43 protein-coding genes and 1 riboswitch (2 of these 44 cut by a window edge) are annotated in these 57,671 nt (G+C 47.8%); of the genes, 26 read left to right on the plus strand and 17 right to left on the minus strand.

Annotation, left to right across the window (positions count from 1 at the left end; genetic code table 11):
* From ABXR35_RS01185 to ABXR35_RS01235, 11 genes are all read left to right on the plus strand, one after another.
* On the plus strand, positions 1-676 hold the 3' portion of the coding sequence (locus ABXR35_RS01185; RefSeq protein ID WP_367054312.1) for an aminopeptidase. 560 nt of this gene lie to the left of the window's left edge; only the last 676 of its 1,236 coding nucleotides appear in the window; the start codon falls outside the window, past its left edge; it ends in the stop codon at positions 674-676.
* A 620-nt stretch (positions 677-1,296) separates the two neighbouring features.
* Positions 1,297-3,684 (plus strand): glycoside hydrolase family 3 N-terminal domain-containing protein, encoded by a 2,388-nt coding sequence (locus tag ABXR35_RS01190; protein WP_367054314.1) that lies wholly within the window; start codon positions 1,297-1,299, stop codon positions 3,682-3,684.
* 257 nt (positions 3,685-3,941) lie between these two features.
* A complete protein-coding gene (locus ABXR35_RS01195; RefSeq protein ID WP_367054317.1) occupies positions 3,942-7,634 on the plus strand; it encodes an alpha-mannosidase in 3,693 nt (1,230 codons plus the stop codon).
* A complete protein-coding gene (locus ABXR35_RS01200; RefSeq protein WP_367054320.1) occupies positions 7,631-8,959 on the plus strand; it encodes a glycoside hydrolase family 125 protein in 1,329 nt (442 codons plus the stop codon). Before ABXR35_RS01195 ends, ABXR35_RS01200 begins: the two co-directional genes overlap by 4 nt.
* 54 nt (positions 8,960-9,013) lie before the next feature.
* On the plus strand, positions 9,014-12,205 hold the full coding sequence (locus tag ABXR35_RS01205) for a beta-galactosidase (protein WP_367054323.1): 3,192 nt from the start codon (positions 9,014-9,016) through the stop codon (positions 12,203-12,205).
* A gap of 298 nt (positions 12,206-12,503) precedes the next feature.
* Entirely contained in the window at positions 12,504-13,934 is a 1,431-nt protein-coding gene (locus ABXR35_RS01210) for an alpha-L-fucosidase (RefSeq protein WP_367054326.1), read from the plus strand.
* A gap of 642 nt (positions 13,935-14,576) precedes the next feature.
* Positions 14,577-15,641 carry a response regulator gene (locus tag ABXR35_RS01215; protein WP_367054329.1) on the plus strand — a complete coding sequence of 355 codons (1,065 nt, stop codon included), beginning with the start codon at positions 14,577-14,579 and terminating at the stop codon, positions 15,639-15,641.
* Complete coding sequence (locus ABXR35_RS01220; RefSeq protein ID WP_367054332.1) at positions 15,638-17,530, plus strand: cache domain-containing sensor histidine kinase; 1,893 nt, start codon at positions 15,638-15,640, stop codon at positions 17,528-17,530. The genes ABXR35_RS01215 and ABXR35_RS01220 overlap by 4 nt, the downstream gene beginning before the upstream one ends.
* Before the next feature lie 307 nt (positions 17,531-17,837).
* Positions 17,838-19,352, plus strand: a complete 1,515-nt coding sequence (locus tag ABXR35_RS01225) for an ABC transporter substrate-binding protein (protein WP_367054335.1) — start codon at positions 17,838-17,840, stop codon at positions 19,350-19,352.
* Between the two features lie 93 nt (positions 19,353-19,445).
* Entirely contained in the window at positions 19,446-20,357 is a 912-nt protein-coding gene (locus tag ABXR35_RS01230; protein ID WP_436669341.1) for an ABC transporter permease, read from the plus strand.
* 14 nt (positions 20,358-20,371) lie between these two features.
* Positions 20,372-21,277, plus strand: a complete 906-nt coding sequence (locus ABXR35_RS01235) for a carbohydrate ABC transporter permease (RefSeq protein ID WP_367054338.1) — start codon at positions 20,372-20,374, stop codon at positions 21,275-21,277.
* A gap of 349 nt (positions 21,278-21,626) precedes the next feature.
* Here the strand turns inward: ABXR35_RS01235 and ABXR35_RS01240 are convergent, their stop codons facing one another.
* Entirely contained in the window at positions 21,627-22,649 is a 1,023-nt protein-coding gene (locus tag ABXR35_RS01240; RefSeq protein ID WP_367054341.1) for an ABC transporter substrate-binding protein, read from the minus strand.
* A 97-nt stretch (positions 22,650-22,746) separates the two neighbouring features.
* Positions 22,747-24,795 (minus strand): helix-turn-helix domain-containing protein, encoded by a 2,049-nt coding sequence (locus tag ABXR35_RS01245; RefSeq protein ID WP_367054344.1) that lies wholly within the window; start codon positions 24,793-24,795, stop codon positions 22,747-22,749.
* A 327-nt stretch (positions 24,796-25,122) separates the two neighbouring features.
* Between ABXR35_RS01245 and ABXR35_RS01250 the strand changes: the two genes are divergently transcribed.
* Positions 25,123-25,551, plus strand: a complete 429-nt coding sequence (locus ABXR35_RS01250; RefSeq protein WP_367054347.1) for a DivIVA domain-containing protein — start codon at positions 25,123-25,125, stop codon at positions 25,549-25,551.
* Positions 25,552-25,643: 92 nt separating this feature from the next.
* On the opposite strand, the gene ABXR35_RS01255 is transcribed toward ABXR35_RS01250, so the two are convergent.
* The 3 genes from ABXR35_RS01255 to ABXR35_RS01265 form a co-directional block, all read right to left on the minus strand.
* Positions 25,644-26,558, minus strand: coding sequence for a TetR/AcrR family transcriptional regulator (locus tag ABXR35_RS01255; protein ID WP_367054349.1), 915 nt, complete (start codon positions 26,556-26,558; stop codon positions 25,644-25,646).
* Between the two features lie 212 nt (positions 26,559-26,770).
* Complete coding sequence (locus ABXR35_RS01260) at positions 26,771-29,893, minus strand: efflux RND transporter permease subunit (protein ID WP_367054352.1); 3,123 nt, start codon at positions 29,891-29,893, stop codon at positions 26,771-26,773.
* Complete coding sequence (locus ABXR35_RS01265) at positions 29,886-31,403, minus strand: efflux RND transporter periplasmic adaptor subunit (RefSeq protein ID WP_367054355.1); 1,518 nt, start codon at positions 31,401-31,403, stop codon at positions 29,886-29,888. Before ABXR35_RS01265 ends, ABXR35_RS01260 begins: the two co-directional genes overlap by 8 nt.
* A 367-nt stretch (positions 31,404-31,770) precedes the next feature.
* On the opposite strand from ABXR35_RS01265, the gene ABXR35_RS01270 reads away from it, so the two are divergent.
* The gene (locus ABXR35_RS01270; protein ID WP_367054358.1) at positions 31,771-31,941 is read left to right on the plus strand and encodes a hypothetical protein; all 171 of its coding nucleotides are present in this window, start codon (positions 31,771-31,773) and stop codon (positions 31,939-31,941) included.
* A 291-nt stretch (positions 31,942-32,232) separates the two neighbouring features.
* On the plus strand, positions 32,233-33,519 hold the full coding sequence (locus ABXR35_RS01275; RefSeq protein WP_367054361.1) for a TolC family protein: 1,287 nt from the start codon (positions 32,233-32,235) through the stop codon (positions 33,517-33,519).
* Between the two features lie 227 nt (positions 33,520-33,746).
* Here the strand turns inward: ABXR35_RS01275 and ABXR35_RS01280 are convergent, their stop codons facing one another.
* Both ABXR35_RS01280 and ABXR35_RS01285 read right to left on the minus strand, forming a co-directional pair.
* The gene (locus ABXR35_RS01280; protein ID WP_436669309.1) at positions 33,747-35,003 is read right to left on the minus strand and encodes an MFS transporter; all 1,257 of its coding nucleotides are present in this window, start codon (positions 35,001-35,003) and stop codon (positions 33,747-33,749) included.
* Positions 35,004-35,476: 473 nt separating this feature from the next.
* Positions 35,477-36,439: a S8 family peptidase gene (locus ABXR35_RS01285; RefSeq protein ID WP_367054364.1), complete on the minus strand. Its 963-nt coding sequence runs from the start codon at positions 36,437-36,439 to the stop codon at positions 35,477-35,479.
* 487 nt (positions 36,440-36,926) lie between these two features.
* Here ABXR35_RS01285 and ABXR35_RS01290 point away from each other — a divergent pair, with 487 nt between their 5' ends.
* The 5 genes from ABXR35_RS01290 (at position 36,927) to allB (ending at position 42,354) form a co-directional block, all read left to right on the plus strand.
* A complete protein-coding gene (locus ABXR35_RS01290; RefSeq protein WP_367054367.1) occupies positions 36,927-37,616 on the plus strand; it encodes a GntR family transcriptional regulator in 690 nt (229 codons plus the stop codon).
* A 255-nt stretch (positions 37,617-37,871) separates the two neighbouring features.
* Positions 37,872-38,615 (plus strand): ABC transporter ATP-binding protein, encoded by a 744-nt coding sequence (locus tag ABXR35_RS01295; RefSeq protein WP_367054370.1) that lies wholly within the window; start codon positions 37,872-37,874, stop codon positions 38,613-38,615.
* Positions 38,612-39,511 (plus strand): ABC transporter permease, encoded by a 900-nt coding sequence (locus ABXR35_RS01300; RefSeq protein ID WP_367054373.1) that lies wholly within the window; start codon positions 38,612-38,614, stop codon positions 39,509-39,511. Before ABXR35_RS01295 ends, ABXR35_RS01300 begins: the two co-directional genes overlap by 4 nt.
* Positions 39,512-39,649: 138 nt before the next feature.
* A complete protein-coding gene (locus tag ABXR35_RS01305; protein WP_367054376.1) occupies positions 39,650-40,723 on the plus strand; it encodes an ABC transporter substrate-binding protein in 1,074 nt (357 codons plus the stop codon).
* 230 nt (positions 40,724-40,953) lie between these two features.
* A complete protein-coding gene (gene allB / locus ABXR35_RS01310; protein WP_367054379.1) occupies positions 40,954-42,354 on the plus strand; it encodes an allantoinase AllB in 1,401 nt (466 codons plus the stop codon).
* A gap of 397 nt (positions 42,355-42,751) precedes the next feature.
* Here allB and budA read toward each other — a convergent pair whose 3' ends face one another.
* The 6 genes from budA to queC all read right to left on the minus strand — a co-directional run bounded on the left by budA (position 42,752) and on the right by queC (position 49,209).
* Positions 42,752-43,477 (minus strand): acetolactate decarboxylase, encoded by a 726-nt coding sequence (gene budA / locus ABXR35_RS01315; RefSeq protein WP_367054382.1) that lies wholly within the window; start codon positions 43,475-43,477, stop codon positions 42,752-42,754.
* A gap of 21 nt (positions 43,478-43,498) precedes the next feature.
* Complete coding sequence (gene alsS / locus ABXR35_RS01320) at positions 43,499-45,205, minus strand: acetolactate synthase AlsS (RefSeq protein ID WP_367061066.1); 1,707 nt, start codon at positions 45,203-45,205, stop codon at positions 43,499-43,501.
* 1,163 nt (positions 45,206-46,368) lie between these two features.
* Complete coding sequence (gene queF / locus ABXR35_RS01325; protein ID WP_367054385.1) at positions 46,369-46,866, minus strand: preQ(1) synthase; 498 nt, start codon at positions 46,864-46,866, stop codon at positions 46,369-46,371.
* A 149-nt stretch (positions 46,867-47,015) separates the two neighbouring features.
* Positions 47,016-47,747 carry a 7-carboxy-7-deazaguanine synthase QueE gene (gene queE / locus ABXR35_RS01330; RefSeq protein ID WP_436669342.1) on the minus strand — a complete coding sequence of 244 codons (732 nt, stop codon included), beginning with the start codon at positions 47,745-47,747 and terminating at the stop codon, positions 47,016-47,018.
* Positions 47,748-47,992: 245 nt separating this feature from the next.
* A complete protein-coding gene (gene queD, locus ABXR35_RS01335; protein WP_367061069.1) occupies positions 47,993-48,481 on the minus strand; it encodes a 6-carboxytetrahydropterin synthase QueD in 489 nt (162 codons plus the stop codon).
* Positions 48,481-49,209 carry a 7-cyano-7-deazaguanine synthase QueC gene (gene queC, locus ABXR35_RS01340; protein WP_367054391.1) on the minus strand — a complete coding sequence of 243 codons (729 nt, stop codon included), beginning with the start codon at positions 49,207-49,209 and terminating at the stop codon, positions 48,481-48,483. The genes queD and queC overlap by 1 nt, the downstream gene beginning before the upstream one ends.
* 214 nt (positions 49,210-49,423) lie before the next feature.
* Positions 49,424-49,467: riboswitch (PreQ1 riboswitch) on the minus strand.
* Positions 49,468-49,848: 381 nt separating this feature from the next.
* Between queC and ABXR35_RS01345 the strand changes: the two genes are divergently transcribed.
* The 5 genes from ABXR35_RS01345 to ABXR35_RS01365 all read left to right on the plus strand — a co-directional run bounded on the left by ABXR35_RS01345 (position 49,849) and on the right by ABXR35_RS01365 (position 52,874).
* Complete coding sequence (locus ABXR35_RS01345) at positions 49,849-50,166, plus strand: hypothetical protein (RefSeq protein WP_367054394.1); 318 nt, start codon at positions 49,849-49,851, stop codon at positions 50,164-50,166.
* 139 nt (positions 50,167-50,305) lie between these two features.
* Entirely contained in the window at positions 50,306-50,746 is a 441-nt protein-coding gene (locus ABXR35_RS01350) for a hypothetical protein (protein ID WP_367054397.1), read from the plus strand.
* On the plus strand, positions 50,743-51,183 hold the full coding sequence (locus ABXR35_RS01355; RefSeq protein WP_367054400.1) for a VOC family protein: 441 nt from the start codon (positions 50,743-50,745) through the stop codon (positions 51,181-51,183). Before ABXR35_RS01350 ends, ABXR35_RS01355 begins: the two co-directional genes overlap by 4 nt.
* A gap of 84 nt (positions 51,184-51,267) precedes the next feature.
* Positions 51,268-51,567: a hypothetical protein gene (locus ABXR35_RS01360; protein ID WP_367054403.1), complete on the plus strand. Its 300-nt coding sequence runs from the start codon at positions 51,268-51,270 to the stop codon at positions 51,565-51,567.
* Between the two features lie 707 nt (positions 51,568-52,274).
* Positions 52,275-52,874: a hypothetical protein gene (locus ABXR35_RS01365; RefSeq protein ID WP_367054406.1), complete on the plus strand. Its 600-nt coding sequence runs from the start codon at positions 52,275-52,277 to the stop codon at positions 52,872-52,874.
* Between the two features lie 63 nt (positions 52,875-52,937).
* On the opposite strand, the gene ABXR35_RS01370 is transcribed toward ABXR35_RS01365, so the two are convergent.
* The 3 genes from ABXR35_RS01370 to ABXR35_RS01380 all read right to left on the minus strand — a co-directional run bounded on the left by ABXR35_RS01370 (position 52,938) and on the right by ABXR35_RS01380 (position 54,989).
* Positions 52,938-53,618: a hypothetical protein gene (locus ABXR35_RS01370; RefSeq protein WP_367054409.1), complete on the minus strand. Its 681-nt coding sequence runs from the start codon at positions 53,616-53,618 to the stop codon at positions 52,938-52,940.
* A gap of 107 nt (positions 53,619-53,725) precedes the next feature.
* Positions 53,726-54,382, minus strand: coding sequence for an AIM24 family protein (locus tag ABXR35_RS01375; RefSeq protein WP_367061072.1), 657 nt, complete (start codon positions 54,380-54,382; stop codon positions 53,726-53,728).
* A gap of 202 nt (positions 54,383-54,584) precedes the next feature.
* Positions 54,585-54,989, minus strand: coding sequence for a hypothetical protein (locus tag ABXR35_RS01380; protein WP_367054412.1), 405 nt, complete (start codon positions 54,987-54,989; stop codon positions 54,585-54,587).
* Positions 54,990-55,477: 488 nt separating this feature from the next.
* Between ABXR35_RS01380 and ABXR35_RS01385 the strand changes: the two genes are divergently transcribed.
* Positions 55,478-55,642, plus strand: a complete 165-nt coding sequence (locus ABXR35_RS01385) for a hypothetical protein (RefSeq protein WP_367054415.1) — start codon at positions 55,478-55,480, stop codon at positions 55,640-55,642.
* A 409-nt stretch (positions 55,643-56,051) separates the two neighbouring features.
* Positions 56,052-56,888, plus strand: coding sequence for an EcsC family protein (locus ABXR35_RS01390; RefSeq protein ID WP_367054418.1), 837 nt, complete (start codon positions 56,052-56,054; stop codon positions 56,886-56,888).
* Between the two features lie 339 nt (positions 56,889-57,227).
* Here ABXR35_RS01390 and ABXR35_RS01395 read toward each other — a convergent pair whose 3' ends face one another.
* A protein-coding gene (locus ABXR35_RS01395) for a hypothetical protein (RefSeq protein WP_367054420.1) crosses the window boundary here: on the minus strand, positions 57,228-57,671 show its 3' portion. Its footprint extends 93 nt past the window's final position; the window shows 444 of its 537 coding nt (coding positions 94-537); its start codon lies beyond the right edge, outside the window — the gene reads right to left on this strand; the stop codon is at positions 57,228-57,230.

The raw sequence follows: 57,671 nt of genomic DNA on the forward strand, positions 1-57,671 counted from the left end.
TGCATGGCGCGAGCATATTGAACATCTGCGTCAAGGCAAAAACCTGCTAAACGGCAAGAAATACAAAAGCCTGCATTACCGCGCACCCGGAACCGATCTGCATGTCCAACTGCCAGAAGGTCATCTGTGGCGCAGTGGTGGTGGTGAAAATGAAGCTGGCGTTTATTTTGTCGCTAATATGCCGACCGAGGAAGTGTATTCGATGCCGCATCGGAATGGCGTCAATGGTACTGTGACAAGCACGATGCCGCTGAATTTGAATGGTCGTCTGGTGGAGGGGATTCAATTGACCTTCAAGGATGGCAAAGTGGTAGAGTATGACGCTACATCTGGTCGCGAGCATCTGACTTCGCTGCTGGAAACGGATGAAGGTGCGCTGCATCTGGGCGAAGTGGCACTGGTGCCATACGATTCCCCCATCTCTAACCTAAACCGTATTTTCTACAACACTGGTATTGATGAGAATGCGTCCTGCCACTTTGCACTGGGTAGCGCGTATCCGACCAATCTGGAGGGCGGCACCAAGATGAGCAAGCAGGAGCTACTGGATCATGGCGCCAATGTCAGTCTGACGCATGTGGACTTTATGGTTGGCTCCGCAGAGCTGGATATTGACGGCGAATTGCCGGATGGCACGACTGAGCCAGTATTCCGCAAAGGCAACTGGGCATATTGAGCTTTGGCAAAATACAAGAGGTAACAGATAGTCGGTTAGGATTGAAGTGAAGGTGAAAGTGGAAGTGGAAGGAAAGTGAAATAAAAGTGAAATAAAAGGAGCAGTGTCTATATATGACACTGCTCCTTTTTGCATGGACGGCATAGCATCTCACGCAGCCTGCCATCGACATGATCAGATGGTGAAATTCTTTTTATTTTGTGAAATTCTTTTTCATTTCTCTAGATTGCGTCCAGCTTCTCTATGCTGTCATAGCCGAAGGATGATATGGTAAATGACGTATAATCGTTTGAAAATAACGAAGGATACTCATTTCGACCTGTATATTCCCGATTTCTTTACAAAGGATATAGACACCTCGAGGTGGAAGTTACTTTGCGATTTTCAAGTAGAATTGAAAATAATTTTTATGATCAAAAATAAATCTTTTATCATTTCTAGACAGGTATCCCCGTTTCTAGGCAGAAGTACTACACACAACCAGCCACTGTCGGCTGGTCCAACACAGAGCTGAAGCATCACCAAAACCAATATAGGATTGCGCCGCAGCCAAACATATTTCACATGCTACAAACTGCACAGGCAGCCGCGCCACGAAAGGATCAAAGGTGACCACACGTATGAGTTACAAGGACCCATCGACACCGTTGCAGGAACGAGTACAGGATTTGCTGGCACAGATGACGCAGGATGAGAAGATCGGACAATTGGTGCAGCCGTTCGGCTGGCGCATGTTTGACAAAAACGAAGACGGTACAATCACGCTGACCGAAGCGTGTAAGGAAGATATTCTGGCTGGAAAAATTGGCGCCCTCTATGCGGCATTGCGCGCTGATCCTTGGACCGAGGTTACGTTGGAAACGGGGCTGTCGCCGCGTGAAGGAGCAGCGGCATTGAATGCGATTCAGCAATTCGCCATCGAACACTCGCGGCTGGGCATTCCACTCATGTTCGGCGAGGAATGCTCGCATGGACATATGGCAATCGGCGCAACTGTTTATCCTGTGCCGCTATTGGCAGCTAGCACATGGAACCTAGAGCTGTATGAGCAGATGTGTCATGCGGTAGCAGTGGAGACGCGAAGTCAGGGTGGCGTGGCAACCTACTCCCCCGTACTGGACATCGTGCGCGATCCACGCTGGGGACGTACCGAAGAGACATATGGTGAAGACCCGTATCTCGCGTCGCAGCTAGCGATAGCGGCGGTGCATGGATTGCAGGGAGAAGCGCTTGATGCACCGGATAGTGTGATTGCGACGCTGAAGCATTTTGCCGGATATGGCGCTTCTGAGGGTGGACGCAATGCTGCACCTGTACATATGGGCATGAAGGAATTGCATGAAGTCGATCTGATGCCGTTTCGCAAAGCGGTAGAAGCCGGCGCTGTCTCCATCATGACCGCTTATAACGAAATCGACGGCGTGCCGTGTACATCAAGTGACTATCTGCTGGACGAATTGCTGCGTAAGCAGTGGGGCTTTGATGGGTTTGTCATTACCGATGCGAGTGCGATGAATATGCTCGTAGGCGGCTACAATATCGTGGAAACGGGTGAGCAGGCAACCGCCATTTCCCTAAAAGCAGGCATCGATCTGGAAATGTCCGGTTATATGTTTGGCAAATATCTCAAGTCCGCGCTAGAGCAGGGCATCGCCGAAGAGGCTCATTTGGATCAGGCAGTACGTCGTTTGCTAGAAATTAAATTCCGATTGGGCTTGTTTGACAACCCGTATGTCGATCCTGATCGGGCGGAGCGCTTGATTCATTCACCAGAGCATATTGAGCTAGCGCGCGAGGTCGCTCGGCAAGGCATAATATTGCTAAAAAATGACGCTTCCGCACTGCCGCTGTCCGCTACCAATATCGGTACAATCGCTGTAATCGGACCGAACGCGAACAAGCCGTACAATCAGCTGGGCGATTATACTTCTCCGCAGCCGGCTGGTAAAGTGGTCACGCCGCTGGAAGGCATTCGTCAGTATCTGGCAGCTACCGGACAGGAGGACTCTGTACTGTATGCACCCGGTTGCCGGATCAAGGACGGTTCACTGGAAGGCATTCCATATGCGCTGGAAGTCGCACAGCAAGCCGATACAGTGGTGCTTGTACTAGGCGGTTCTAGTGCACGCGACTTTGGCGAAGGGACGATTGATTTGCGTACGGGACAATCGCTCGTGCATGATTCCGAGGAAAGCGATATGGAGAGCGGCGAAGGCATTGACCGCGTGAATCTCAATCTCGCAGGAGCACAGCTAGAGCTGTTCAAGCAGATTCAGTCACTTGGCAAAAAGCTAATCGTGATCTATATCAATGGTCGTCCGGTATCTGAGCCGTGGATTGATGAGCATGCGCAAGCGATTGTGGAGGCATGGTATCCAGGGCAGGAGGGTGGACATGCGCTGGCGGACATCCTATTTGGCGACGTGAATCCGTCTGGGCGTCTGACCATATCCGTACCGAAGCATGTTGGACAATTGCCTGTGTATTACAACAGCAAGCGTACGCGCGGCAAACGATATCTGGAAATGGATCTGCAACCGGCGTATCCGTTTGGACACGGGCTAAGCTATACAACCTTTGAATATGCAAAGCCTGTCGTGCGTCCTATCAATGTCTCACTGGCGGCAATTGCAGCTACCCAATTTGCACAGACTGCTTCGAATGAATCAGATGCGTTGGCAACATTCAAGCATACGCCAGCAGCAATCGTAGCGGAAGTGGATGTAGAGATTACTAATACGGGTCATGTAGCAGGGTGGGAAGTAGCACAGCTGTACATTACCGATCTGGTTGCTACATGTACACGACCAGAAAAGGAACTGAAAGGATTTACACGAGTGTATGTAGAACCCGGTGAAACGAAAACAGTCACCTTTACCCTAACGACCGAGCATCTGGAATTGGTTACCTCTAAACTGGAACGGATTGTAGAAGCTGGCGAATTTCGTTTACAAATCGGGGGCAGCTCGGCAGATGGGCAGATAGCGTCCCTTACAATTACCGACTGAACCGTACAGTTGTATAAAGCCACCGCATAGGTAGCATATTGTCCGCTAACCCGCATGCTGAAAGGGCTGGTCATATGACACATATCCATTCATATCTGACATATTGTATCGATCTAGCACGTATAGCATAATTCCGGTAAGCTGTACTGCCTGATCGCGATTCGGCACGGGCAGTACAGCATATCTATGTTGTCTCAGTAAATTAGGTATACATTTCGTATCATTCCCATCGACCTTGGACTCTAGGGAGGCACACTATGCATCGTATTCAACGATTTCTTACACATCTGGCTGCTCATCAGTGGCTGGAACAGAGGGAACTGAAGCAATGGACAGTCGAGGAAGTACGCTATATTACAGCCGGACGCTACGAAGTGTTACAGCCGCGCCAAGCGAGCGATCTGACACTACGTGCAACGCACGGTATTACGTATATGCTGGAAAGTGATGTGCACATTCCGACGGAGTGGAAGGAGCATCCAGCAGCGATATTGTTTAGCGCTGGTGGTGGCGAAGGCTTGCTAAAGCTGAATGGTGAGTTTTACCACGGGCTAGATCGTAATCACCAGTTTGTACCGCTTCGTGCGGAGCATATCGGGCAGACGGTACACGCGGAGATTGAGCTATATGATCCGATTCCCGAACCGCATGATCCGTTAAATGGTCAGCCGGAATTCGTCGCGCCGCTAACCGGATTTACTGCCAGTCTGGTCAGCATCAACGCTGGATTGCGTAGCTTGATGCACAGTGTACGCTTGCTGCTGGATGCGTCACGTCGTTTACCGGAAGGAGAGCTTCGTCGCACCGATATTGAGCAAGCGCTTATCCAGTGTATGCAGGCGGCGTACGATCTGCCGCAGGAAGCATGGAAACTGGAGCAACCGTGGGTGCAATTGCAGCAACTGTTGCAGGAGCAAGTGGGCAAATATGCGCCAGATGCCGCTATCGATGGTCGGATGATCATGGTCGGTCAATCCCATATCGATATTGCATGGCTGTGGCCTGTACGCGAAACGGTGCGCAAAAGCAGCCGAACCTTTTCGACGATGTGTACACTGCTAGAGCAGTACCCAGAATTTGTGTACACCCAGAGTCAGCCGCAGTTGTTCGCTTATGTGAAGGATCACTACCCAGAGCTGTATGCCAAGATCAAGCAGTATGTCGCTGAAGGGCGCTGGGAGCTGGTTGGCGGGATGTGGGTGGAGCCAGATCTAAATATTCCGAGCGGCGAATCGCTGGCGCGTCAGCTGTTGTACGGACAACGCTTTTATCGGGAGGAATTTGGACAGACCTCATCCATCGAATGGCTACCGGATACGTTCGGTTATGCCGCTTCGTTGCCGCAGTTGCTGCGTCAGGCGGAGATTGATTATTTTATGACAACCAAGCTGAATTGGAATGATACAAATATCTTCCCTTATGATCTGTTCCAATGGGTAGGTATCGATGGTACGCCGGTCTTGTCGTATCTGAATCATGGGGTAAACGAGCATACGACGGTCAAGGACATCGACGAGCACTGGACATCGTTCCGGCAAAAGGATATTCACCCTGAGCAAATGCTGTTATACGGGCATGGTGACGGCGGTGGTGGCGTAACCGAGGAGATGGTCGAATATGTACAGCATGCGGAGTGGATGATCGGTCAGCCGAAAGCCGAATTTGGTACAGCAAAGGAATTTTTTGACCATACGCTGGAAAAAGGCGATGAGCTTCCGGTATGGCGCGGCGATCTGTATTTGGAGCTGCATCGGGGTACATATACGACCCAAGCGTGGAACAAACGCTACAACCGCAAAGCGGAAGTACTCTACCGCGAAGCGGAAATCTGGGAACAGCTGGCGGTGCTGCATATGAACCGCAGTAGTCTGGCAGCAAGCGAGATTCCGAATGATGTAACTGACGCGTTAGCTGATCCTGCTGGTGGACATGCAGTGCCATCGATAACGGATGCTGTAGAAGGCGATGCTGCACCATCGGCAGCCGACTTTTCGGTTAGTCCGCTTATTCTGGACAAAGCTGACGACCATGCGCCTATCACGGCAGAGTTATTCAAGGCAGGCTGGATTGGCATCATCCTGAATCAGTTTCACGATATTGTGCCGGGTTCTGCGATTACCGAAGTGTATCATACGTCAGATGTGGAATATGAGGAGATTCTGCGTATTGGGGAAGGCGCACTGGATCAGGCACTGGCAGTATGGACAGATTCACTATCCTTGTCTGGGGAAGGCACACCATATGCAGTATTCAATAGTCTCGGTTGGGAGCGCGACGAATGGGTGGAGATTCAAGGCGGTGACGATCTGAATCATATCGCTGCTTACGATGAACAGGGTCATCCACTAGCATTCGATATTATCGTCAATGAACTGGCAGAACCAGTTACAGAATTACCAGCCGCACCGCAGCTGCATGGTACCGCTGCTCGCAGCAAGCTGCCGGGACGCGTACCATACGGTGAGCAGAAAGAGGAATCTTCTACGCAGCAATCAGCTACAGCAAATGCTGACACTGATCATTCGCAACATGCCAATCATGAGACAGTAGTGAATCAGGATGCTACCCCATCGTTATTTACACTTCGTATTTATGTGCCATCCATTCCGGCGTTTGGCTATCGTGTCATCTGGCTGCGTGAAGCGAAAGCGGAGCTGCCATCCACGCCAGTCGTGCCGGATTACCAACCGGACGATCAACAGACGTATGAGCAGTTGGATGTGCATGAATACGAGCATGAGGACGATGTGCAAAGCCCGGCAGATGTTGTACTTGGCGCGCAGGTTCCAGCCATCTGGGAAACGCCGCATTATATCATTCGCTTCAATGAGCAGGGCGAGATCATTTCATTGTATGACCGAGAGTATAAGCGCGAAGTGCTGCAATCAGGGCAAGCGGGCAATGTGTTCGGATACTACCATGACCGACCGACATTGTGGGATGCGTGGGATGTGGACCCGCATTTTGACAATCAGGTAGCAGGAAAGGCGAATCTGGTATCCTCGCGTGTTGTGATGAAAGGGCGCACAGGCGATATTTTGCACTTCCGTTGGGAGCTGGGCGGTTCGATCATTACGCAGGACATCCATCTGTACCATCACCATCGTCGGATTGATTTTAAAACAGAAGTGGACTGGAATGAGAGTCACAAGCTGCTCAAAGTCGAGTTCCCGGTCGATCTGATCGCCGAGCAAGCGACGTATGAGATTCCATTCGGCGCGCTGGAGCGGACAATGAACAACAATACATCATGGGATCGTGCGCAATTTGAAGTGTGCGGGCATCGCTGGGCAGATGTGTCCGAGGGCAATTATGGCGTCAGTCTGCTGAATGATTGCAAATACGGCTATGACATCAAGCATGCACGTATACGCCTATCGCTGCTGCGCGCACCCAAATGGCCAGATGGCGAAGCGGATATCGGGCAGCATGAATTTACGTATTCCCTGCTTCCACATGGCGGTAACTGGCGCGAAGCGTATACAGTTCGGGCAGCAGCGGAGCTGAATCAACCGGCACCAGTACGCGAGATTTCTTATACGCCAAGCACCGATGATACCATTGCTACGCAGTCGCAGTCGCAGTCGCAGTCGCAGTCGCAGTCGCAGTCGCAGTCGCAGTCGCAGTCGCAGTCGCAGTCAGACAACGGCGGCGTGCAGTCGCTGCTGGATTACACAGGCGGACATATTGTGCTGGATAGCATCAAGCCAGCAGAGGATGGCGACGGGACGATTTTCCGATTCTATGAATCGTCCGGCAGTCGCGGCACAGCTACCCTTCGTCCGGGCAACTGGACTACATCGGAGCAGAACCGCAGCGGTCAATGGGTACGAACCAATCTGCTGGAAGATGAGCAGGAGCAGCTGGAAGCCGAAGACGGTACCATTATCATCTCCTTTACACCATACGAGATCAAAACGTTGAAATGGAAAGTAGGGACAACGCAATGACACAACCGATGGCGAATATTGCAATGAGTACGTTTGAATTACCGGAAGTGATCCAACAAACACTGGCGGAAGCGGAGCAGCGACTGGCACACCGTCCAAAGCTAGCGCAGCAATTCCGTAATTGCTTTCCGAATACATTAGAGACGACAACCAAGCTGCTGGATGATGGCACCACCTTTGTCATTACCGGCGATATTCCGGCGTTATGGCTGCGCGATTCGGTTGAACAGCTCATGCACTATGTACCGCTGTGCGGCAAGGATGAGCAGTTGCAGCGTATCATCAGCGGGTTGATTCGTCGTCATATGTTCTATTTATCCGTTGATCCGTATGCCAATGCCTTTAACGAAACCGCCAACGATTGGCATTGGGACCCAGCAGACGAGACGGAAATGGGACCGTGGGTATGGGAGCGCAAGTTTGAGCTGGATTCGCTTTGCTTTACGGTACGGCTGGCATATCAATATTGGAAGCACAGCGGTAATTCGGATATTTTCGATAGTGGATTTAAAGAAGGTCTGCGCAGCATATATAAGCTGTGGCGGACAGAGCAGCAACATATGGAAGAATCACCCTACCGATTTACCCGCCGCAATTGTCCAGCCATTGATACGATCCGCAATGGGGGGAAAGGCATGCCTGTTAACTATACCGGCATGATCTGGTCAGGCTTCCGCCCTAGCGATGATGCGTGCGATCTGCATTACAATATTCCGGCAAATATGTTTGCTGTCGTTTGTCTGCGTCAGATGCAGGAGATGGTGCGGTTTGTGTATCGCGATCTGGCGTTTGCCGAGGAACTGGCACAGATGGAAGAGGAGGTGCAGCATGGTATTGAGCTGTATGGCATTTACCGTCACCCGCAGTATGGTCCAATTTATGCGTACGAAACGGATGGATTTGGCAACTATTGCCTGATGGATGACGCAGGTACACCAAGCCTGCTGTCTATGCCGTATTTGGGCTATTGTGCACCGAATGATCAGATGTATTTGCAGACCCGCAAATTTATTTTAAGCAAAGAAAATCCGTTTTACTTTGAAGGCAAGGCTGCACGCGGCATGGGCAGCCCGCATACACCACCGGATTATGTGTGGCATATGGGCTTGTCGATGCAGGGGCTGACCGCCAGTACGGATAAAGAAATGCTGGATATGATTGATATGCTGGAGAGTACAGACGCAGATACAGGCTATATGCACGAAGGCTTTCATGCGGACGATCCGCATACCTTTACCCGCCCTTGGTTTGCATGGTCAAACAGTCTCTTCTCCAATCTGGTGTACACAGCTATGCAAAAAGGGCTACTGGATGCCCCCCATTGACCATTACGTTGTATCATTTCACTCATTCCAATTGATGATGAAGGGAGAGGCTGCATGAATTCTATTCCATCCAATGATTCTTCTGTATTGCGCACCGTTGTGTTCTATGATTCCGATTTTCCGTTTGATGGGCAGCGTCCGAGTCAGCAGCAGCTTGCCGCGTTTGGCAGTGAGGTTGTTATCACCAATGCGGCTGGGCTGAGTGAGGCGCTGACACAGGCAGATGTATATGTACATTTGCAGGGCAGTTATTTTCCAAAAGAAGCATGGCATGCCATTTTGCAGCATGTACGGGATGGCAAGGGGCTGGTACATTTGGGCGGCGTTCCATTCCGTACGCCCGTGCGTCAAACGGAGCAGGGCTGGCAGCCAGAATATGACCAGACTGCGTATCATCAGCAGCTTAACATTCACGAAGCATTGCCGGTAGATGCAGCGCCGATTGTACATTACGTCGCTAGCAAGGAGATTCCGTTGTTGTCTGGTCAGGAGCAGCTATTTGCCGTGGAGGATACATGGGGATTGGTCCTGCATGTGACCAAGATAGACGATCATCCGGGTCAGGGCGGTTCTAGCGGTCCGATGGATGCGCATATCTATCCATTGCTCAAGGGCATCTCGCATGATGGACGCGAAGTGGCAGCGCCCGTTGTCCTGCTGGAACATACGAAGGGTGATTTTGCTGGTGGACGCTGGATTGTTGCCAATCAACTGGCAGGAGAGTCGTTCTGGGAACATGGCATAGCTGCACTGTTGGACTGGGCACAATTCGCCGCTCGCGGTGTAACCGAAATCTGGGTGAAGCCGAATTATGCTAGCTACGATCCGGGCGAGCGCCCCACACTGACGATTCAATTGCAAAGCTTACAGCGTCATGCGAGTGGCGGAGAAATGGATGGTGATTGGACCTTTGCACTAGCATTGCACAAGATCAATGATCATCAAGTTTCCCAGCAAAACCAACTTTCTGCTGAAGAACAAGGCGTAAGCAGCGAATCTTCACTCTGGAGTCATCAACTGACCATTCCAGCTTTCCGTGAGCTGAATTTTGTCAAAGTACCTGTGAACCTAATCGTGGAGCCGGGATATTACGAGCTGGATGTGACCATCACGTCACCGCAAGGAGATGTACGGCATGCCCGTCAAGGCTTCTGGGGATTCGATGCGGAGTTGCTGTCAGAGGGCGAGATGCTGACAGTAGACCGCGATTATTTCCGCAAAGAAGGACGACCACTGCCGATTGTCGGTATGACCTATATGACCTCCGATGTAGCGCGCAAATATCTGTTCCTGCCGAACGCCTCGGTCTGGGATCGGGATATGCTGCAAATGAAAAACGCAGGTATTAACTATTTGCGGACCGGAGTATGGACGGCGTGGCGCTACATCATGTTCGTCGATGGGCATCCGTATGAGGAAGTGCTGCGGGCGATTGACGCTTTTATTTTGACTGCGAAACGACATGGGTTAGAGCTAACCTTTAACTTTTTCGCCTTTACCCCAGAGCAGTGGGAAGGCGTGAACCCGTATCTTGATCCGCGTAGTGTGGAGGCGCAGAAACGCTTTATTTCCGCAGTGGTTACGCGGCATAAGGATACTGCCAATCTGCATTGGGATCTGATCAACGAGCCATCCATGTTCCACCCTGACAAAACATTCAGCGGACCGCAGCCTGTGTATGATCGCTTTGAACTGGAAGCGTATCGGAAGTGGGTGCAGCAGCGCTACAACAACGATATTGCCGCTGTACAGGAGCGCTGGAATATGACGCCTACCGAGCTGCCTGATTTTGCCGCTGTACGCCCAGTAAGCCCAGATGAAGTCAGCTTCCGCACCACATCCATTTATCCGAAAAAAGGCAATCGTTGGCTCGATTACAGCCTGTTCACGATGGATATGCACAATCAATGGGCGAGCGAATTGCGTACGATGATCCAATCCATTCAACCGCGCCAGCTGGTGACGGTCGGGCAGGATGAAGGTCTAGCAGGGCAGCGCCCATCGCCACTGCTGTACGCCGAAGCGGTCGATTATACAACAGTGCATTCATGGTGGGAAATGGACGATCTCGTCTGGGATGGCATCCTAACCAAAACACTGCAAAAGCCGAATCTGATTCAGGAAACCGGCATTATGTATATCGAAACGCCAGACGGTCGTGCCAAGCGCAGCGAGCAGGAGTTAAAGTATATTTTGGAACGCAAATATGCGTATGCCTTTTCCACTGGCGGCGCAGGCGCGGTGCAATGGATCTGGAATATTAACTTTTATATGCACAATGTGAACGAATCGAATATTGGAGCGGTGCGTGCCGACGGAACAGAGAAGCCAGAAGCGGATGTATCGTATGATTTTGGACGCTTTATGAATGAGATTCGCGATCTGTTTGAGCAGCGGGAATTGGAGCAGGTGGCGTTGGTGTATCCGTATTCCAATGACCTGTCTACGCGTAAACTAGCGCGTGCAGCAACCTCGAAGCTGATCCGTACGCTGACGTATGAGCTGAACGTGCATCCACGCGCATTTGGCGAGTATCATCTGTATGAGCTGGAAACCGGTACGCCACCGAAGCTGATCATCGTGCCAAGTGCGCATAATTTTAACGGTGAAGCACTTCAGCAACTGCTGGCATATGTGAAGCAGCATGGTAGTACATTGCTGTTTACCGGTCCGCTTGATCTGGACGAATACTGGCAGCCAGTCAACCGTTTGCCAGAGGTGACGGATCAGGCACCTCTGTCCAATGTACGCCGCGAGGAAGGATTACAGCTGGATGGCAAGATGCTATCGGTATCGTTTGGCGGGACACGGATTGCCGAACTGGTTAAGCAAGCGCCGCTGACTGGCATTGCGCAAGTGAAGCATATTCCGCTTGGTGCAGGCAAGCTTATCTGGAGTCCATTACCGGTCGAGTTGAATGACCGCACCGATACATTGCACGCATTGTATCAATATGCACTGACCGAAGCAGGTGCTGAACCGGAATTGTATTGGCAGCAAGGCGGTGAGTTGCCTGGTGTGTATGGACGCAAGCTGGATTTTGCCAAAGGAAGTCTGTTCATTTTCGTATCTGAATATGGCGATGATGCCGCTATCACCGTTACCAATCCATCCAATCAACAGCAATACAGCTTCACACTGGAAGCCGAGCGCACAGTCATGTTTGCTACAGATGGTGAGGGCAAGCTATTGTCTACCTACCGTCCGCATGAAGTGAATATCCAGATGAAGGAAAGGATCCTATGAAATAAAGAATCATATCAAGTAAAGATGCGTATGAAGGAAGACGCGCCTAACGTAACCATGCAAGTATAACTATGAAAGTAAAGTCCATGTTCAAGCTAACCCAGCATTATTATGAAAACAACATGTACATGCCGATGCCCTGTCATTGCATCCATTCTGCCACACAGGGCATCGGCTTTTTGGCAAAAGTGAAAAATGATCCACTTAATATAAAAATCATCCCGCAGTAAAAAGGAACGGTACCTGTAATACTGTTATAAAGAACATGAATGGATCATCATGGGGGAGGCAATATAACATGAGCGATGGAAAAGACACAGCATTCACGGACAAAGAACAAGAGCAGATCGATAAGCTGCTGGAAGTGCAGGGTGGTGTGCACAATTACAGCAGCGAGGACTCTTGGGTCAAACCGGAAGACCCGTACTTGCTAGAACGACTGGAATGGTTCAAAGACCAAAAGCTGGGGCTGATGATGCACTGGGGACCATATTCGCAGCTAGGCGTAGTCGAATCATGGGCATTGAGTGATGATGACGGCGACTGGTCGCGTGACGGCATTGACTGGCAACCGGATGCGCAGGAGCTGAAGCGAGAATATTTTGGATTGAACAAGACCTTTCATCCGATTCGCTTTCAACCGGATATGTGGGCAGACTTGGCAAAAGAAGGTGGCTTCCGCTACCTGAATTTTACGACCAAGCATCACGATGGCTTTTGCATGTGGGATACCCATACAACCGATTACCGGATTACAGGCAAGGATACCCCTTTCCATACCCATAAATATGCTGACATTGTGGGCAATCTGTTCAACGCATTCCGCGAGCGTGGACTGGCGATCTCCGCCTACTTTTCCAAAGCTGACTGGCATACGCCGTACTATTGGGCAGATGGCATGGAGCGTGGACAGCATAGCTGGCGCGGACCAAGCTACGATCCACATCAATACCCGTGGCTGTGGGAGCAATTTGTCCAGTTTACTCATAATCAGATTGAGGAACTGCTGACCAATTACGGTCGCGTAGATGTACTGTGGCTCGATGCGGGTTGGGTACGCGCTGGCAAAGGCGGACAGGATATTCGTCTTGGCGAAATTGTCGATAAAATGAGACGGCACCAGCCGTGGCTGCTATCCGCGGACCGCACCGTAGGCGGTCCATACGAAAACATCGTCACACCAGAGCAAACCGTACCAGAGCACGCCATGTCCATTCCGTGGGAAAGCTGCGTCACCATGGGCACATCGTTCTCTTTCCGCTACGAAGATCAATACAAATCCGTACGCGAGTTGGTGCACCTGCTCATGGAGATCGTCTCCAAAGGTGGCAACCTCGCACTGAACGTAGGTCCACAACCCGATGGTCGCCTACCCGAAGGCGCCATCGCTCGCATCAAAGGACTGGGCGCATGGCTCAACACCTACGGCGAAGCTGTCTATAGCACCCGCAGCTGCGAACCTGCCTATACCAACAATTGGGCATTTACAGCCAAACCGTCCGAAAACAAAGTGTACGCTACCTATCTCTACACCAACGAACAAACCCAAGTCCCAACCGTACACACGATCCCTTACAAAGGAACGATCCAATCCATCGACCTACTAGGCGAAAGCATCACTCAATCCCTACCGTTCCAACAAACTACCGAGGGCATCGAAGTCCATCTACCACAAACAACAAACACCGAAGCCCCCATCGCCCACGTCTTCCGATTGCATACAATCTAAACACATAAACAATCATCACAACATACTCAAGACCACACAGCCCCACCCAAACCAGCCCAAAGGCTGGTTTCTTTTCCATGCAGCCAACAACCAAGACTCTACAAAGCTCCAATAGAAATTCAAGAATCCCTTAATCAATCCAAGACATATTCAGACAGCTACTCAATCCCACTCAATCGAATTTCAATAAAACCAATCCAGTTTCAAAAGATTACCCTACACTATTCATTCTTCTGCCCTTCCTGCCCAAAAACCTACATGCTTGCTTCTGTGTTATTGATGCAAGCATCGCGGAGCGGAGGGAAGGAAATAAGGGAAAAGGACGACTTACAGTGTTTGTGATTTTCAAACACGGAGTTCAATGAAAAGCGATTTTTGCAAAGCAAAATATCTTACAGCTTTGGAGGTGCGGGAATCTTCATTCCTTCCCAATCCTAAAGATTCCCGCGGCTCCACCGGAGTCCCGTTCCCTTATTCCTTCCCGCAGTGAATGATGCCAACCCATCCAAAACTAAAGTAAAAACATGTGCAATAACATGATTCAGTATGTCAGAACTATTGCCACGTTTCTACAAATAACGGTAAGATATGAACAATTCCCATTCCTTTCGACAAAATCCTTAACATACAGAAGGTGACCACATGAGAGTATTACTTGTAGACGACGACGTCATTGTCACAAAAGGATTACGCAACATCATCCCATGGCACGAGCTGAACGCTGAGATCGTAGGCGAGGCACGCAATGGCAGCGAAGCGCTAGAGATTGCATTACAGCGCCATCCTGACCTAATTATTACCGACATCAAAATGCCTATTATGGATGGGCTGGAATTGTGCCGCCGCATTCATGAGCAGATGACTGATACCGCCATTGTATTACTAAGCGCGCATGAGGACTTTGATTATGCTCGGCAAGCGATGCAATATGGCGTCCAGCAATATATCGTGAAGCCTGTTGCCCGGCCGGAGATTGAACAGCTAACTCAGTATGTACGCGAACTGGCACAACGGCGTGGGCAGCGGTTGGATCATTATCATTCCCTGTTTGGCAAAGAGCTAGAGCAGCGCTGCACCGAAGCATGGCAGGCGGGCGATATGCAGTTTTTTCAACAGCTGTTTGATCACCAGCTGGCAGCCGAGTTACCACCATCAGAGGTGAAGGCGCTCTGTATTCGCGTGCTGAATCTGCTGTTTGATTTTAATGACCGAATTGCTGGTGCGTCGTTAGGAGTCAGAGCAGAGTATATGGATCGACTGCTGGATCTGAAAACGTCACCCGAAGTAATCGCCTTCACCTGTCAATGGTGCAGCACGATGGGCAAGCTGGCGAGTGAGAAAAAAGATACCCGTCAGCATGCGCTGGTCGACTACGTGAAGCAGCATGTGCAGGAGCATATTCACGAACCGGATTTGTCGCTCGCGAGCATTGCCGTGCGGCTAGATCGCTCACCAGCGTATGTGAGTGCGGTATTTAGTCAGAATACAGGCGTCAAGCTGGGCAGTTATATTACATCGATTCGGATGGAAATGGCACGCCGCTTACTGCTTGATCCGGCAGTACCTGTATATGCGGTATCGGAGCAGCTTGGATTTCTAGATTCGCATTATTTTGCCCGTGTATTCAAAAAGCAGGAAGGCATGACCCCGTCGGAATATCGCAATCTCTACCTAAACGGCAATTCAGCAACAGGAGCGTGGTCATGAAAGGGGCTGGCGGCTTGCGCGGTTGGCTAGCGCGAACCGGTATCCGTGGCAAAATCGCTGTCTTGTTTATCGGGGTTATTACGCTGACAGCAGTGTTGTCGAATGGTATTTTGTATATCGTATTTACCAGCATTATGCGAGAGCAGCTGCTAGAGGATCAGCAGAATATCATGCTACAAAGCCGCAACAATATTCAAAATGTCGAGACCAGCATTGATCAGGCAACCTATTACTTTTCTACCGACAAGACCATCGCCGATATTCTGAATCAATCGGCGACAGACGATATTGAGCGTTATCGCAATCTGAATATTATGAATCAGCAGTTTATCAAATATCTGGATGTGCCGCTGAGTAATGTGGTCAACTCATACTCGGCGCTTTTTTTTGTCAGTGATACCTCGGCAGTAGCACAGACACTGCCGACCACCAGCTTGCAGCTGCTGGGCAATTTGTCGGATTTCGGTGGCAACCGCTTTTTCAGTCCACAGCTAGCAGCGGGAGAAGCATGGTACAAGCGCACTGTGGAATTACAGGGGACGCTGAATATTTTCTATGCCGATGGCGATCAGGAGCATGTGTATGTCGCTAAGCAGGTGCGCAACCCCCTGATTATAAACAGCAATAACGAGATGGGCGTCGTTGTGATCGCTATCGACAAAAATGAATTTGGACGCCAGATCGAGAATTCACAGCTCACGAGTGGAACCCGTATGCTGCTGGCAGATCAGACAAATCGGGTGCTATATAGCAATGATCGATCTTGGACTGGCGTGCAGATTACTGAGGGTGGACAGCTATCGCCGCTACTGGAATACGCCGATGTGGGCGGCAGCACGGATCTGAATTACAATCATACCTCGTATATCGCCGACATTTATCCGCTGAAATGGGGCTGGAATCTGGTCGCGCTCATTCCGTATAGCGATGTAACAGAGCGCTTGTCGATCATTCGCTATCTGATCGCTGGCATTACCGGATTGGTTATCGTGGTCGGTGTAGTGCTAACACTGATCGTATCCAATAGCATCGCCCGTCCCGTGATCAAGCTTGCCAATGTGATGAAAAAGATCAAGGACGAGTCCAATATCGACGTCTTTATCGAGCCACCTGAGCAAAATGAAGTCGGTGTGTTATACCGTCAATTCAACAATTTGATGCAGCGAATTAACGGTCTGGTCGATGATGTCGTACGCAGCGGCGAGCGGGAGAAGCAGGCAGAGATGAAGGCATTGCAGGCGCAGATCAATCCGCATTTTATATACAATACGCTGGATTCGGTCAATTGGCTGGCACTCAGCCGTGGTGAGGATGATATTGCGACGATGGTATCCTCGCTAGCAGCCATTCTGCGCTACAGTATCCGCGAACCGGGGGAAAAGGTTCCGCTAGAGCAGGAGATCGACCATGTACGAAACTATGTGAGCATTCAGCAGATGCGATATGGCAACAATTTTGACGTGCAATACGATGTAGATGCTAGGCTGTATCGGTATCCAGTGCCGAAGTTCATTATCCAGCCATTAATCGAAAATGCCATTCAGCACGGAACTGAACGTCACCACGGACAAGGGCATATCGTGCTGCGCGCTCAGATTATCGAAGATGGACGTATCGAAAATGAAGGTGCAACATACCTAGAAGATGCCCCGCGATCCTGCATCCAATTGATCGTCGAGGATAACGGACCCGGCGCAGATATTGATGCTCTGAATCATTATTTGAATCATCATCAGGAGGTATTACCTAGCTCCGACGGCATCGGCATTCGCAATGTTCATCAGCGGATTCGTCTGCATGATCATGACGAACGATATGGGTTACATTTTGAATATAAAAATGGAGTAATGAAATCTATCATTACCCTTCCGTATGAGGAGAGAAAATAACGCTTACCATAAAAATATACACCTTATCTAAAAAAAGTACGCTACCTATGCTGCCATTGGTAGGTGATAATAAGTCTATACACAAGAAACGACAACAGAGCTGATCAATGGTCATTGCGACTCTATTCCGCTCCTGCCCTTCCGGTTGTATTCCACACCGGAAAGTCAAATGATAATGCTGTAAACAACGATTTGATGACATCAATCGGTTATCGTTAGGTATTTACAGACATTATATCCGGCAAAAGGGCAATATCAACATCCGCATCATGTTTAGTTTGGTACAAGACGAAAAGGGGATGAAGCAATGCTGCACAAATCAAAAGCCTGGTCCTTGAGCCTGGCGGTACTCCTATTGCTGTCTGTCGTATTATCCGCATGTGGAGGCTCGGATGAAAGTTCGGCTACTGGTGCCAACGGAGAGCTTGCTCCGGTTGAGTTGGTCTTTTACAACTATGCGACACCGATGAAGGGGCAAGAACGCGTCCTGCAAGAGATCAACAAATACTTGAAGGAAAAGATCAATGCCACTGTCAAAGTGGTCACTATGGAAGGCAGCGATTTTGAAACGAAAGTTCCAGTCATGCTCGCTTCCGGTCAGCCGATGGATATCGTGTTTACCAGCTCGTGGACAAATAACTATCTGTCTAATGTATCCAAGCAAGCGTTCACCCCACTGACTTCCTTAATGGATCAATACGGTCAGGACCTTAAGAAAACCGTACCAGACACACTCTGGAAAGGCATGACCGTCAAAAATGAAATCTATGCCGTTCCAAGCTACAAAGAAATCGGTCATCAGGTGGGCGTGCTGATGCGCAAAGATCTGGTGGACAAATATAAGATCGACACCTCTAGCATTAAGTCGTGGAAGGACATGGAGCCAATCCTGAAAACGATCCACGAGAAAGACCCTAGCATTCTGCCGCTCGACGGCTCAGAGGGCATGTATCGCTCCATTCCTGTGCAGCATATGTCGGGCGACTGGAATCTACCCGGCGTAATCAATGTCGGTGATCAGCCATATTACAACCGTTCCGATGACAAAATCTTTGATCAATACGAGACACCAGAATTTAAGGAGTTTGTAGAGACAGCATATCGCTGGAATCAAGCGGGCTATACACCAAAGGATGTAGAATACCAAAGCGAGAACGATTGGAAAGCTGGCAAAGTATTCGCTGGTTCCCTGCTGTACGCACCGAACTATGTGTACAAACGCAGCGCCCAGCTTGGCTATGAATTAGACTACCAGAACCTTGGCAAAGGCGTTGTCGAGACAAGCGACGTACAGGGTGGCGGCTTCGCGATTCCGCGCTCCTCCAAAAATCCAGAACGCGCCATGATGTTCCTCAATCTGCTATACACCGATCCGGTGCTGGCGAATATGTTCGTCCACGGTATCGAAGGTCAGGATTACCAGAAAGTAGATAATACCTTTATCAAGCCTGCGGAAGGCGTAGACCCACTGAACCCAGACTATGATTACGGATATGGCTGGATGTGGGGCAATGTGAACATTTTCTACTATGACCAATCGTATCCGAAGGATACACTGGAGCAATTTAAAAAGTTCGAGGATAATAACACGCCTTCACCAGCGCTCGGATTTAACTTTGATACGACACCGGTACAGACACAGATTGCGGCGATCAACAACGTGATCAGCCAGTTTTACCCGCCGCTTGTCAGAGGTACGGTCAACCCTGATCAGTACCTGCCGATGTTTATCCAGAAGCTGAAGGATGCGGGTGTAGATGAATTGATCACCGAGATGCAATCCCAGTATGATCAGTGGAAAACAGAGCAAACCAAGTCGTAACGCATCATATCACTATAGTAAGTAAGCGAGGGCGGGAGCAGCATTTCCGCCCTTTTGCTTTCACGACATCATCTGATCAACACAGGGGGAGAAATCATGACATTTCTGTACGAATTGCGTAAGCATGGGGCGCTGTTCCTGATGGCACTACCGGCATTGGTACTGTTGGTGCTGTTTAACTACTTACCAATGTTCGGTGTCATTCTAGCATTCAAAAACTATAACTTCTACGACGGCATTCTCGGCAGCCCGTGGGCAGGGCTCGACAATTTCAAATATCTGTTCAAAGGCGATGCGTGGCTCATTACGCGTAATACGCTGCTGTACAACTTTGTGTTTATTATCGTAGGTCTGGTGCTATCGGTAGCGATGGCAATTGTGCTGGATGAGATTCGCAGCCGCTTTCTATCCAAGACATATCAGACGATTCTGATTATGCCGTACTTTCTGTCATGGACGATTGTGGCGCTGATCTTTTACGCCTTTCTGAGTGCAGACAAAGGGATTATCAATCAGATCATCTCGTCGCTCGGCTTTCATCCGATCAATTTTTACACGGAAACGACGTATTGGCCTTACATCCTCGTATTCGTCTTTTTCTGGAAAAGTGTTGGCTACAACAGCATCATCTATCTCGCCTCTGTCACTGGCATCTCGCCCGATTATTATGAGGCGGCAACGATCGACGGTGCGAACAAATGGCAGCAGATTCGCTACATCACGCTGCCATGCCTGAAGCTGATTATCATCATCATGACCATCCTCAGTATCGGCAAAATCTTTTACGCTGACTTTGGGCTGTTTTATCAGGTGACGTACAACTCAGGGGCGCTATATCCGGTCACGCAGGTCATTGATACGTATGTATACAACGGTCTGACCACAATGGGCAATTATGGCATGACCGCGGCTGCTGGACTGTATCAGTCGTTTGTTGGCTTTGTACTCGTCCTCTTCACCAACTGGGTTGTCAAAAAAATCGACCGTGACAGCGCGCTGTTCTAAAAGGAGGCTGCACCATGGAACAAACATCCAACCGTTTTAATCAACTGCCGCGCAGCTGGAATCTGGTGTTCAATGTCATTCTGGTTGTGTTGTGCATCATCTGTATCATTCCGATCATTCTCGTGTATGCCATTTCCTTTACCAGCGAATCCAGTCTGGCGGCAAAAGGATACCAGTTCTGGCCCTCGGAATGGAGCCTAGCGGCGTACGGGTATATTTTCCGTAATGGCGATCAAATTATTCAGTCGGCGTATGTGACGATTGGTGTGACCGTGATCGGCACGCTGTTCAGTCTCATCGTCACCGCACTGTTCGCGTATGTACTATCACGTCGTGATTTTCGTTATCGCAATATTATGGCGTTCTTCCTGTTCTTCACGATGCTATTCAACGGTGGTCTGGTGCCGTCGTATATCGTGAATACGAATGTACTGCATCTGGGCGACTCATTCTGGATTCTGATCCTGCCATATTCGCTTAGTGCATTCAATGTCATTATTTTGCGGACCTTTATGCAGCAGTCGATTGAGACGGCGATTCTGGAAGCAGCGCGGATTGATGGGGCAGGGGAGTGGTATATTTTCGCACGGATTGTTCTGCCGCTGTCCAAGCCCGGTCTAGCGACTATCGGATTGTTCACACTGGTAACATACTGGAATGACTGGTTTCTCGGTCAGCTGTACATCACCAATCCGAAGCTGGTCAGTCTGCAATATATGCTGATGAAGCTGCAATCCAATATCGACTTTGTGACCAATAATGCGACCTCAGCAACCAACAATATGCTGATGGCACAGATTCCGGCAGAAGGAGCACGCATGGCGATTCTAGTCATCGTACTAACACCGATTCTATGTGCGTATCCATTTTTCCAAAAGTATTTTGTCAAAGGTCTGACGATTGGCGGGATCAAAGGGTAAGCGATAGTTCGATGTATACGTAGTGGCATGAATCCAACAGAACGACTGGACTTTATAATATGTAACCACACGAGAACAGCATAGGTTTTTACAAAGATATATGGGTTGTTATGAAGATATAACGAAAAAACCTTATCAGCGTGTCACATAACTGCGATATTCTCACAGTGTAGAGACGGTTGATAAGGTTTTTGTCATGCTTCCATACATCTACATCTTGCTATACGATGAGCTTTTGGATTGTAGGTATGCTATTTGTGTTCGTGCTGTATGATGATCAATCTATAAAAAGCTACAAAATGGATCAACTATCTAGAGAATAAGTTAGTATCGCATGGATGCGATCATCTTACTGCTTATTTTTGTCTACGATCATATCTGCGAGTAAACCCATTTGTCCAATGATGGATTCTGGATCGTAGAAGGAGAACGTGTCATACGGTAGGTCGTACACTTGACCACTTTGGACAGCGGGCAGGTTTTTCCAGATTGCGCTGTTCAGCACCGCATTTTTCTGTGCTTCTGTCGTACCATCGTTGAAGCAGATAAAGATATGATCTGCATTGGCGTATTCCGGCAAGCTTTCCAATTGAATCGGCAAAATTTGCTTACCGCTATCGATCACTTCTTTTTTTACATTGTCCAGCGGCTTGAATTGTAAGCCGTCGTAAAGTGCATATCCGCCGCGACCGTAGTTGTCGCCGAGAATCGAGATGTCCTTGTCACGTACGTTGATCAGCACGGCAGTTTCGCCCGGTTTGGTAACATCCTTGATCTTCTCGCGGGCTGCGCTGGCAGCTTCATCGTATTGAGTTAGCCATGCCTGCGCTTGCTGCTCACGCCCAAGCAGCTTGCCGAACAATTGGATTTCTTCTTTGGGATTGTTGTACGCCGTGTAGGGAACGTACAATGTTGGAGCGATTTTGCTGAATTGATCATATGCTTCCACATCGAAGTCGTTAATCACGATCAGATCGGGATTAAGCGAGATCACTTTTTCCATTGAAGTTGGTGCGCCGATGTCTTCGATGCCTTGTTCCTGCTCCTTCAGAAACGGGCTTCCCATCCACCATTCCTTGTTGGCAGCAACTGGCTTCAGACCAAGCGCCAGCAGCGTACCATGATAATAGGTAGAAATGATGCGCTGTGGATTGGTTGGAATGGTGATGTTGCCTTTGGCGGTATCAATCGTGCGTGTTGCCGATGCGTTGCTATCGGCTGTTGTACTTGCCTCCGTGCCAGATTCTGTTGTCGTTGCTGTGCCGGATGAGGCGGTTGGAGCAGTGGACGATCCACATGCGGAGAGCAGCAGGCAGAACATCACCAACATCGCTATCATGCAGGCTGGCTTGTGAAGCAGCCGTTTATTCATTGTTCATTCCCCCAGTTTGCTAATTGATAATGATTATCAACCAGAATCATAACAACCCGTTACAGGGACGTCTATGGACAAACATGATCAATTTCCGTTACAAATATGATGCCAGACGATCCAGCCAATCCTGTAATTGCAATTGCTGGGAAAAAGGGTCAAATCCGTAGAATACATGCCGATCCATAAGGTGCACCTTGCCCGCCTGTACCGCCGGTAATTGTTTCCATGCGGACGATTCCATTACCGAAGTAGCTCCTTGTCGCGGCTGACCATCCTGATGCTCCAGCGGATAATGAATCACAATCATATGATCGGCAGCATATTCGTCTAATCGATGCAGCGGAACCTCGATATTGAGCAAGCCGGTATGGATCAATTGCTGACGTACCTTTTCGGGGGGATGACAACCTAGTCCGTCATAGATTAGCGGTCCGCCCATACTGCGCAGATTGCCATACACGTATACCTTTTCCGAGACGATTTTGTAAATGCCCACCGTTTCGCCCGTATCCAGCCAGTGACGTAGCTTCTGCTTGACCTGCGTCAGCATCACATCCCAGCGATCCAGCCAAACCTGCGCCTGTTCGCTGCGCTGCACACGCTCCGCAAGCCAGAGCCATTGCTGCCGCCAACTGTACTGCTCGACTGGCAAATGCTGTACCGGCGCATACTCGCTCAATAAGTCTGCATACGGATCATTGTCATAGGTGAAGACCAGATCTGGTTGTAACGTATCTAGCAATGGCAGGGAAGGAGAGGGCATGTTAGCGATCAATTCCAGTTGATGTGCAGCGAGCGAGCCATTATCCAACAGCAACTCTGATTCCATTGCATGTCTTTGCTCCTGCCAACGACGTAGTATTTGCATATCCACATGCCCTGCTGCCGGAACAATGCCCAGATATAACAGCATAGCAGTCAACGGCGCATTCCATGTGACATACGACTTGGGTGCTGTTCGATACTGCCGCGGCGGCATACCCAATTGCTGCTTGAATTTGCGGCTAAAATAATGCGTATCCCCATATCCACAGCGCCGCGCAATCTCATCCAGACTGGCATGGGACAATTGCAGCTCCAGCCGTGCCTGATGCAGCCGCAATCCGCTCAAATACTGGCTGAACGAGCAGCCTTTATGACTGCGAAATGTACGCGAGAAGTGCTCTGGCGTCATGCCTGTTTTACGCGCTAGCTCGTCCCGACGTAAGTCCTCGCGGTAATGCTGTTGCACATACCTGATCATTTGCTGAAAAGAAAGCTGCTCCTCATACCTATCACTCGACGTTTCCAACGACAGCAAATGCAGTAATTCATAAAAGCTTCGGTAACAAGCCAGCATATTCAGTGTGCGCCATGTTGGTACTGCATGCGTTATAGCCTGTTCCATCTCCTCACATAACCGCCGCATCTCCGCAGGGGAGTGGATGGATAACACAATCGCTATTCCCGCAGTATCACCATTCCTCAGTTCATCAGGCAAAAACGAAGGCAACGTATCATTCGCCATGCTTGCATCCTTGCCTTGCTCGCCCGATATTTCCCGCAAAGCAAGCCGATACAATTCCAGCGGCTGCTGTCCTGTACCGCCAATATGTACCCCCGCACCCGCAGGGCAAAATAGAAGCTGCGAAGCGCCCATTGTCGTCATCCGTCCGCGAATCGTCACCTGCGCTTGCCCTTTGCCTATTAACAACAGCGTATGCTCGTCGGCTACCATCCACTCCTGTGCATCGGTCGAATGGAAATACATTTTTGTAAAAGACAATGGAATCCATGTTGTCGGTAGCATACTAAGAGTGCTTATAGCAGACTGCTGATGAATCGCAATAGTGTTGTGCAATCCAGCTTTGTCGCCATTCCTCTCCATGTCTGATAGTTCTGCCTGATCGACATGAACGGACACGCTCGCTTGTTCCAAAACATCAGGTTGCTTCAACGCATCGATCCAATCGAACACCTGCATCTTTGTAGTGCAATGTTGTAACATTTGACGAAGTGCTGCCGCCTGCGCATCATCCAGTTTGCCCACATAACGCACCGTTCGATGGCGCACCTTGCCATCCGCATTACGATACGATTCCACCAGCCTATAGTACGTATAAGTATCCGATCCTCGTCGAACGAGCTGCTTTTTCAAAAACATAATGCCCACCACCCTCCATCCACAAACAAAATAACGACCATTCTCAATCGTAGCCCTTTCCATTCTAGCAAAATTGAGGACTACAAAGATTCGTAGGGACTACACTGGTATGTTCATTTTGCCGCAAAACAGCAATCTGTGAAAGAGTTAATCTTACAAATACGCAGAGAACGAATGCAGCAAAGGAAGCAAAATGTCACAAACCGCTCCATATCGGCGTTTATCCACGGTGATATATTTTCCCAAACGCGCGGTTTGTGATACATTAATAAACAGATAAAGCTGGGTTTTGCACCATGCTCAACAGGAATGAGGGGAATGAAGGATATGGCTGTAGATGAAAATTACCAACGCAAGCTGGAAGATCAGAAGCGTTTGTTCAAGCAGCTTGGCGTCAAATTCGATTCGCTTACGATTCATGAGAAGGATTTCTCGACCAAGATGAGAGGATATTCACAGGAAGAAGTGGATTTCTTTCTGGACGATGTGATTCAGGATTATGAGCGCTTTTACAAAATTATTACCGATTTGCTAGATAAATATAACGAGCTGCAACGCCGCCAAACGTATGAAAAGGAGCGCGCTGCCGTGGAGCGTGATCGCGTATCTGCTGAGCAGGAACGTGCTACCGCTAGAGCGCGTGCATTGGAGGATGGAGTAGAGCGTAGCGTCGTGACCGATGCGATCAGCAGCTTGGAGCGCACCATCGCTCAATTGAAGTCACGTCTGGACGAGAGACGCGACAATTCGTACTGATGTCGATTGGACCTCCGTATAACGAAAAGGGATACCCTGTGATTCATTCACAAGGCATCCCTTTTGATTTCTTTATACTATTCCGATTCGATTCAATCGGTGACTGGGCTGCTAATCTGGCGCAGATCGACGATTTGTTGCAGCTTGCGTGCATATTCCGCCAGCTCGTCATATCCGCTGATAAAGTTAAGCAAGGCGCGAATCATACCCGCGCGACGCTGCGTCCGAATGACTTCCTGCTCCAGCGAGTGCAGCACCTGCCACAGCTCCTGCTTTTCCTCGTCACTGATGGAGATGCCGTCTACATGGCGCTTGATGGCAAGCAGCAGCTCATGAATCATAATGCCTTGAAATACAGGGCTTTGCTCCACACATTCCGGTTTCATGGTGACTTTTTTCCAGTCCCAGATCGGTTTGTACTCATACTTGACCATGTTTTTTACCATCTCATCAATCAAACCAGTCAGAAAGCGCGACAGCTCCTCATGGGTCGTCTGGGGCTGCAAACCGATGACCGGCAAGAATAGATATTGCATCAGCAGCGAACGCACCATAAAGATAATATCGTACACATAGATGCTCACTTGCTCCCCATAAATATCCGTCAAGCAATCGGTGCACCAGTGATTCGCCTGATACTCCACCTGCAAGCACGCCTGCAACAACTTCTCATTTTGCAAAATCGTCTTGTCATGCAGCGCCATCAGAATAGAATGAATCTTACTCTCTAGCATCATGCTCAGATGTAGCTGTACAAATCCGTTCAGCTTCTGTTCTGACGTCTGCTCCATGGTGGCATACAGCCGTTCAATCCGCTCGTTGATCATACGCCCGTGCTCCAGGACGGTAGCGATCAGAACGTCTTCTTTACTCTGGAAAAACTTATAAAACGAAGCCTTCGCCATACCGCTTTCTCTAGCGATTTCGTCTACCGATGTCGCGTTATAGCCTTTTTCCGAGAAAAGCCGAACTGCCGCTTCGATGATATCCTGTTCTTTTGTCTTCAAGGGCGTGTCCTCCTGAATCTGAAGAAGGGCAGAAGCCCTTCATTACCAGATGAAAATGCGACAAACGGACAGTTTCCCGTCCGTTTGCCTGTTGTGTTACGAATTATGCGTGCATTCGTTCATCCTCTAAGAATAACTCTAGCATGCCTAATCTTCCATTGCATAGGCAAGGATCGCAGGGATGATCGCATGTTCCTGTAACGGTCTAACCATTATACTTTTGGAGCCGCATTAAGTTTCTCTAAGCGTCTTTGTTTACGTTCCATTTTGCGGATTTGGCGTTTTTCCTTCCAGCGTGCGACCACCATATAGAGAGAAGGAACGACGAACAAGGTCAAAATGGTCGAGAAGATCAGACCGAAGATAATGACGACACCGAGCGGTCGGAACAGCAGTTCACCGATGGTTGCAATCGGGATCATACCGACGATTGCAGTCAAGGAGGTGAGCAGGATCGGGCGGAAACGGGCGGAAGCTGCCAGAATGACCGCTTCTTTCAGCTCCATACCTTCACGCCGTGCATCTTCGATAAACTCGATCAATACGATACCGTTCCGCACGACGATACCAGCGAGCGCGATAATACCCATGACAGACATAAAGCCAATCGGTGTACGCGTCAGGAACAGACCAAGTACGCCGCCTGCTGCTGCCAGATATACAGTTGTCATAATGATCAGCGGAATCGATAGCGAGTAGAACTGAATCACGATCAGAATGAAGATCAGGAAGACAGCAACGACGAACAGCTTACCAAGATCGCCGAATGTATCCGCTTGGTCGGACGTTTCACCGCCAATTTCATACGTATATCCTTCAGGGAAATTCATCTGTTGCAATTTTGGTGTGATTTCTTGCATGACTTCGGTTGCGGTACGACCGTTCACATCTGCTTCAATCGTATTGACCCGCTGTAGATTGTAGCGGTCAATTTGCTGTACGGTGAATTTCGGCTTCATTTCCACAATTTGAGACAGTGGAATTTGTGTACCCGCAGAGTTTGTTACATTCGTTTGTTGCAGCAGGGTGGTTGGGCTGGTTGTTTGCGAGCCTTTGATATACAGCTTCATATTGATCAGATCATCGCCGTTATCAAAATCGCCTACGCTCATACCGCTACCCATCATCAGCAATGTTTGGGTCAGATTGCTGTAAGTTACTTTGTAGCGATCCATCGCCTGCTTGTTGACAACAAAATCAAGTGCATAGTTATCGATGCCTAGACTATCGCTGATGCCGTACGTACCCGGCGTATCGCTAATAATCTGTTTGATTTCGTTCGATAGGGAGCGGATTTCTTCCAGATTATCGCCGAGAATACGAATCGATACTGGTTTACCGACCGAGACGCCGACTGCGGTTCCGCTAACGGACGTCTGGATACCCGGATAATCGCTTTCCAATTGATCCGACCATTTGTCGGTTGTTTGTTCCACATTCATATTATGCGCACCGGTAATGAGAATCTGTCCGGTATTCGTACCGCCACCAGCAAGTGCGCTCAGGTTAGTGAACAGCTGAGGTGCGGCGCCGCCAGAGGCATACGCCATATTTTCCACTTCTGGCTGCTTTTTGAGCCATGCTGCCATGCTGTGAACTGTTTTATCCGTTTCCTCCAGCGACGTGCCGGAAGGCATCGTGACGTTGATCGTAATCTGCGGGTCCTCGGATGTCGGGAACAGCTCGATTGGTGTAAATGCAGCCAATCCGTACGCAAACGTACTGACGAGCAGACCGACAATCGCCACGATCAATGGACGCTTCAGCACCTTCGGCATAAGGCGATGCGCATATCCGTTGCTGACCGCTTGAATCTGTTTGCCGAGCAAACCGGCAGGCTTGTCCACATGACGACGTCCGCGTTCCAATTGGCGCTCTTCATACCATTGACGGAAGATCGGAATGATCGTCAGGGACATAATCATCGACGCTAGCATACAGAGTGAGATAATCGTTGGGATCGGGCGGATAAATGCACCCATATCGCCCTGTAATACCATCAGCGGCAGGAAGGCGGCAATTGTTGCCAGCGTCGCCGTAATGATGGAGATAGCGACTTCCTTGGTTCCTTTGAGTGCTGCATCGGTTGGATTTTCACCAAGCGTGGATAGTCGCCGTTCGATATTGTCGTTGACGACGACCGCGTCATCGACCAGAATCCCCAGTACGATGATCAGACCGACAATCGTAATCTGGTTAAGCGTGATGCCGAGTTGCGGCAAGAAGATCATGCCGAGCGCAATCGAGATCGGAATAGCAAGGGCGACAAATGCCGCTGTCAGCCAGTTCATACCCAATGTACAAATCAGGATAACGGCTGCAATCGCAATCGCCATTTCTTTGATCAGGTTGTTGTAGCTTTTGTTTACCTCATCATTTTGCGCAAACAGCGATTCAATCTTAATGTTAGCCGGTAGTGTTTTTTTCAATGTATCCATCTTGGCGGTCAGACGTTGGTTCATCGTTGGCACGTCCGAACCGGTCTGACTGCTAATATCGAGGGAGATGGAAGGGATACCGTTGTAATAGCTCAGATATGACTCGGTCGCTTTGACCATCTGTACATCGGCAACATCTTTCAGATATACCGGAATACCGGCTTCGGTTTGGGAAACGACGATATTTTTGAGCGTATTATAATCGGTTGCTTTGTCGACCGTGAGCTGGTATGTACGGTCTGCATAGGTAAAGTTACCTGTCGGCACGCGGTTATTTTCCGATTGGATCGCCTGCATGACGGTTCCCCACGGAATGCCGTATTGTTGCAGCTTCGCCATATCGGCATCAATGCGTACCTGTTGATCAGGAATCCCTTGAATTTCAACATCCGTGATCCCCGGAACGGAACGCAGTTGATCACGCCATGTGTTCATCAGGTCACTCAGTCCGTAAATGTCTTCTTTCGTTTTGCCGTAGATGGCGAACGATTGGACAAAGGTCTGGGTTAGGTTATCGTTAACGACTGGCGCATCGGCATCGGCAGGCAGCTCGGCCTGCGCATCTTCCACCTTGCGGCGCAGCTCGTTCCATGTGTCCTTGGCATCTGCATTGTCTTCGGCTTGTACAGTAATGGAAGAAACGCCATTACCAGAGGTCGAAGCAATCGTTTTTAAATCGGTCACTTCCTTGATCTTCTGCTCCAGTACTTCAGTGACCGTCTGCTCCATCAGATCAGGGCTGGCACCAGCGTAGGTTGTGGTGACGATGGCTGTTTTGACCACGACGTCTGGCATGAGCTGCTTCGGCAAGCCCATTAGCTGAGCGGCACCAAAGATGATCAGCATGACGAAGAAGAGAAGGGTGATTTTACGCTTTTGAACAAAATACTTAATCATTAGCAGTGGCCTCACCGTTTGTGCCGGTTGAAGCTGCATTGGATTGGCCAGCGCTGCTGTTGCCCTGCGCCTTGTTCGTCGCAGCATCACTTACTTTCAATTCGTCGCCATTGAATAATCGATCAGCGCCACGGGTAACGACTTTGTCGCCTACCTTCAGACCGCTGGTAACTTCATAGCTATTATTGTACAGACTGCCCAGTTTGACGGTTGTTTGTACAGCCTTGCCATTCACAGCTTTGAATACATATGGTTCACTGCCGGAGCTGACAACTGCTTCCACCGGCACCAGAATGCCGCTTTGCGAGGAAGCCTGACGAGAAGCACTTACAACCTGTCCCGGTTTCCAATCTTGATTCGAATTGTTGATTGCAACCTCAACACTGATCGAACCGGTATTTTCATTCGTTTGCGGATACAGCTTACTTACCGTGCCAGTACGCACATCGTCGTACAGACTGATGCTTACCTGCTGTCCGACTTTCCATTGGCTGATCTCACTGTCGGGAACTGGCAGCAATACCTTCAGACGATTGATTTCACCGATTGTAAATACTTCGGTTCCTGCGCTCACGGTTTGTCCAGCGGACAACGTTTTGGTCAGGATCGTACCAGAAGCGGGGGATTGCAAATTACCACGAGTCAGATTGAGCTGCGCAGTATCACGGGAAATGACCGCTTGGTCATAACTAGCCTGTGCTTGTTCCACTCCAGCCTGCGCTTGCTCGACTGCAGCATTGGCTTGAGCTACGCTCGCCTGTGCATTTTCAATACCAACTTGTGCTTGTTTAACGGCAGCAGCGGCGGAAGCACGATCCGAATCTTTCGCACCCGCAAGGGTCAGCGACAATTGCTCCTGTGCATCCTGCAAGCCGGATTGTGCATTTTCAAGTGCCGTTTGCGCTTGTTCATTCTCCTGCTGTGTGAGCAGTCCGTTATCGAACAGCGTTTGGGCACGAGTAGCAGCGGTTTTGGCTTGATCATACGCCACTTGTGCTTTGTTGACGGCATTTTGTGCTTGTGCTTTTTCCTGTGGGCGTGCGCCATCCAATACACCCTGTTGACTAGCTTGTGCGCTCTCTACCTGAGCTTGCGCAGAAGCAACACCAGCAGCGGCAGCCTGTTGACCTGCCTTCGCATTAGTTAGCGATGCTCTGGAGCTAGCAAGCGATGCCTGTGCGGCTGCAACCGACTGACTTGCATTTTCGACTTCAAGCTGTAGATCGGCAGTATCTAGTGTTGCTAATACAGCTCCTTTATTTACACGGTCACCCACATCGACACCAACCGATGCCACCGTTCCATTAATACGGAAAGATACCGGTGTTTCATCGTAAGCAGCGAGTGTACCGGACAGATCATAGACCGCATCCAATGGTTGCTTCTTGATCGTGCTTACTTCGACTGTTGTCGTGGTTGGCTCTACAGCAGCGTTGTTTGCTGTCGAGCAAGCGGTAAGGCTGACGGCAAGCAGCAAGGCTGAAAAGGCCGTTGGCCAGCTTTTTTTCATAATTGCAGGTTCCTCCTCTAAACTCCCCAGTTTTTTTTATACTCCTAAGTTCATGGCTGAATTATAGAATTAATCCAGTCTACTTGTCAATCATATCAACAGCTCCCGCCGATGTACTCAACCTAGAGATGTAGATTGCAAATATGAGAACTCCGCCTCCAAGCCGATGCGCATATTGCTAATTACATGTACCAACAACAAATGCCATTATGTATAACCTCCTATAGCCTAGTATTGGGCAAACCAAAGATGTGAGGGACAGTGAACACAGCAAAAAAAGAGTGGCAGTACTTGTGAATATTGTGTGAACGGGGAGTGGATTAATGGTATACTTAAAATATACAACATTTGGAAGGAAGGTAGACGCATGAAAATTGGTGATGATCTGCAAAATAATCACAAAGCGACGTATGCCGAAGAAGAGCAGCCTTCGTATCTTGCCGTAAAGCCATCCATTTCCCATGCGCGTACCCAGTTGTTGATTGCGGCGCTGGTATTGGTCGTAACCGTTGTCTTGTTGATCGAATGGCAATGGTAGTCCAACCGATGCTGTTGATTATCCTTATTGCATATATCACTTTTTATATAGAAGAAAACATTCCTACAACTGCAACTTTCACCTGATGTCGGCGTCTAATAAGATAGAGCCGACAAAGGTGACTTTTTTGTGTGCAGTCAAAATTGTTCGTATGGTAAGGTGGAATAAAGGTTGATTTATTTTGTTAGGAATGCTAAATTAATTTTATTAGTATTACTAAGTGTTTTGCAGACAGAGGATGAACGTCCGTCTCATATTTGCTGAAATACATGAAGGAAGGAATTTTGAATTATGAAAAAAGGAATGGTTAGTGCTTCGGTATTCGCCGCTATGCTGCTCGCTGCAACTCAGCCTGCTGCATTCGCTAACGCCGCAGACAGCACAACAACAACTACACCTGCAACCACAGGTACAACTACGAATCAAACGGCAACAACCGATAGCGCTACTGCGACTCAATCCCAAATCTCCGGTGTACGCGAACCGAAAAAAGTGGACAGCTTGGATTTGGAAAAAGTGATTGATCTGGCGATCAATGACTCGTACAACCTGCAATTGCTGCAACTGAAATACCGCGTGCTGGATCAACAAAATGCTAGCCTCGGTCTGAACTATGTCGATTATCTGAACGCTTCGCCGGGTCTGCAATATGTAACGACAAATCGCAGCAACGAAGTTAGCCTGTCGACAGGTTCCCAAACCGGTCAGACGCTGGAAACGAATATCCGCGATCTGGATACCCAGAAGCTGAATACGCAACTGCAAGTAGATGAAGCAAAAGAAGGTACGAAGCTGGCAATGACTGGTCAGTACGTTCAATTGCTGACGCTGCAAAAACAAATCAACCTGTCCCAAGAGTACATTCAAGTGCTGCAACGTGACGTACAACGTGCTCAAACGCTGCAAAGCCTTGGCTCCGGTACACAGGAAGATATCGACAAAGCGGATCGCGCACTGAAAGCGGAACAGGACAACCTGACCAGCTTAAACGATTCGTATCAAAAAACACTGTCCACACTCAGCTATGATCTCGGTATCGTATACGATCCGAATATCAAACTGACGGACGTTGATGTGAAATTGGATGCTGTACCGACTGTAGATGCAGATACACTGCTCGGCAAATCGTACCAAATCCAATCACTGGGCAACAGCCTGAACAAAGCAGAACAAGATGAGCAAAAAGCAATTACTGACAATAGCTTTGAAGATCAAGCCAACAAAGCTAGCACTCAAATTGCTGCTCAACAACTGGAACAAGGTAAAGTAACGTATGCCAAAGCCATTGAATCGAACCTGAAAGACATGGACACTGCTCTGAAAGATGTGCAAACGGCACAACGTTCGGCACAAGATGCTAGCGTAGATGGCGTGAACATGCAGATTCGTTACAATGCTGGCGTTGTGACCAAATATGATCTGGACAAATACCAGTATCAAGTGGATGCTTCCCAAGTGAAAGCACAACTGACGCAACTGCAATACTATGTACAAAAAGCGAAAGTAGACGCGATGAACAACGGCTACATCGCTAGCAGCTCGTCTTCTGCAAGTGCTTCTGCTTCGTCAGGTAGCTAAGCTTCGCTAATAGGTAGATACCAATAACAGGATACAAAATAACGGCTCTACGGATAGATAGATGAAGCGAGATGTATCGTGTAGTCGATCCTCCGTCGTTATATCTTCATCCTAATCAAATAAACCGCCGCAGTTTTCGGATCATGTCCGTGACTGCGGCGGTTTTTGTTTCGCTATACGATATTGGTTTCTTGATTGAGTTGTATTGATCATCAGTATTCATGTCATTACTCCGATGCACCGTTTGTCCATTCATGTAGCTTACGATCCGTCGGCAGCAGGAAGGTGAATGCACCCAGCAGTGGCAAGAAGCTGCATATTTGCATAACAGGCGAGATGCCAATCGCGTCAATCCAGTTGCCGAGTACAAGCGCCCCGACACCACCAAGTCCAAATGCCAAACCAGTGATCAGCCCCGACACTGTACCGATCCGACCCGGGATGAGCATCTGCGCATATACAACCGTTACCGAAAAGCTTGATGTTACGATAAATCCGACCAATGCTAGCAGCACGCCTGTCCAGAATAAATTCGCATACGGCAGCAGTAGAGCCAGTGGAGCAGCCGCTGCCATAGAGGTAAAGATCAGATTGCGTTTGCCAAATCGGTCGGCAAGCGGTCCGCCGAAAAAGGTTCCTACCGCACCAGCTGCCAAAAATAGAAATACATACAATTGTGCTTCTCCAACATTCGTATGGAACTTGTCGATTAGTAAAAAGCTATAATAACTACCAATCGATGATACATACCATGAACGAACGAAGACGAGCATAATCAGCACAACCATTGCAAACGCAATCCGCTGCTTCAGCTCTGGACGGATCGCGCCAGCAGTTTGCTGTTTTTTCGTGATGGATGTATCTCGTAGCGTATTACCATACCAACGAGCGATAAAGATTTGCACGATAATCCCTGCTGCCGCTACTCCGGTAAATCCAATCGCGCCAAATTGTCCGAAGGGTACGAAAATAAGCGATGTGAGCAGTGGAGCCAGCGATTGCCCGGCATTCCCGCCCACCTGAAAGATCGATTGTGCCAGTCCACGCCGACTACCCGCCGCCAGATTGGATACCTTTGAGCCTTCAGGGTGAAACGCCGCTGATCCCAATCCAACGAATACGACCGCGATCAGAACCGCTGTATACGTTCCCGCCAGTGCCAGCAATAGCATCCCGGTAAACGTAAATGCCATGCCAATTGGCAGTAAAGCGGGGGTTGGTCTTTTATCCGAGAATAAGCCAACAAACGGCTGCATAATCGAAGCTGTGAAATTGATCGTAAATGCGATCCAGCCAATCTGCGTATAATTCAGATTCATGGTTTCTTTTAAAATAGGGAAAATTGCTGGAATAACCGATTGCATCGAATCATTGAACAAATGCACGAGCGAGATCGCCAGCAATACGCTGAAAATCGTTCGTTTGATCGGCGGCTGTGCTGTCTGCTGCCCAGCAGTGGTTTTGGATAAACTAGAAGAAGACACATGCAAGACTCCTTTGCTATAAGTTGATTGGATATACGATACAGACTATGTATAAAGCGTAGATCAAGCGGCACAGCTATAAATGCCTACTCCTGTATCTGTCACCGTGGAGTAAGATGTGTTTCAGTATACCAGAATTTTGCTGTAGAATTACGGATTTGTACAAATAAATATATGAATACAGACATATGAATAAGGTGATTGCGAACGCAGAATGAATGAGCAGCGGATAATAATGTATTGGTGCGAAGGAGGGGAGCAGAAGAAAGAACAATGAATGTAATGCAGATACGTAATAGATATACATAAGAAAAGAACAGCAGCAACAAGCGAGATACAGTTTCACCCTCGGCTTGTTTGACTGCTGTTCTTACATGGTTCACTTGGCAAAGCACAAACCTCATCCTACCATTTGTCAGCACGCAGCACGCAGCACGCAGCACGCAGCACGTAGCACGTAGTTAATGACGGGTTCAACTTTTTAATATGCTAGCAATTCGCTGTGGCTCGAACACTCGTTTTAATTCCTCTAGTGCCGTCAAATATAGAAACCCATTGCCTTCCGCACGGGCAGTATATCCAAGCGGAATTGTACGTCGCACTAGCTGTGCATACAACTCCGGCTCGCTCAAGGATCGTTCAAATTCAGCATTGGCGATATGTTTGATCAATGCCAGCGCACCGGACACATGCGGTGTTGCCATTGAGGTACCGCTGAGTGTGGCATAGCCACCATTCAGATACGTAGATTGAATATCCTCGCCCGGTGCGACCAGATCGACTTCCTTGTTGGTATTAGAAAAGTCCGATGTTTGCCGTGCTAGATTGACAGAGCCAACACTGATCACTTCATTGTAATAACCGGGATAGCCATATTCGTCGGTATCAGGATCCGCGTCACCTTCATTACCGGCGGCACATACGACCAGAATATTATGATCTACCGCTTCTTGAATCGCTTGGTGCATCTCCGGTACATCTTCTGGACCACCAAGAGACATAGAGATAATATCCACCTGTTGCTCGACAGCATAGCGAATACCACTCGTGATCCATTCATACTGCCCGGAACCTTCACGATTGAGTACTTTAATGATGAGTAAACTCGCTTCTGGCGCTACGCCGACTACACCTGTTCCATTTTCAATGGCAGCAATCGTACCCGCAACATGCGTACCGTGACCATTGTAATCCTCGTATACGTCAGTATTACTATCATCGTCATCGGTAAAATTGCGTCCACCGATAATGCGACCTTTTAAATCAGGATGATCGGTATCGCAGCCTGTATCGAGAATGGCGACTGTAATACCTTTTCCCTTGCTCTGCGACCACACCTCTGGTGCTTGAATCAAATCTACACCGCGCGGCGTTTCACTCACCTGCTCCGCTTGTGCTTTGACTTCATACGGAATGACCCGCATTTGACGTTCCATACTTAGTTCCTCCTATTCCTTTGGTTTGTTCCCGACATGTATAGGATGTGCAGTCTGTGTTGAGATTGAGATGATGGAGTGCAACAGTGACGCGCAGGATGGATATTCGTCGATACTACAAGCATGAGTACCGATGGTTATGTGTACCGCTCTATGTTGAATAGACGACGGTATTATAACGGCTTGTCCAATGACGTTATATCTATTTCTCGTCCGCATCCTGCTACCCATAATTATCCATTTTACATAGTAAGAAACCATCCAAATGGTCAGAAAAGATAAAAAAAGCTGTGATTATCAAAAATGAAGTTAAAATAGATGACATGAATAGTATTTTTAGCAAATAGAACAAAAGAAAGTAGTAGGAATAGTGCATATTTATAGATTATAGCTATTTTATATGTAAACTATATTGACGTTTAAAGTAGAATCAGACTATAATCCGTGTAAATAAAACATACATGAAAATAAAGAGCGAGGGATACTCATGGCGCTGGAGCAGGAGCAGGAGATCTATCAGGCGATCAAGCAGGCCATTATTGAGCAAAAGATGCGACCGAATATGCAACTGGTGGAAGAAGTACTAGCAGAATCATTTGGCGTCAGCCGTACACCAGTCCGCAATGTTGTACGAAGGCTGGCAGCAGAGAAGCTTGTCACGATCATTCCTTATAAGGGCGCGTTTGTCTCATGCCCGACCATTGACGAAGCCAAGCAGGTATTCGAGATGAGGCGAGTGATCGAAACGGCGGTTGTCCGCAAAGTATGTGATCACTTGAGCGAGGAACAATATCAATTGCTGCATCAACTCATCCGAGATGAACACGATGCCCAGCATCACGGCAATATTTTCGCAGCGATTCGCATTACTGGCGACTTTCATCTGCGATTGGCAGAAGCGTCTGGCAATGCATACTATTCTAGATATTTGGAAGAACTGATCTCGCTATCTTACGTCATTATTGCCTTGTATGGGGAACAGAAGACCAAGTGCTGTGATGATCATCAGCTAATTTTGCAAGCTATTCGCAGTGGACAGACGGAGCAAGCGGAACGGTTAATGAATGATCATTTGCTGGAAATCGAACAGGCATTGAAGTTTGAAGAACAGTATGAGCGTCCCTCATCGTTAAGTGACATTTTCCCAAATCATGCTCGCATCACAAGCCCGTCCTGAATAAAAGAACATCAAGCCTTCGTTTACAGTGCGGAATGGTGAGTGGTGGAAAGGATCATCGGCATCGTCTGTAACAGAATGGGATAGTATTGTTCATCACTGTACACAAGATTGTATACAATCTTGGATTCAAAACAGATCAGTATTGTATGCAAAATCGTATGCAGGGCTGCACATCGAAGCATGACATACAGCATCAAAGCGAATATCGACGTCAATCGTTCCTTTGTTTACTTTTACGAAAGAGGTGGTTGTATGAAATTGACTGTAGAACAGGTACAGAAGAAGTTTGGTGAGCGGACGATTTTGGAAAATATTAATCTGACGGTGAACGACAACGAATTTATTTGCATTCTCGGTCATAGTGGCTGCGGTAAATCGACCCTGCTTAATATGGTAGCGGGATATATGTTCCCCGATGAGGGCAGTCTGAAAATGAATGGCAAAGCCATCGAAGGTCCAGCAAGAGAGCGGGGCATGGTATTTCAGGATCATGCGCTCTTTCCGTGGTACACCGTACTCGAAAATGTAGCGTTTGGACCGGAGGTACAGGGTACACCGAAACCACAGGCGCGCGAAATGGCGATGGACTTTTTGAAAATGGTAGGGCTGGACGCGTATGCACATCATTATCCAGCTGATCTATCAGGCGGCATGAAGCAGCGCGTAGGGATTGCTAGAGCACTTGCTAGTCATCCTGATGTGCTGCTGATGGATGAGCCATTTGGCGCCCTCGATATTCTGACCCGCGATCTGATGCAGCGTGAGCTACGCCGAATCTATGAAAAGCTGAAAACGACGATTCTATTCGTTACCCATAGCATCAGCGAAGCGGTATATCTGGCAGATCGCATCGTCGTGATGAAGCATGGTGCGATCGCTGAGATTTTTGAAGTGAATATGCAGCATCCGCGTACATTTGAAACGCCGGGCTTTGGCGAGATGATGGGCAAGATTGAGCGGCTACTGATGGAAGATGAAGAGGAGGTACTACTATGAATGAAGTTCCGACAACACTGGGTAAAGGTGGCAAGACAGCTCAACCAGTTCCGGTATCGCCCCCTGTCGCCAAAAAACTATCATTCGATCTCAGCGTATGGAAAAGCGCACTCCCGTACATATTGTTCTTCGTAATCTGGGAAGCATTCTCGCGTATGAATATGGAGATCAAGCTGTTTAATCCGCTATTCCTGCCTGCACCATCCCTGCTGCTGCATGATGGCTGGGCGCTGGCAAAAACGGGCATCATCGTAGACAGTCTGATTGCCAGCTCCATTCGCATTTTGGCTGGATTTGCTCTGGGTGCGGTAGCGGCGGTGATTCTGGCAGTGCTCATCAGCAAGTTTGCTACGCTAGAACGCTGGATTTCACCGATTTTGACACTGATCAGTCCGATTCCGTCGCTGGCATTACTGCCATTATTCATTATCTGGTTTGGAATCGGCGAATTTCCGAAAATCATGCTGATTGCATGGACGACCTTTGTGCCAGTGCTGGTGAACACGGTAGAGGGCTTCAAGTCTGTGCCATCCACATTGATTCGCTCTGCACTCAGTCTGGGCGCATCCGAGCGCAAGGTATTTACCCGTGTCATGATTCCATCGGCTGTACCGAATCTGCTAATCGGCGCACAGATCAGTCTAGGGCTGTCCTTTTCCGCACTGATCGTTTCCGAAATGATGGGCGCTGATTCGGGGCTAGGCTATATGATTGTCGATGCGCGCAACTATTTTAAAGTGACCAATATGTTCGTCGCCATCATTCTGATCGGGATCGAATACAGCATCTTCTCCATTCTGCTCAAGCTGCTGGAACGTAAAGTACTTAGCTGGCGCAAAGGTGGTATGGGACAAGCGGTGGAAAAAGCCAGAGTCGTCAAATCCGCCAAGCGTTAAGGATGCGCTGGACTGTGCTCTGACATCAAACGTTCATTGGATAGTACATGAAGGGAACCATACCATACCGGCAACGCATCATACATCCCAGGGTATCCACATATACAGGCTATGACCATTATTGGAGGGGGAAACAGAATGAAAACAAACTGGTTGAAAATGATTTCCGGGGTAACGATGGCGGCTTTGCTGGCAACAGCGTGTTCAAGTGGAGGAGCAAGCAGCGATACAAGCGCAGCCAATAGTTCCGCTTCGGCGAACACGGGCTTGGAACAAACGGACGTTACGCTGGTGGGTGTACGGGATGCGCAGATCTCGTCGCAGCAGATCATTGCCGATAAACTGGGCTATTTTAAAGAGGAAGGCTTGAATGTAGAGAGCAAGCTGATCGAGAGCGGACCGGATATTGGACCGATGATCTCTGGCGGAAGTGCCCCGGTAAGTGTACAGACGAACTTTATGGATATTATTTTGAAATCGAACAATATCGGTGTAAAAGTGGTAGCACCGCTGGCTCAAATCGCTGGTACACAGGCGGTGGTTGGTTCCGCGAATCTGCAACTAAACTCCGCTAAGGATCTGGAGGGCAAAACGATCGGAATTCCGAACGGAGCTGATGTGAAGATTGCCATCGACAACATGGGCAAAGAGCTGGGCGTAGACGTAAGCAAGATCAAATTCGTCAATTTGGCACCAAGCGATGCCGTCGCAGCGCTGCAAAACGGTTCGATTGATGCAATGGCAGCATGGGAACCGTTTATTACCAAAGCGATTCAAGGCGGTGGCAAATTCCTGTTCAGTGGAACTAAGAGCGAGTTGCCTGACAAAAAAGGCGATGTGAACTGGATGAGCGTGCATACAACAATGCAAGTAACGGACGACTATTTGCAGGAAAATCCGAATACGATCAAGGCGATCCTGCGTGCATTGGAAAAGGCGACCACGTATATCAATGATCACCGCGAAGATGCGATCAAGATTCTCGCACCAGAGCTGCATCTGACTGAGGACGAGCTGAAGCAAATCATGGATCGCAATGTGTACTCGATGGAAGTGGACGATTCCTATGTGAATGGCAGTAACGGTCCGGCAGTTGGCAACTATCTGTTGTCGGTTGGTAATATCACCTCGATCCCAGATCCAGCATCCTACCATGATTTGAGTTTGCTGGAGCAAGTCGATCCGAAGCTGGTCAAAGCACAGATCAAGTAAGTTGTAGCGCATAGCATGACTGCATAATCGAAGAAGTACCATGACTGCGTAACCTAAGTACTACGAAACACATCTCATGACCACGTATTTTATACTCGTATCACGTAACAAGCACCAATATCAAACGATAGAGTGTCAAAGCGCAAAGTCAGGCGTAGAAGATGATCATCCAGCCGCAATACAGATACAGCAATGATACGATTCATTTTGCAGAAGGGAGTGTACTTCGTATGAACAAGCTGGATATGATCATCCATGGCGGAACAGTCGTCTTTCCCGACCGGGTGGAACACTGCGATATTGGTATTCGCGATGGCTTCATTGTACAGATTGGCTCGCTTGATAAGAGCGACCTTGCTAGTCCAGATACCATGGTAGTGGATGCGACCGGGCTGCATGTGATGGCTGGTATGATTGATGCGCATGTGCATCTGAATGAGCCGGGGTTGGGCGATTGGGAAGGCTTTGTTACCGGCTCGTCTGCACTTGCTGCTGGTGGTTGTACGATGTATATGGATATGCCGCTTAATGGTATTCCACCAACCGTAACGACCGCGGCTCTGCAACAAAAAGTCGCTGCTGCTCAGAACAGCACGTATATCGACTATGCGTGCTGGGGCGGATTAGTGCCGGGCAAGCTGGAGCATTTGGAAGCGCTAAGTGCTGCTGGAGTATGCGGATTCAAGGCATTCATGTCTGCACCCGGCGATCCAGATGAAGAAGCATTCCGCAATGTGGACGATGATACACTGTTGGAAGGAATGCGTATCATTGCTCGTACCGGACGCGTACTCGCACTACATGCCGAGTATGAACCGACCGTATCAGCATTGACGGCAGAACTGCTCGCAGCAGGACGGACAACGCCTGCTGACTATACCGCATCCCGTCCCATTGCCGCTGAAGTGGAAGCGGTCAAGCAGGCGCTGGATTATGCACAGCAAACCGGGTGTCGCTTGCATTTTGTGCATATTAGCAGCGCGGAAGCGGTACAGATCATTATGCACGCCAAGGACAAGGGACTGGATGTCACACTGGAAACTTGCCCGCATTATCTGGCAATGACCGATCAAGCACTGGAAGTGATCGGCGCGACTGCCAAATGTGCACCACCACTGCGTAATGCAGCAGAACAAGAGCAGCTATGGCAATGTATCGCAAACGAGCAGATTGATATGATTACCTCAGATCACTCGCCTTGTCCAAGTGAGCTGAAGGTCGACGCCGATCATATGTTTGAAGCATGGGGCGGCATCTCTGGTGCACAGCATTCACTGGAACTAATGCTGGATGAAGGACATCTGCGCCGCGGGTTATCATTGCCATTGTTAACTCGTATGTTGTCCCTGCAACCGGCACAGCGCTTTGGGCTTCTTCCGCATAAAGGAGTGATTGCTGTTGGTGCACATGCCGATCTGGTACTGATAAATTTGCAGCAGGGATATACAATTGAAGCGGAGCATCTGTATTATCGTCATAAGCATAGCCCGTATGTTGGGCGCACGCTACACTGTCGGGTGGAGCAGACGATTAGCCGTGGTGTAACCGTATATACGCGGAAGCAAGGAATCATCGGTGACCCGCAAGGACAGCTTATTTCGATTGCGGCCCAGCAGATGGTAGATGCATAAGCTGATACCGAATCAAAGAATACTAAGCCCTGTACCAAAAGCGAGTTCGCTTCGGTGCAGGGCTTTTTCGTAAGTCATAGTCTACGCCAAATTACGGTTCCAGTTGTTGCTTGTTCTTTTATATAGAAAGCTTGATCAAAGACGAGCGTGATAGCATCCTTTTTTATATAGTATTCCTCTGTTCCATACAAAAAAACTCCTCTCTATAGTTCTAGAGAGGAGTTCATGTATCGTTTGCTATTTTTCTATTTGTTTCTTCCTATCTTTATATCGTAACACCGATAGGAACCATGCGGTCAGCAAGAGTGAGATTACGCCAATACATCAGCTACCTAGTGAAATGGAGAGATCCGGCATAATCGCTATTCCTACATCATCTACTCATATACACCCAAGCTCAGGCGCCCGCTCCTGCACCCTCAGCAGTTAGGATCGCCTGTTCCAGATCCGGTGTTGCCAGATCGGCTTTGAGGTAGTTGTCATCGCTCGGCAGCAGCAGATTGAAGTGCTCACTGCTGCAAATGGAGATTTTGCATTTCTCTACAACAAAGTCCAGCACATGACCGCCGCCATTGCGTTCGTCGTTAATAAAGTGCAAATGATACCCAGCCACACCGATTCCCTGTGCAAATGCCGGTGTCCAGAAGCCAGCGATTACACCGTTAACCCGATTGAAATGGAAGGACGATTGCGATTTGGTCACTTCCACAAATGGTTTGTACGGCTTCGTCTGAGGTGTCACTGTCCGTGTATTCACCTCACGGAATGTGCCTTCAATCCGAATCGCATGAAAGATATTTGGACTGGACAGACGATCATTGAGCACCTCTTCCAGCTGATGACGAGTGAAGGTTCCGTTCAATTCAAACGACTGCTCCGGTTCAAAATAGGTCACTGTCGAAAAGGGAGTCGATTCCTGCAACTCCACTTTACGAGCAGTACCATTTGGATATAGATGATAATACGAGCCGTCAAAAGCGATCATTTCCCCATCCAATTGATGAAAGGTTCCGATGCCAAAGTCTCCGTATGTTTGCAATTCTTCAAATGTAATCGCTCCGTCGTATAGTCCGCTTAGTAGCGCGACCATAGTAGAAGCCTGATAGACGACATGATTACTCATTCTAATGATCTCCTTTTTATATCAGTTCGTTGTTCCTGGCAGTAGTTTTTGACCGAGTTTGATATTGTCTTTGTAGTCGATCGGTACGTCGATCACGACAGGGCCTTGCTCCTGCAATGCTTCACGTAGTACGCTCTCCAGTTCGCCTGGGGAGTAGACGCGCATCCCTTTGGCGCCAAAGCTTTCCGCGTATTTTACAATATCTACATCGCCAAAATGAACACCAGAGGTACGTCCGTATTTCATCTCTTGTTGGAAGGCAACCATATCGTATGTGCCGTCATTCCAAACAATATGCACCATTGGTGTTTGCAGACGAACTGCTGTTTCCAGCTCCATCGAGGAGAACAGGAAGCCACCATCACCAGAAATGGAAACGACTTTCTCATGCGGATTAACCAACCCAGCGGAAATAGCCCACGGCAATGCGACACCAAGCGTTTGCATCCCATTACTGAACAGCAGGCGACGTGGTTCATACGAACGGAAGTAACGCGCCATCCAGATATAGTGAGAGCCGACATCACACGTTACGGTTACATCGTCGCCGATCATTTTGCGCAGCGTTTGAATGAAGAACAGCGGGTGAACGCGGTTGTTATCGGATGAAGTGTAAGAGATATCATCCTGATTCAGTTTGTTTTGCAGCGGAGACAGAATCGCCTTCGCTTCCGCTTGTAGCTTCAAGCCGTCCAGTTTTGGCGTCAATGCTTGTACATTGAGCGCAATATTACCGATCAGCTCCAGCTCTGGTTGGTAATCCATATCGATATCCGCTTTGCGGTTGTCCAGATGATACACACGGCGATTGCCAGCTTTGTTCCACAGATATGGATCATATTCAATCGGGTCATATCCAATCGTCAATACCAGATCGGCTTGCTGTAGCAGCAAATCGCCCGGCTGATTACTGAACAGACCAACTCGTCCGTAGAAATGATCAACCAGATCACGAGAGATAGCGCCCGCAGCTTGGAATGTTTCCACAACTGGCAGATCCGCATGGCGAATCAGTTCACGTACCGCAGCTGTCACTTCTGGCGCACTTGCCTTCATACCGAGCAGCAGTACAGGTAATTTGGCATCGCGGATGTTCTGTGCGACTTCATCAATAAATGCTGCTGGTGCGGTACCGAGCTGAGGCATACGCAGCGGTGCAAGTGTAAACTCTTGTGCTTCGCTCAGCAGTACGTCAGTTGGCAGGCTGACAAATGCTGCGCCCGGCTGGGAAGAGGAAGCTTCACGGAACGCATTGGTGATCGCTTCGACTACATTGTCAGGATGACCGACTTCAACACTATATTTAGTTACTGGCGCAAACAGCCCAGCGTTATCCATCGATTGGTGTGTGCGTTTCAGACTAGCCGTACGTGGAACGGCACCGGCAAGAGCAACGACTGGATCACTTTCCGAATTGGCAGTGACCAATCCTGTCACCAGATTGGATGCACCCGGTCCCGAAGTAACGAGACATACACCTGGTTTACCAGTTAAGCGTCCAATTGCAGCAGCCATAAAAGCAGCATTTTGCTCATGACGGCATACGATCAATTGCGGGCCACGTTCTTGCAGTACATCAAATACCGGATCAATCTTCGCGCCGGGAATCCCAAAAACATACTGTACATCCTGCGCAATCAGCGCATCCACAACCATATCCGCTCCTGTATTGCGACGGGTGATCTTCGGATTGGCGGAAGCAGCATTTGTCTGATGCTCGTCCGGCATCTGCAACTGATCCGCGGCAACCGATTCATTCTGTTGCGGCCGGGCAGGGGCAGATATCGAAGCAGCAGGTGCCTCCGATTGATGCAGATTTGTTTCCTCTACGTGTGCTTGTTCTGATGTTGCTGTTTTGGTACTCAAGCTCTCCAACTCCTTTAATTTTGTAGTTTCTTGCTGAACATATCCAAAAGAACAGCAGGGTTTGAATACACAGTGAAATGGCTTTACTTTTTTCTGAATATACATGTAAATATGGAAAAGAGTACATATCTATTCTATTCCCATAAAAAGTAAAATCAATAGTTAAAATTTGAATTGTTAGCTGGAAGCGATAACAAAAAGAGGAGATGTTCAAGATAGATAACATAAGATAAAAAGAAGAGATAGTTCACGCTTACATGAAGCAAAATGATCAAATTTAGATGAAAATGGCTTTTTTTGAGAGAATTATATGGATGATTTACACGTATTACAGAAAGAAGAGCGAAGAGAAGGATTCCTAAACAAGGATCTAGCGGAGTGAGTTGATCCATAATTTCCAGTAAAATATTATAAAATGAATCTTCATATGAGGATGAGAGAGAAGCAAATTATAAGTTAAGTAGTGGGAGAAGCATATTCTCATTTTCAAAAAAGATGAAAAGATACAAATGGATCACGTATTAAAGCGCAGCTTGAGCACCGTTGTTTTTCATACTATATTGCTCGTTAAGTATAATAAAATTGTAGATTATAGATACATGATATTTCGCACAGTCTATATATCGAAAATGAAATTAACGAAAGACATATAGGGTATCTTGATGAAATAAAAGAGTAGCCATAACGACAATATAAGCATTCATCTACCATATACTTGTTTGTACATATTTATTTTGGCGATATAGCATTCGTATTCTTCTATGCAATAATACGGAACAGATGATTACATATATAAGAAAAAGGAATATACAAATAAGCGCCTGCTAGAATCAGTAGAGTATCAAGAGCATCTTGTATACTGTACGTCATCAAACAGGCGCTTATTTAAGCGTCTCAATTTATATTGAAACAACTACAAAAATATTTGGATTATGAGTTTACATATTCACCATAGAACCAGCATTTTTTAAACGCCAACGCCAACGCCAACGCCAACGCCAACGCCAACGCCAACGTGTGGAGGATTAGCGGTTGTCGATGGTTTCTGGGTACATGTCGTGGTTCATCATACGATGCTCTGCCATTTGCTCGTACTTCGTGCCCGGTTTGCCATAGTTGGTGTACGGATCAATCGAGATGCCGCCGCGTGGGGTGAATTTACCCCATACTTCGATATAACGTGGGTCCATCAGCTTCACCAGATCGTTGAGGATAATGTTCATGCAATCCTCGTGGAAATCACCATGATTGCGGAAGCTGAACAGATACAGCTTGAGCGACTTGCTTTCTACCATTTTCTCATCAGGAATATAGCTGATATAAATAGTCGCAAAATCCGGCTGTCCCGTAATCGGGCACAGGCTCGTAAACTCGGGGCAATTGAATTTTACAAAATAATCGCGATATGGATGCTTGTTATCAAAGCTCTCCAAAATGCTTGGATCATATTCAAATGTATATTTCGTTCCTTGATTGCCGAGCAACGTCAGGTCTTGCATTTCATTTTCTTGTCTGCCTGCCATAATGTGCAAAGCTCCTTTTTTAAATAGAATCATGTCGTTATAGGAATACCGGATAGGGAGGGCGGATGCTGGATGAAGATGATCTATCATCCTCAGCTCTTATGTTCAAGCATCCCTCGCGCTATCATCACAGTATCTAGAATATATTTTTACACGCCGCGCTTGTTACCCCAGACGAGGGTATGCAGTTGTGGCAGGATGCGCGCATCATTGAATGCTGGGCGCTCCATCGCCTGATCAATCAGCCATTCATACCGATGCAGCAGCGAAGATGCAATATCATCATCCGCGCTCAGTACATCTGGATTGCCCGTTTGCATATAAAAAGGAAGGGATGGATAGCGCTCATGCACTTGCTGCGCATAATCCAGATCGGCTTCGTCGAAAATAACGACCTTCAAGCTAACTGCCTGCTCGACAGCTGGTAGCTTATCGCCATCCTCATCTGCAAACATGATCTGCTGCATCATCTGATCAACGGGATTGCGGCGCAGACGACGAACAATATCATCCAGCACGTCAAAGTCGGTAGTCATACCGGAGCTTGGTGGTTTCGGCGAAATGGTCACATCGTTAATATGCAGCAGCCAATCCTGCCAGCGCGAGCCTTGTGTTTCCACAGCAGTGCGGATATTGTGCTGACGCAGCAACGTAACCAGCTCGCCAATCGAACCCAGTAATGCCGGATTGCCACCAGAGATGGTCACATGACTGAATCGGTCGCCGCCGATGGCTTTCAATTCGTCAAACACATCCTGTGCACTCAGTTTGCGAATCTGGTCTTTGGCACTGCCATCCCATGTAAATGCCGAATCGCACCAGCTGCAACGATAATCGCAACCAGCAGTACGCACGAACATCGTCTTTTGCCCGATGACCATACCTTCGCCCTGTACGGTCGGTCCGAAGATTTCCAACACGGGAATCGTAGCAGCGGCTTTGGGAGCTGTACCATGAGCAGATGATGTATTCGAAGGATTGCCCTGCTGATTTGCCTGATGTTTCTCGGTATTCAACGATTCAAGCGCATTACGTTCAGAATGAATCGAAGTGGAATCAGACCGTTTGTTGTCGTTTGTATTCGAAACTGTCTCTGTTGCCGGACGAGTATCTTCCCATACTTTACTCATGAAAGCATCCACTCCCGTCTTGCTTCGGCATAGCTGGTCGGTGTTTCATATAGCTGTACAAACTCCGTCCGTCCGCCTTCGACCTGACTGCGGTAAGGTTCACTTTGCAATGCCTGTTCCATTTGCTCAAACAGCCAGACCACCATGTTTTCGGCGGTTGTGTTCATCGGTGGCAATGTTTCATTCAAATAACGGTGATCCAAATACGGCTCGATGCGTTCTTTCCAAATGGTCTTAATGTCGCCAAAATCTACAACAATCCCATTCTCGCTCGGCATGCCGCTGATGCCGAAGATCGCTTTATACGTATGTCCGTGCAGATTCATACATTTGCCTTCATACGCATGCAAATGATGGGCTGCATCAAACGTAAATTCTTTATTCACTAACACCCGTCTGCGATGGTAACGGAGCTGGTCGTGCGTAATATCTGTGCCAAACTGCTGTAGCTGCTCAACAATACGAAACGGTCCGGGTTGACTCATCATGACTGTCCACCCTCTACTGGCATCGTGTCGGAATCGTCCAGCTCGATCATAATGCGTTTGCTAGAAGATGCGGCTGCACGTTCCTGCAAGTAGTTGTCCAGACCGGCTTTGCGCAATTTGCACGCTGGGCATTCGCCGCAGCCATCCCCGATGACACCGTTGTAGCAGGTCAGCGTTTTTTCACGGATATATTGGAACGCACCTAGTTCATCCGCCATTTTCCATGTTTCCGCTTTGTCGAGCCACATCAGTGGCGTATGGATTACAAATTGATGATCCATCGACAGATTGAGTGTCACGTTCAGCGATTTGACGAAAATATCGCGGCAATCCGGGTATCCGCTAAAGTCCGTTTCGCAGACGCCAGTGATAATATGACGCGCGCCTTTTTGTTTGGCAAGAATGGAAGCAAAACTCAGAAACAGCAGATTGCGTCCATCTACAAACGTACTCGGCAGCTCGCCTTCTTCATGTGTAATCTCGATGTCGGAGCGAGTCAACGCATTCGGTGCCAATTGGTTGAGCAGACTCATGTCTAGAATTGTATGCTCGACGCCTTGCTCGGCAGCGATTTGTTTGGCGACTTCAATCTCCGCACTGTGACGTTGTCCATAGTTAAACGTAACAACCTCTACCTCAGCAAAGGTTTGCTTTGCCCAGAACAGGCAAGTGGTACTATCTTGGCCACCGCTAAATACGACAACCGCTTTTTCATTTTTAAGCATGACAAAATCTCTCCATTTCCTTAAAGGGATAATCAGATAAGCAACGAATCATTTGTTCCAAATGTCGTCTCTGTTGTCCTTCGGGAAGCGAGAGATTCATGAACTGGGTCTATAGGCATTTTGACAATGCAAAAACAAACCTGACGATATGCCGCAAAAAAGCACGACCATTGCCTACAATCGGCACTGTCGCTACAGACACATCCTATTCAGGAGGGTTTTAGTTTTTTATAGAGGGAGTTCGCGAACCTCTCCCGCGTAGTACCGTAACGGACAACGTTCAGCCAATGATCAGGCTTTGACGTAGTGCCGAATGGTGCAACGACGGATTATTCTTCTGTTCAGGATGCGGCTTGAAAACCGCTTTACCAGTATAGCATATTTGCGTGCCAAGAAAAGAGAGTTTTGGTGATATGTACGAGGTTTGGAGCAATTTATTTAGACGATGCCTATTCATTTACTGGCGACTACAGATTTGGATCTTCTTTCTAGTCAGTTTGCTTTATTTTTGAAGAAATCAAATGAGAATTGAAGTACAATCATGAGTATATCGTATATGAACATGGAGCAACTATTTTGAAAGCCTCGCTGGTATACTAGCCATAGAATATAAGATCATTAAAATGGCAGGAGAACGATATGTTTACAAAAGAGGAATTGGAAGAACTACAAGAATTAAAGGAATTCTATTATGATGAGGGAGTTCAATTACAAATTGATAACCAGCACATCGATTTTTTTGAGAGGGTTGCCAATATTGCATGGGAACACAAAGATATTAATGAATATACCGAGCAGCAATTGGATCATATTCTATTGCAAATAGAACTTTATGATGATTTCTGGAAAAGTTTGGAATGGTTCAACTCGGAGCCTTTTCACATTATCAGAATGAAATTTTGTACAATGATTGATGATTATAGATCCAAGCAACACAATATCGCTACAGATAGCTAGATGTTGCAAAGCTTGTGTAGAATAGATTGCTTGTGGATTGTAATTCGCAAATCAATAAGGAGGGTTCGTTATTCGTTCAATATTTATAAAATATCCTGTGGGAACATGCTACATCTGTACGCAGGGAAACGCAGTCATTATGAAAGAAGAAAAGTATGACACATGTTTTGTTTATTGTAATCAATGCGAGGCTGCATGGGAAAGTCCGCTTGCCTATCAACAGCAGCAATATGCAAGTTTTACATATGATGATTTTCGTGAACCATGGTCTTGGGAACTAGAAGCAACAGGATGGAATATCTATATTGATAAAGCGCTACAACCGCCTAATCGCTGTGCAGTATGTGGTCATGATGGGTTGGAAGAAGCGCAATGGGAAAATACAATACCTAGTTATGAGATTTGTGTATGCTGCGGTTTTCAGGCTGGTTTTGATGATGACGCAGCTAGTTATCCTAGAACACTGGAACAATATCGAAACAGCTGGCTTAGTCATGGCGCTGTATTTTTTAGCGTGAAGAAGAAACCGGAAGATTGGGATTTGAAAAAGCAACTTGCTACTATTGAAGTTTATATATGAATTCTACTATGACAAAGGTGAGTGTAGAGATAAGTAAGCCCCTGATTCATGGATTAGGTCATATTACGATCTCTGTGTCTGATATGAAGCGTTCCGTCCATTTTTACCAAACGATCTTTCAGTGTGAACCTGTATTGTCACAACCGAAAACAGTTTACTTTGATGTTGCAGGAATGTGGTGGGCATTAAATATCCAAAACGATATTACACGCGAAGATATTCATTCCTCGTATACGCATATCGCTCTGGCAGTATCAGCCGAATCGCTACCAGAGTTGGAGCTTAACGTAAAGAAGGCTGGAGCAGAGATTGAGACTGGTCGTAAGCGAGATGTAGAAGGAGAAGGACAATCCATTTATTTTCGCGATCCTGACGGACATTTGTTAGAATTTCATACGGGTACATTGCAGCAGCGTCTGGATTATTACAATGCATAGCCACAGCCTATCGATTTACGCTATACTGTCATAGGAGAATGTGACAGATATCGAAAACTTACATGATAGAAAGGCGGACATTAGATGCTGACTATTCATATTCGTCATAAACAGCTGGAAAAGTTGCAAGAACCGGATAAAGGATACCTAGGTCGTGTGGAGCTAGAAGTAGAAGGGCATGCGGAGCCGTATGAATTGACCCTCTTTTCCAAACGCGGTCATGATTGGGATTACAGCCTGCATTTTTTGAATGAATCGGGCAAGGAAGAAGAGATTGAGGCGTTGGAGCAAGTGATTGAGGAAGATGACGATCAGTTTGATCGTATTATCGAAGCGATATGGTCGGTATATCCAGGTGAGGACAAGCCGAAGGATTATCGTTAAGCTACATCAAAGCAATGTGATCGTCTAAGCTGTGTGGCATATCGGTCAAAAGCTGATATGCTACACAGTCATCTAGCAGAACGTAGTTCCATTTGAGACGTTTGATACCAATAATGATACATACAAAATCAGGGTATAAGGACATGCGACCAAAGTTTTGCTTTTGATAAAATAACGAAAAAAAGGGATAATTGTAAAAAACTTAGATTCTGAGCTATATAATACCAACAAGAACACGTAAAATTGCCATAATACTCACTTTTTTGGCTATTCAGTTGCATTTGAAATGGGTAAATAAGACTAGCGATTGCATGTATATGTAGCGATAATATGACAAATATCATCATAATTTTAAGTATGGTGTCTTTAGACTCAGGATTTTCGGGGTGTGCGCCTGTTATATTTAGTAATACCCGGACGATACGTAAAAATTAGGGTATCGCAGGATGAGAAACTGTATGTTGAAAAAGCACAGTTGGGGACAGCTACAATAAACCTGTGCATTGTATGTATGCTTTCTGTTCATAGGGAACCGGGCTTTATATAGGGGATTGGAAAATCGAATTTGTAAATGAAGAATACCAAACCATTTACGCATAAATAGCATGGGTTTGAATGATACGACTGGTAGATGAATAGTTCATGCGCGACAAAAAGGGACGTTAAACAATGCCAATCTGATGGATTGTCCAGAGAGGAGATTCATAATGATCAGTTTTTTTCGCAATAAAACGATTCCCTTAGCAGATCAATGGAGTAAATTACAAGAAGCTGCGATCCAGCTCAAGGACGATATGAGCTTGGAGCAGGTGATTGCTGGCAATTCACTGTCCTGGTACGAGGAACGAGCATATACCAATTTGCTCATTTCACTGGGGGAGAAGGTGTGCAAAGACGAGCTTGATCCAGAATGCAGCTATCCGACGGATCAAATCTGGTATGTCGATCTGCAAGCGGTAGAGAGTACCGATCTGTATACGCAGCTCGCTGAACGTCTGGTTGCTATGACGGGGGGCGAATTGAATATGACTCACATTCGTAGCTGCTTGGATCATGAGCAGGGGAATGTGATGTTCAGCTTTTTGCATCACGGAGAGCGAATGGAATGGGATATTCAATATTATAGCGAATGGGTGGATAAGTCATTTTTTGACCGAGTCATTAAGCTGAATCGTAAGCGCGACGATGAGCGCGATTTTGTATACATGGCGCTCGGACAACATCTGCTGATCGCTTACGTTGACCCGCAACAATTCAAAGCGCTCAACAAGCTAGTTGATCCGAAATTTAATGTTTGGAAACTATAATGAAAAAAGAGCACAACCGGATGCAGGATACACTGTCATCGGTTGTGCTCTTTTCATTGTAGTTTAAGCAGGGGGAGCAGTATATGCCAGCTGACCTTTGGAACTCATAGTCAATTGCAGACCATCTTGCATATGAATAGTCAATGGATGAAGCTCAGATAAGCGATCCGAGAAAAACCAGCGTCGTCCTACAGGACCAAGTAGTAAATACGTATCGATATCGCCAACAAAATTCAGTCTGTCTTTATCGATTAGTTCAGTTTGGATCGGAACGTTGGCATCCTGTAATACATGGGCAGTTTCTAATACATGGGAAGTAGTGAGATTGATCTCCCCAATGCCTCGTATCGAAGCTGTTGTAAAAGGGCGAGAGTCCATCGGAGCATGTTGTTGTCGGGCGATACATTCGATAATATTTCCAGCGGGATCTTCAAAATAGCAGGAGACTGAATGGAAAAATTCAGAGTGCGTGTCCTCTTGACCATCTTCCATGGATAAAGGTGTTGTTGCGGCAATCCAAGCCTTGGCTTGCTCCAGATGATTCGCTGCAATATTAAGAGCAAAATGATAAAAGGGCTGGTCTCCAGCAGTAGCCTGCTGATATTCCAATACACTTGTACCTAGCTGTACAGTAAACCCAGCAGCCTGTAGCTGGACAAGATCTTTGCCGAATAACTGCACATAAAAATCATACATGGGTTCGAGTATGGCAGTATAGAGAGTGAGATGTTGGATACGAAACATGACTGTCTGCTCCTTTATGTGTATGGTTGTACATCGGTAAGAGAATCATGACTAGATTGGAAACATGGTAGGCATAAGCAGGAGGTAGGTGGTTCACGAAACATCTGTTATTTTATAAAAATACCACCAAACGGAATGACTTCGCGTAAAATCCGCTTGAACAGGCTGTTATCCTCCAAATGCTCTGCTAGCTCGCCATTATCGTGTCCTGTTTGGAGCAGTACGGAGCCTTGCCCAGTGATTGCCCACTGGTAGTGCATATGCTGGCTGGCAAGATGGTTGCCGTATACACTCAGCTTGAGCGTGGCATTTTCTGGATACGCAAGCAGGCTGCGGGCGTCCACATAAATTGGCTGCGTGTGATGGAGCTTCATTTCAATGACGGCACCACGAGTTAACAGACCAATCTCACCTTCACCGCCGAATTTGACCTTGATCACGTCGCGGGTGATCAGAATGTTTTTCAGCTTGAGTAGTCGGGTCTGCATGGTGATGTTGGACGTATAATAGAACAAATGGCGAAAATCATACAGTAGATCGCTGCCGGCATCAATTTGAATTGGAATCAGACTGAAGCCGGGTGGCAAGGAGGTCACAAAACGACACGGTCCAGTAAAGTCGGCGCGAATCAGATTGCGCTTGCGATACATGCCTTTGACATCCATTAGTCGGTCGCTGCGTCCGGCAGAAGGACCATCATAAGCGATAATCTGACTTGGATGCAGCATATGAAGCTTCTCGGCGTCCGTCAAATGAACGATCATCGCCTGTCCGCCATGCGGAAGGGTTGAGGATTGCTGCCATTCCAGTTGCAATGAGATGCCCTCCTTTATATGAAGTGTAGTGGAATATAGTAGAGAATTCATGACGATGATCTGAAGGATACATAAGATTTCCATTAAGAAAAGAATACCATGGCGTTTGTATAGAACAAAATGCCCTGCACGGCAAATAGCCGCCGTATGCTTAACGGCGGCGTAGTCCGAAACGAACAAGCCGAGTAAAGACGAACCAGAGCAGCACCAGACCAATCGCGGAGAAGAGCAAGATTTTCCAAAAGCGGGCGCTGGCTGCACGTTCCGCTTCCGCCTGCTGAAGCTGTTTGACGGTCTGGGAGAGCAATTCGTTTTGTTCAGCCAGACGCACATTCTCGTCACGGTAGTTTTGTATATTTTGCTGGGCTTGATCCAGTTGGTTTTTGGCTTGATCGTAGTTTTGTTTGAGTTCATTCACTTCTTGTGGTAGCTCGGTAAAGCTCTGAATGCCTTGCCACCAGCTACTAGCTTGTGCAGTCTGCTGTGAAGCAACCAGACTAGAGCCAAGCAACAGTACACTGAAACTGGCGGACAATAGCAAGGATTTCCATTTCATAAACGATTCATGTCCTCCTTCTATTGGCAGAAGTAACGTCATTATATACGTAAAAGATGAAAAAAAGATGCTACATTTCTAACGGTTTTGTTAAAAATGACGATAATATATATTGACATTATCCAAAATGTGGAGTAAAGTATGCTAAATCTTCCATGCACGTCTCTTTTATGTCATAAGATGTGACACCGGTTGCTGGCGAATCCGGTTGTTATCGCTTTATGCACATAATAGATGGCACAATAGCTGGCAACTTTCTGCCCAAATGTTTAGTTTTTGGATAGGCGGGGTATAAAAGATGTGTCCCGCTGATTTGGCGAGCAACAGGTTTCACCCAACAGACCTGAATGCCAATTGCAGTTATGATGTATATTAAACCTCCTGAACCTCAGGATAAACGATAGCAAAGCATGGGCTTTGCATATAAACGTAAGACACTAACAAAAACACAAAAACGAAATTTTTAACGATACTAGGAGTGAACACACATGCATGAAACAAACTTTGATCCCAACTTCAAAAAAGTAATGATTACTGTAAACGGCGAGCCAGTAGGTAATGGTCTGGTCATCGACCGCATCACCTACGCACCGGTACGCGAACACGAACTGGCTAACGAAGCCGCACAAAAGCCTACAGCACCGATGCTGTAAAGGCTAGCATCACTATCCACAAGCCTGCACAAGTAGGCTGGCAAGTCATACATGCGATTCTTGATTGAGAATAGCTCAAGTAGCGGATCGCAGCATATGCAAATCAACAAAGTCGCACACCGCTACGGTGTTGCGGCTTTCTTTGTTTGGATCATGAACATATGGTTTGGCTGGCGAACATAGAGGATGCGATGCGTAGCACTACAATACGCGTCGTTATTGTGGTGATCAGGATGATCGTTAGTATCGTTTCAAAGCCTATTCAACACACATATTGTAGGCGAATAGAATGACAAAGATCAGCACAAGATGGCAAGCAGATGTTTTAACTATAGCGCTTCGGTATAATAGACAGTAGAGCATCAATGAGCAGATCATGTTACATAGACAGAGCCGGAGGGATGAGAACATGGAGATACAAGAAACCCGTAAACAACTGGAACAGGAATTGGCACAGGTAAACAAATGGGAAAAGGAACAAGGCGGTACATCGATCCTAGATAAAATCGGTCGCATTCCATTCGCGCTGCTAGATCGGCTGACACCGAAGTTCATCCGTGACAAGCTGGGTATCGCGATTAACGAGATTGGACGTTTTATTCAAAATGGTGGCTCCTATCTGATCTCTCCCAAAGGCATTATGCAAAAGCTGGCGACGCTCAGCGGGCAAAAGGATGTTGTGCTCAAGCCAAAGGATGTCGCTCAACTGCCACTTGAAGTGATGAATAAGGCAGCGCTTGATCTTTCTCGTAGCCGTTCCAATCTGGCAGCGCTAGAAGGAGCAGCATCTGGTATCGGCGGTATTTTCACCATTGCAGCGGATATTCCAGCGATGATTGGGATCTCGCTCAAAGTGCTACAGGAAATCTCGCTATGCTACGGCTACTATCCAGATGATCCGCAGGAGCGGTTGTTTATTCTGAAATGTCTGCAATTCGCTTCTTCCGATGTAGTCGGCAAAGAGGCGGTATTGAAGGAGCTTGCTGATTTTGAAAAGGCGGATACTGGCAAACAGGTCTTTTCGCAAATTCAGGGCTGGCGTGAAGTGGTCAATTCCTATCGTGATAATTTTGGCTGGCGCAAGCTGTTTCAGGCAGTGCCCATTGCTGGTATTCTGTTTGGCTCCTTTGTGAATAAAAACTCGCTGGATAGCGTAGCGGAAGCTGGACGAATGTTGTATCGTAAACGCCGTATTTTAGAGCGGTTGAACGAATTGGATCAGTCGGTAACTACGAAGGAAGCCTAATACTATACAATACAAGCCGATATTTGCGCATTCGTGCAAGAATATCGGCTTGTTTATTTCCAAATGGCGAACATATGTGCTATAATAAACGGAGCATCCAGATGGCAATGGTGATGTTGCCATTTGGCGATAGTTCCGAAGTGGTCGCGCATGACGGAGACAAGAGCTAGACACATCGAGCGAATACGATGGAGACGTATAAATAGAAGCGAGATGGAACGGTAGGAATGTAGGTCAGATCAAGCGCTTATGCACCCCTAAGTCTCTATGATCTAAGGTTTGAAAAGAAGCTCTTTGTTGCAGACCGTCCCCCTGCTAACAGAAAGCAGATACCAAAGATTATTGCGAAGCTCTGGCGATCTTGCCAGAGGGTGTCAAAGCACCGACCTGCATAGCCAGAATCGTGTAATCTGGATAGCGTGAATGATGCTCGGCAAAGACGATCTCGATCCCTTTGTTATGGCGGGTATTGCACCAGATTTGACGCAGCTTGCCTTGTTCACGCACACTGGAAGATAGGCTATAGCTATCACGGTCGCTGGTGAAGGATTGTAATGTATCCAGAAAGGCATTCCAGCTGACCTGCCGCTTGAAGCGGTCGGATGTCTGGGAGTAGACGGTTTCATAATTTCCTTGCATGATGTTATCGGGCAATTGCTCCGGTGGAAGCGGATATTGTTCTTTATATACCGGTGTTACTTGATGATATGGAGATAGGATAACGGGCTGTTGATCCGATTGCTGCTGTCCGCCTAGTGGGTGGGCAAGTGTAAGCTGCACATT

This window comes from Paenibacillus sp. JQZ6Y-1 (genome assembly GCF_040719145.1).
GTDB lineage: Bacteria > Bacillota > Bacilli > Paenibacillales > Paenibacillaceae > Saccharibacillus > Saccharibacillus kandeliae.

What these genes read in the sequence shown, in the direction of transcription:
- ABXR35_RS01190 (WP_367054314.1), top strand. Translation starts at nt 1,297, where the DNA reads ATGAGTTACAAGGACCCATCGACACCGTTGCAGGAACGAGTACAGGAT.
- ABXR35_RS01195 (WP_367054317.1), top strand. Translation starts at nt 3,942, where the DNA reads ATGCATCGTATTCAACGATTTCTTACACATCTGGCTGCTCATCAGTGG.
- ABXR35_RS01200 (WP_367054320.1), top strand. Translation starts at nt 7,631, where the DNA reads ATGACACAACCGATGGCGAATATTGCAATGAGTACGTTTGAATTACCG.
- ABXR35_RS01205 (WP_367054323.1), top strand. Translation starts at nt 9,014, where the DNA reads ATGAATTCTATTCCATCCAATGATTCTTCTGTATTGCGCACCGTTGTG.
- ABXR35_RS01210 (WP_367054326.1), top strand. Translation starts at nt 12,504, where the DNA reads ATGAGCGATGGAAAAGACACAGCATTCACGGACAAAGAACAAGAGCAG.
- ABXR35_RS01215 (WP_367054329.1), top strand. Translation starts at nt 14,577, where the DNA reads ATGAGAGTATTACTTGTAGACGACGACGTCATTGTCACAAAAGGATTA.
- ABXR35_RS01220 (WP_367054332.1), top strand. Translation starts at nt 15,638, where the DNA reads ATGAAAGGGGCTGGCGGCTTGCGCGGTTGGCTAGCGCGAACCGGTATC.
- ABXR35_RS01225 (WP_367054335.1), top strand. Translation starts at nt 17,838, where the DNA reads ATGCTGCACAAATCAAAAGCCTGGTCCTTGAGCCTGGCGGTACTCCTA.
- ABXR35_RS01235 (WP_367054338.1), top strand. Translation starts at nt 20,372, where the DNA reads ATGGAACAAACATCCAACCGTTTTAATCAACTGCCGCGCAGCTGGAAT.
- ABXR35_RS01240 (WP_367054341.1), bottom strand. Translation starts at nt 22,649, where the DNA reads ATGAATAAACGGCTGCTTCACAAGCCAGCCTGCATGATAGCGATGTTG.
- ABXR35_RS01245 (WP_367054344.1), bottom strand. Translation starts at nt 24,795, where the DNA reads ATGTTTTTGAAAAAGCAGCTCGTTCGACGAGGATCGGATACTTATACG.
- ABXR35_RS01250 (WP_367054347.1), top strand. Translation starts at nt 25,123, where the DNA reads ATGGCTGTAGATGAAAATTACCAACGCAAGCTGGAAGATCAGAAGCGT.
- ABXR35_RS01260 (WP_367054352.1), bottom strand. Translation starts at nt 29,893, where the DNA reads ATGATTAAGTATTTTGTTCAAAAGCGTAAAATCACCCTTCTCTTCTTC.
- ABXR35_RS01265 (WP_367054355.1), bottom strand. Translation starts at nt 31,403, where the DNA reads ATGAAAAAAAGCTGGCCAACGGCCTTTTCAGCCTTGCTGCTTGCCGTC.
- ABXR35_RS01270 (WP_367054358.1), top strand. Translation starts at nt 31,771, where the DNA reads ATGAAAATTGGTGATGATCTGCAAAATAATCACAAAGCGACGTATGCC.
- ABXR35_RS01275 (WP_367054361.1), top strand. Translation starts at nt 32,233, where the DNA reads ATGAAAAAAGGAATGGTTAGTGCTTCGGTATTCGCCGCTATGCTGCTC.
- ABXR35_RS01285 (WP_367054364.1), bottom strand. Translation starts at nt 36,439, where the DNA reads ATGGAACGTCAAATGCGGGTCATTCCGTATGAAGTCAAAGCACAAGCG.
- ABXR35_RS01290 (WP_367054367.1), top strand. Translation starts at nt 36,927, where the DNA reads ATGGCGCTGGAGCAGGAGCAGGAGATCTATCAGGCGATCAAGCAGGCC.
- ABXR35_RS01295 (WP_367054370.1), top strand. Translation starts at nt 37,872, where the DNA reads ATGAAATTGACTGTAGAACAGGTACAGAAGAAGTTTGGTGAGCGGACG.
- ABXR35_RS01300 (WP_367054373.1), top strand. Translation starts at nt 38,612, where the DNA reads ATGAATGAAGTTCCGACAACACTGGGTAAAGGTGGCAAGACAGCTCAA.
- ABXR35_RS01305 (WP_367054376.1), top strand. Translation starts at nt 39,650, where the DNA reads ATGAAAACAAACTGGTTGAAAATGATTTCCGGGGTAACGATGGCGGCT.
- allB (WP_367054379.1), top strand. Translation starts at nt 40,954, where the DNA reads ATGAACAAGCTGGATATGATCATCCATGGCGGAACAGTCGTCTTTCCC.
- budA (WP_367054382.1), bottom strand. Translation starts at nt 43,477, where the DNA reads ATGAGTAATCATGTCGTCTATCAGGCTTCTACTATGGTCGCGCTACTA.
- alsS (WP_367061066.1), bottom strand. Translation starts at nt 45,205, where the DNA reads ATGCCGGACGAGCATCAGACAAATGCTGCTTCCGCCAATCCGAAGATC.
- queF (WP_367054385.1), bottom strand. Translation starts at nt 46,866, where the DNA reads ATGGCAGGCAGACAAGAAAATGAAATGCAAGACCTGACGTTGCTCGGC.
- queE (WP_436669342.1), bottom strand. Translation starts at nt 47,747, where the DNA reads ATGGTCATCGGGCAAAAGACGATGTTCGTGCGTACTGCTGGTTGCGAT.
- queD (WP_367061069.1), bottom strand. Translation starts at nt 48,481, where the DNA reads ATGAGTCAACCCGGACCGTTTCGTATTGTTGAGCAGCTACAGCAGTTT.
- queC (WP_367054391.1), bottom strand. Translation starts at nt 49,209, where the DNA reads ATGCTTAAAAATGAAAAAGCGGTTGTCGTATTTAGCGGTGGCCAAGAT.
- ABXR35_RS01345 (WP_367054394.1), top strand. Translation starts at nt 49,849, where the DNA reads ATGTTTACAAAAGAGGAATTGGAAGAACTACAAGAATTAAAGGAATTC.
- ABXR35_RS01350 (WP_367054397.1), top strand. Translation starts at nt 50,306, where the DNA reads ATGAAAGAAGAAAAGTATGACACATGTTTTGTTTATTGTAATCAATGC.
- ABXR35_RS01355 (WP_367054400.1), top strand. Translation starts at nt 50,743, where the DNA reads ATGAATTCTACTATGACAAAGGTGAGTGTAGAGATAAGTAAGCCCCTG.
- ABXR35_RS01360 (WP_367054403.1), top strand. Translation starts at nt 51,268, where the DNA reads ATGCTGACTATTCATATTCGTCATAAACAGCTGGAAAAGTTGCAAGAA.
- ABXR35_RS01365 (WP_367054406.1), top strand. Translation starts at nt 52,275, where the DNA reads ATGATCAGTTTTTTTCGCAATAAAACGATTCCCTTAGCAGATCAATGG.
- ABXR35_RS01370 (WP_367054409.1), bottom strand. Translation starts at nt 53,618, where the DNA reads ATGTTTCGTATCCAACATCTCACTCTCTATACTGCCATACTCGAACCC.
- ABXR35_RS01375 (WP_367061072.1), bottom strand. Translation starts at nt 54,382, where the DNA reads ATGATCGTTCATTTGACGGACGCCGAGAAGCTTCATATGCTGCATCCA.
- ABXR35_RS01380 (WP_367054412.1), bottom strand. Translation starts at nt 54,989, where the DNA reads ATGAAATGGAAATCCTTGCTATTGTCCGCCAGTTTCAGTGTACTGTTG.
- ABXR35_RS01385 (WP_367054415.1), top strand. Translation starts at nt 55,478, where the DNA reads ATGCATGAAACAAACTTTGATCCCAACTTCAAAAAAGTAATGATTACT.
- ABXR35_RS01390 (WP_367054418.1), top strand. Translation starts at nt 56,052, where the DNA reads ATGGAGATACAAGAAACCCGTAAACAACTGGAACAGGAATTGGCACAG.